The sequence below is a fragment of the Agrobacterium sp. O3.4 genome, from assembly GCF_041414895.1.
Taxonomy (GTDB): Bacteria; Pseudomonadota; Alphaproteobacteria; order Rhizobiales; family Rhizobiaceae; genus Agrobacterium; species Agrobacterium cucumeris.
On record NZ_JALPZP010000007.1, the window covers coordinates 115,343 to 173,013 of the forward strand.

44 protein-coding genes (2 of these 44 running past the window's edge) are annotated in these 57,671 nt (G+C 59.8%); 25 read left to right on the forward strand and 19 right to left on the reverse strand.

Annotated features, from left to right (window positions below):
* The 12 genes from M0412_RS23070 to M0412_RS23125 all read left to right on the forward strand — a co-directional run.
* Nucleotides 1-564: the 3' end of a non-ribosomal peptide synthetase gene (locus M0412_RS23070; RefSeq protein WP_269702835.1), read on the forward strand. 6,651 nt of this gene lie to the left of the window's left edge; 564 of the gene's 7,215 nt are visible here — the last part of the coding sequence; its start codon lies beyond the left edge, outside the window; its stop codon occupies nucleotides 562-564.
* An 11-nt stretch (nucleotides 565-575) separates the two neighbouring features.
* Complete coding sequence (locus M0412_RS23075; protein ID WP_269702973.1) at nucleotides 576-8,279, forward strand: non-ribosomal peptide synthetase; 7,704 nt, start codon at nucleotides 576-578, stop codon at nucleotides 8,277-8,279.
* A 4-nt stretch (nucleotides 8,280-8,283) separates the two neighbouring features.
* Nucleotides 8,284-9,948 (forward strand): condensation domain-containing protein, encoded by a 1,665-nt coding sequence (locus tag M0412_RS23080; RefSeq protein WP_269702833.1) that lies wholly within the window; start codon nucleotides 8,284-8,286, stop codon nucleotides 9,946-9,948.
* Nucleotides 9,949-9,962: 14 nt separating this feature from the next.
* The gene (locus M0412_RS23085; protein WP_269702831.1) at nucleotides 9,963-10,706 is read left to right on the forward strand and encodes a thioesterase II family protein; all 744 of its coding nucleotides are present in this window, start codon (nucleotides 9,963-9,965) and stop codon (nucleotides 10,704-10,706) included.
* A gap of 39 nt (nucleotides 10,707-10,745) precedes the next feature.
* The gene (locus M0412_RS23090) at nucleotides 10,746-11,630 is read left to right on the forward strand and encodes a ferric iron reductase (RefSeq protein WP_269702829.1); all 885 of its coding nucleotides are present in this window, start codon (nucleotides 10,746-10,748) and stop codon (nucleotides 11,628-11,630) included.
* 134 nt (nucleotides 11,631-11,764) lie between these two features.
* Nucleotides 11,765-14,197 (forward strand): TonB-dependent receptor, encoded by a 2,433-nt coding sequence (locus M0412_RS23095; protein WP_269702827.1) that lies wholly within the window; start codon nucleotides 11,765-11,767, stop codon nucleotides 14,195-14,197.
* A gap of 54 nt (nucleotides 14,198-14,251) precedes the next feature.
* On the forward strand, nucleotides 14,252-15,172 hold the full coding sequence (locus M0412_RS23100; RefSeq protein WP_269702826.1) for an iron-siderophore ABC transporter substrate-binding protein: 921 nt from the start codon (nucleotides 14,252-14,254) through the stop codon (nucleotides 15,170-15,172).
* A 35-nt stretch (nucleotides 15,173-15,207) separates the two neighbouring features.
* Nucleotides 15,208-16,221 carry a FecCD family ABC transporter permease gene (locus tag M0412_RS23105; protein WP_371338338.1) on the forward strand — a complete coding sequence of 338 codons (1,014 nt, stop codon included), beginning with the start codon at nucleotides 15,208-15,210 and terminating at the stop codon, nucleotides 16,219-16,221.
* Nucleotides 16,218-17,192 (forward strand): iron ABC transporter permease, encoded by a 975-nt coding sequence (locus M0412_RS23110; RefSeq protein WP_269702822.1) that lies wholly within the window; start codon nucleotides 16,218-16,220, stop codon nucleotides 17,190-17,192. The genes M0412_RS23105 and M0412_RS23110 overlap by 4 nt, the downstream gene beginning before the upstream one ends.
* Entirely contained in the window at nucleotides 17,185-17,979 is a 795-nt protein-coding gene (locus tag M0412_RS23115) for an ABC transporter ATP-binding protein (RefSeq protein ID WP_269702820.1), read from the forward strand. The genes M0412_RS23110 and M0412_RS23115 overlap by 8 nt, the downstream gene beginning before the upstream one ends.
* A gap of 365 nt (nucleotides 17,980-18,344) precedes the next feature.
* On the forward strand, nucleotides 18,345-18,887 hold the full coding sequence (locus M0412_RS23120) for an RNA polymerase sigma factor (RefSeq protein ID WP_110760087.1): 543 nt from the start codon (nucleotides 18,345-18,347) through the stop codon (nucleotides 18,885-18,887).
* A gap of 59 nt (nucleotides 18,888-18,946) precedes the next feature.
* Nucleotides 18,947-19,906 carry a FecR family protein gene (locus M0412_RS23125; RefSeq protein ID WP_269702818.1) on the forward strand — a complete coding sequence of 320 codons (960 nt, stop codon included), beginning with the start codon at nucleotides 18,947-18,949 and terminating at the stop codon, nucleotides 19,904-19,906.
* Nucleotides 19,907-20,041: 135 nt separating this feature from the next.
* On the opposite strand, the gene M0412_RS23130 is transcribed toward M0412_RS23125, so the two are convergent.
* Nucleotides 20,042-21,376, reverse strand: a complete 1,335-nt coding sequence (locus tag M0412_RS23130) for an aspartate aminotransferase family protein (RefSeq protein ID WP_269702816.1) — start codon at nucleotides 21,374-21,376, stop codon at nucleotides 20,042-20,044.
* A 104-nt stretch (nucleotides 21,377-21,480) separates the two neighbouring features.
* Between M0412_RS23130 and M0412_RS23135 the strand changes: the two genes are divergently transcribed.
* On the forward strand, nucleotides 21,481-22,329 hold the full coding sequence (locus tag M0412_RS23135; protein WP_269702814.1) for a LysR family transcriptional regulator: 849 nt from the start codon (nucleotides 21,481-21,483) through the stop codon (nucleotides 22,327-22,329).
* On the opposite strand, the gene M0412_RS23140 is transcribed toward M0412_RS23135, so the two are convergent.
* The 4 genes from M0412_RS23140 to ampC all read right to left on the reverse strand — a co-directional run bounded on the left by M0412_RS23140 (nucleotide 22,326) and on the right by ampC (nucleotide 27,888).
* Nucleotides 22,326-23,654, reverse strand: a complete 1,329-nt coding sequence (locus M0412_RS23140; RefSeq protein WP_269702812.1) for a solute carrier family 23 protein — start codon at nucleotides 23,652-23,654, stop codon at nucleotides 22,326-22,328. The genes M0412_RS23135 and M0412_RS23140 overlap by 4 nt on opposite strands.
* 196 nt (nucleotides 23,655-23,850) lie before the next feature.
* On the reverse strand, nucleotides 23,851-25,260 hold the full coding sequence (locus M0412_RS23145; RefSeq protein ID WP_269702810.1) for a diguanylate cyclase domain-containing protein: 1,410 nt from the start codon (nucleotides 25,258-25,260) through the stop codon (nucleotides 23,851-23,853).
* A 186-nt stretch (nucleotides 25,261-25,446) separates the two neighbouring features.
* Nucleotides 25,447-26,610 (reverse strand): MFS transporter, encoded by a 1,164-nt coding sequence (locus M0412_RS23150; RefSeq protein ID WP_269702808.1) that lies wholly within the window; start codon nucleotides 26,608-26,610, stop codon nucleotides 25,447-25,449.
* A 120-nt stretch (nucleotides 26,611-26,730) separates the two neighbouring features.
* Complete coding sequence (gene ampC / locus M0412_RS23155) at nucleotides 26,731-27,888, reverse strand: class C beta-lactamase (protein ID WP_269702806.1); 1,158 nt, start codon at nucleotides 27,886-27,888, stop codon at nucleotides 26,731-26,733.
* A gap of 133 nt (nucleotides 27,889-28,021) precedes the next feature.
* Here ampC and M0412_RS23160 point away from each other — a divergent pair, with 133 nt between their 5' ends.
* Entirely contained in the window at nucleotides 28,022-28,900 is an 879-nt protein-coding gene (locus M0412_RS23160) for a LysR family transcriptional regulator (protein ID WP_269702804.1), read from the forward strand.
* A gap of 6 nt (nucleotides 28,901-28,906) precedes the next feature.
* Here the strand turns inward: M0412_RS23160 and chrA are convergent, their stop codons facing one another.
* The 5 genes from chrA to M0412_RS23185 form a co-directional block, all read right to left on the reverse strand.
* Complete coding sequence (chrA, locus tag M0412_RS23165; protein ID WP_269702801.1) at nucleotides 28,907-30,136, reverse strand: chromate efflux transporter; 1,230 nt, start codon at nucleotides 30,134-30,136, stop codon at nucleotides 28,907-28,909.
* Nucleotides 30,137-30,298: 162 nt separating this feature from the next.
* Nucleotides 30,299-30,769, reverse strand: a complete 471-nt coding sequence (locus M0412_RS23170) for a hypothetical protein (RefSeq protein ID WP_269702799.1) — start codon at nucleotides 30,767-30,769, stop codon at nucleotides 30,299-30,301.
* Between the two features lie 159 nt (nucleotides 30,770-30,928).
* Entirely contained in the window at nucleotides 30,929-31,471 is a 543-nt protein-coding gene (locus M0412_RS23175) for a hypothetical protein (protein WP_269702797.1), read from the reverse strand.
* A 236-nt stretch (nucleotides 31,472-31,707) separates the two neighbouring features.
* The gene (locus M0412_RS23180; RefSeq protein WP_269702795.1) at nucleotides 31,708-33,576 is read right to left on the reverse strand and encodes a tyrosyl-tRNA deacylase; all 1,869 of its coding nucleotides are present in this window, start codon (nucleotides 33,574-33,576) and stop codon (nucleotides 31,708-31,710) included.
* 49 nt (nucleotides 33,577-33,625) lie between these two features.
* The gene (locus M0412_RS23185; protein ID WP_269702793.1) at nucleotides 33,626-34,525 is read right to left on the reverse strand and encodes a hypothetical protein; all 900 of its coding nucleotides are present in this window, start codon (nucleotides 34,523-34,525) and stop codon (nucleotides 33,626-33,628) included.
* Nucleotides 34,526-35,092: 567 nt separating this feature from the next.
* Between M0412_RS23185 and M0412_RS23190 the strand changes: the two genes are divergently transcribed.
* Nucleotides 35,093-35,923 (forward strand): hypothetical protein, encoded by an 831-nt coding sequence (locus M0412_RS23190; RefSeq protein WP_269702791.1) that lies wholly within the window; start codon nucleotides 35,093-35,095, stop codon nucleotides 35,921-35,923.
* An 84-nt stretch (nucleotides 35,924-36,007) separates the two neighbouring features.
* The gene (locus M0412_RS23195) at nucleotides 36,008-36,727 is read left to right on the forward strand and encodes a GntR family transcriptional regulator (protein ID WP_283159204.1); all 720 of its coding nucleotides are present in this window, start codon (nucleotides 36,008-36,010) and stop codon (nucleotides 36,725-36,727) included.
* 52 nt (nucleotides 36,728-36,779) lie between these two features.
* On the opposite strand, the gene M0412_RS23200 is transcribed toward M0412_RS23195, so the two are convergent.
* Nucleotides 36,780-37,760, reverse strand: coding sequence for a 3'-5' exonuclease (locus tag M0412_RS23200; RefSeq protein WP_269702786.1), 981 nt, complete (start codon nucleotides 37,758-37,760; stop codon nucleotides 36,780-36,782).
* 218 nt (nucleotides 37,761-37,978) lie between these two features.
* Here M0412_RS23200 and M0412_RS23205 point away from each other — a divergent pair, with 218 nt between their 5' ends.
* From M0412_RS23205 to M0412_RS23215, 3 genes are all read left to right on the forward strand, one after another.
* Nucleotides 37,979-38,488, forward strand: coding sequence for an RNA polymerase sigma factor (locus M0412_RS23205; protein WP_065116490.1), 510 nt, complete (start codon nucleotides 37,979-37,981; stop codon nucleotides 38,486-38,488).
* 86 nt (nucleotides 38,489-38,574) lie between these two features.
* Nucleotides 38,575-39,501 (forward strand): FecR domain-containing protein, encoded by a 927-nt coding sequence (locus tag M0412_RS23210; protein WP_269702784.1) that lies wholly within the window; start codon nucleotides 38,575-38,577, stop codon nucleotides 39,499-39,501.
* A 147-nt stretch (nucleotides 39,502-39,648) separates the two neighbouring features.
* On the forward strand, nucleotides 39,649-43,236 hold the full coding sequence (locus M0412_RS23215) for a TonB-dependent receptor domain-containing protein (protein WP_269702782.1): 3,588 nt from the start codon (nucleotides 39,649-39,651) through the stop codon (nucleotides 43,234-43,236).
* Nucleotides 43,237-43,304: 68 nt separating this feature from the next.
* Here M0412_RS23215 and M0412_RS23220 read toward each other — a convergent pair whose 3' ends face one another.
* The 3 genes from M0412_RS23220 to M0412_RS23230 form a co-directional block, all read right to left on the reverse strand.
* Entirely contained in the window at nucleotides 43,305-43,718 is a 414-nt protein-coding gene (locus M0412_RS23220) for a hypothetical protein (RefSeq protein ID WP_269702780.1), read from the reverse strand.
* Nucleotides 43,719-43,866: 148 nt separating this feature from the next.
* Nucleotides 43,867-44,754: a lytic transglycosylase domain-containing protein gene (locus M0412_RS23225; protein ID WP_269702971.1), complete on the reverse strand. Its 888-nt coding sequence runs from the start codon at nucleotides 44,752-44,754 to the stop codon at nucleotides 43,867-43,869.
* Nucleotides 44,755-45,007: 253 nt separating this feature from the next.
* Nucleotides 45,008-46,792, reverse strand: a complete 1,785-nt coding sequence (locus M0412_RS23230; protein WP_269702778.1) for a PAS domain-containing methyl-accepting chemotaxis protein — start codon at nucleotides 46,790-46,792, stop codon at nucleotides 45,008-45,010.
* 299 nt (nucleotides 46,793-47,091) lie between these two features.
* On the opposite strand from M0412_RS23230, the gene M0412_RS23235 reads away from it, so the two are divergent.
* The 6 genes from M0412_RS23235 (at nucleotide 47,092) to M0412_RS23260 (ending at nucleotide 52,949) form a co-directional block, all read left to right on the forward strand.
* Complete coding sequence (locus tag M0412_RS23235; protein ID WP_269702776.1) at nucleotides 47,092-47,682, forward strand: isoprenylcysteine carboxylmethyltransferase family protein; 591 nt, start codon at nucleotides 47,092-47,094, stop codon at nucleotides 47,680-47,682.
* A 159-nt stretch (nucleotides 47,683-47,841) separates the two neighbouring features.
* Nucleotides 47,842-48,315: a VOC family protein gene (locus M0412_RS23240; RefSeq protein WP_046800437.1), complete on the forward strand. Its 474-nt coding sequence runs from the start codon at nucleotides 47,842-47,844 to the stop codon at nucleotides 48,313-48,315.
* Nucleotides 48,316-48,575: 260 nt separating this feature from the next.
* Nucleotides 48,576-49,919 carry an extracellular solute-binding protein gene (locus M0412_RS23245; protein ID WP_269702774.1) on the forward strand — a complete coding sequence of 448 codons (1,344 nt, stop codon included), beginning with the start codon at nucleotides 48,576-48,578 and terminating at the stop codon, nucleotides 49,917-49,919.
* An 88-nt stretch (nucleotides 49,920-50,007) separates the two neighbouring features.
* Complete coding sequence (locus tag M0412_RS23250; RefSeq protein ID WP_046800436.1) at nucleotides 50,008-50,898, forward strand: carbohydrate ABC transporter permease; 891 nt, start codon at nucleotides 50,008-50,010, stop codon at nucleotides 50,896-50,898.
* A 7-nt stretch (nucleotides 50,899-50,905) separates the two neighbouring features.
* Nucleotides 50,906-51,790 (forward strand): ABC transporter permease subunit, encoded by an 885-nt coding sequence (locus tag M0412_RS23255; protein ID WP_142843193.1) that lies wholly within the window; start codon nucleotides 50,906-50,908, stop codon nucleotides 51,788-51,790.
* Nucleotides 51,791-51,824: 34 nt separating this feature from the next.
* Nucleotides 51,825-52,949, forward strand: coding sequence for a sn-glycerol-3-phosphate import ATP-binding protein UgpC (locus M0412_RS23260; RefSeq protein ID WP_269702771.1), 1,125 nt, complete (start codon nucleotides 51,825-51,827; stop codon nucleotides 52,947-52,949).
* Nucleotides 52,950-52,967: 18 nt separating this feature from the next.
* Here M0412_RS23260 and M0412_RS23265 read toward each other — a convergent pair whose 3' ends face one another.
* The 5 genes from M0412_RS23265 to M0412_RS23285 all read right to left on the reverse strand — a co-directional run.
* A complete protein-coding gene (locus M0412_RS23265) occupies nucleotides 52,968-53,795 on the reverse strand; it encodes a carbohydrate ABC transporter permease (RefSeq protein ID WP_046800433.1) in 828 nt (275 codons plus the stop codon).
* The gene (locus tag M0412_RS23270; protein ID WP_161991467.1) at nucleotides 53,792-54,676 is read right to left on the reverse strand and encodes a carbohydrate ABC transporter permease; all 885 of its coding nucleotides are present in this window, start codon (nucleotides 54,674-54,676) and stop codon (nucleotides 53,792-53,794) included. Before M0412_RS23270 ends, M0412_RS23265 begins: the two co-directional genes overlap by 4 nt.
* 69 nt (nucleotides 54,677-54,745) lie before the next feature.
* Entirely contained in the window at nucleotides 54,746-56,020 is a 1,275-nt protein-coding gene (locus M0412_RS23275) for an extracellular solute-binding protein (RefSeq protein ID WP_269702767.1), read from the reverse strand.
* 72 nt (nucleotides 56,021-56,092) lie between these two features.
* A complete protein-coding gene (locus tag M0412_RS23280; protein ID WP_269702765.1) occupies nucleotides 56,093-57,166 on the reverse strand; it encodes an ABC transporter ATP-binding protein in 1,074 nt (357 codons plus the stop codon).
* Between the two features lie 7 nt (nucleotides 57,167-57,173).
* Nucleotides 57,174-57,671: the 3' end of an alpha-N-arabinofuranosidase gene (locus tag M0412_RS23285; RefSeq protein ID WP_269702763.1), read on the reverse strand. Its footprint extends 1,014 nt past the window's final position; only the last 498 of its 1,512 coding nucleotides appear in the window; the start codon falls outside the window, past its right edge; it ends in the stop codon at nucleotides 57,174-57,176.

The window sequence follows — 57,671 nt, forward strand, 5'->3', positions numbered from 1 at the left end:
CCCGCATGGAGCACACAGTGGCAGGCATCCGCTCAAATCCGGGGTGAAACCCTCTCTGAGCGGATGCGCGCCTTTCTTGCCGCAAAACTTCCCGCCTATATGGTCCCGCGCGAATTCGTGATCATGGAGCGGCTGCCTCTCAGCGCCAATGGCAAGGTTGACCGAAAGGCCCTGCCCGCACCGGGCGCGAGGGCACGCCACAGCGTTGCTCCGGCAACCGAAAACGAGGCCGTATTGCTGGCGATCTGGCATGAGCTCCTGTCCGGTAACAGCGCAGGCGTGGAGGACAACTTCTTCGAAGCGGGCGGCGATTCCCTGACGATCATGCAGCTGCTGTCGCGCATAAGGCAGGAGTTTTCGGTGCACCTGACCCTCGCTCAGCTCTTCGGGGCCACCACCGTCAAAGCCCAGTCGGAATTGCTCGGCTCTCTTTCACCGTCCCTGCCGGGCGGCGTGGAAGCGGGAATTTCTCCGATCGCCGCGCAGACATCCGTAAGCGACCTTTCCGATGATGACGTGGATAAAATGCTGGAGCAGCTGCTCTCCGGCCAAAAGGACCAGTAGACGTGAACACGATGGATATTTCCCGACTGACCGCAGATGAAAAGCGCCAGCTTCTGCAGCGCATGATGGCCGGACAGCAGGCATCCGAAAAAAAGAACTTCCGCCTGAGCCATGCTCAGGAACGTATCTGGTTCGTCGAGCAGATGCAGCCCGGCTCAGGCGCATATTCGATACCTCTGGCCATCAGGCTGAAAGGTCCGCTCGACCGGGACAGGCTGAAGACCTGCTTCGATATCGTCGTAGAGCGCCATGAAAGCCTGCGGACGGTTTTTAAGGTGCTTGACGGAGAGCCGTTCCAGGTCATTTCCCCCCGGTCAACGGCAGACTTCAGTTTTCACCAACCGGGCGATGACGAGACCGCACGCGATGCCGCCATAAGCCGCTTCGCGCGGGAGCCGTTCGAGCTCTCGCAAGGTCCGCTGTTTCGCGTTGGCCTGTTTTCCGTTGCACCTGACGAGCATATCCTCGTCATGGTCATCCATCACATCATTTCCGACTACGCCTCGTTGCAGATCCTCATCGACGAGGTCCACAGGCTCTATAGCGCGTCCGGATCTCCTGCCACCGGCCAGCTTCCGGCACTCGATATCCAGTATCGCGACTATGCCGAATGGCAGCGCAACGGCACTGCGGAGCTTTCCGGCCAGGTCGATTACTGGCGCGAACAGCTTCGTGATGCACCGCTGCTGCTTCAACTTCCGTTCGATTTCGCCCGGCCGGTGACGCAGGCGTTTCGCGGCGCCCGGCACAAGTTCCACCTTGGGCCGGAACTCTCCGCCGCCATCAAGGATCTGGCGAAAAGCCGGAAACTGACGGCATTCATGGTGCTGCTGGCGGCCTATCAAATTCTGCTCGCCCGCCTTTCGAGATCCGACGACATCTGCATCGGCACGACGGCATCGAACCGCAACAGGGCGCAGACCCGCAACCTCATCGGGCTGTTCGTCAACAATCTCGTCATGCGGACGCGTCTGCAACCGAATGACACTTTCGATGCGCTGCTCGAACGGGTTCGGGAGACGACGCTTGAAGCCCTTTCGAACCAGGATGTCCCCTTTGAGCAGGTGGTGGATGCGCTGAATGTCGAGCGTGACATCGGCCATAACGCCCTCTTCCAGTCGACTTTCGTGCTTCACAACGCCTCGGGTGGAACTTTCGACCTCGGCGATATCAAGGTCACGCCGATCGCGCTCGATTCAGGCGCCTCGCGTTTCGATCTCAGCCTCGACATGCATGAGGGACGAGGGAGCGAAGGTTTCAGCGGCATTTTCGAGTTCAATACCGAACTTTTCCTGCCTGAGACGGTGGCACGCTTCTCAGACTATTTCATGAGACTGCTCGGCGGGCTCGTGTCGAATCCCGGCGGTCGCATTGCCGAAATCGACCTGCTGGACGAGACAGAGCATGCGGCTATAGCGGCTGCCAACCGGACGACCACCGCCTTTCCATTGAGAGATGTCGCAGCGCTGCTGGAAGATACGGCGAAGGCGCGCGGCTCGTTTGCGGCCGTGCGCTGCGGCGACCGGCAATACTCCCATAGTGATATCAATGATGCCGCCAACCGCGTGGCGTCCGGTTTGCGTGATCGCATCGGCAACGGCAAAACCCATCCCCGCATCGCCATTTGCCTGCCTCGTTTTGAAAACCTCATCATCGCCATCCTCGCGGTGCTGAAACTCGGTGGCCATTATGTGCCTCTCGACCCCGGTCAGCCGGCGGAACGGCGCGCGCTCATTCTCGAGGACTGCAGGCCTGACATCATTCTCGTCAGCGAGGCTGACGATGACGCTACGAAAGCGGCATATCCATGCGATTGCATGGCGATTGAACCTCTGCTGCGCGCAACCGGCTCCTTCAGCAATCCGCACCGAGAGACGTTGCCTGACGATCTGGCCTATATCATCTACACATCGGGTTCGACGGGCAGGCCGAAAGGCGTGCCGATCCGACAGAAAAGCCTGGTCAATCTTCTGACCAGCATGGCGAGACGGCCGGGCATGTCTGCGGAAGACCGGTTCCTCGCCGTCACCACACCGGCCTTCGACATTGCCACCCTCGAGCTTTTGATGCCGCTCATGGTCGGCGGCCTGCTGATCATCGCCGAAGCCGATGATGTCTATGACGATATGGCCCTTTCGGAGCTTATCCGGAACCATGACGCGACGATGATGCAGGCAACCCCCGCGACATGGCGACTGATGGCAGATGCCGACTGGAAGGCTCCGGCGGGTTTCAGGATGCTTTGCGGCGGCGAGGCGCTCGAGCCGGGCCTTGCCCGCCGCCTGCTGGAGACCGGTGGCGAATTGTGGAACCTCTACGGCCCGACCGAAACGACGATCTGGTCCACCTGCACTCGCATAACCCCCGAACATCTGGAACTCCCTGCCCTGCCGATCGGCGAGCCGATCGCCAACACGCAGCTGCATTTGCTCGATGACGCGCTTATGCCGGTGCCCGCAGGCGTTGTCGGAGAACTGTATATCGGTGGCGAAGGTCTGAGCCCAGGCTATTTCAACCGGGACGATCTGACGTCGCGCGCATTCGTTCAAGGCCCAGCCGCAGGCCCGAACGGTCGGCCTGAAACGTCAAGGCTATACCGAACCGGTGACCTGATGCGGCGTTCCGCCGCCGGGCACCTTCTTTATGTCGGCCGCGCCGATTTTCAGGTCAAGCTTCGCGGTTTCCGCATCGAACTCAGCGAGATCGAGGCGATCCTTGCCTCGCAGCCATCCATCGAGCAGGCCGTCGTTACCCTTTGGCAGGATGAGGAAGGCTCGGGCACCCTCGTCGCCTATTGCCGCCGTGGGACTGGCGTGGTGGACGAGGAAGCGATCCGCACAGCGCTCGCGTCACAGCTTCCCTCCTACATGCTTCCCTCAGCCTATGTCTGGATGGACAGTTTTCCATTAAACGCCAATGGCAAGATCGATCGCAAGCGACTTGAGCGACCGAAACAGATAATCTCGTCAGCCGCCTATGCCGCTCCGCGCGACGGCACCGAGCAGATGGTTGCGGCCATATGGCGTGAATTGCTCGGCGCCGAAAAGATCGGCCGCGACGACAATTTTTTCACGGTTGGCGGCCATTCCCTGCTGGCGACGCGGATGCTGGCGCGTTTGCGGACGTCATTTGCCGTTGACCTGCCGCTGCGCACCATTTTTGAGAAACCCAGACTTGCGGAATTTGCCGGTGCCATCGATGCGCTGGTGGCCATCACCGGACGCGGATCGGAAGCGAGTTCATCCGGACTGGCAAAGCGGAACCATACCGGCCGAACACCGCTATCGCATGCACAGAACAGGCAATGGGCGCTGGCGCAGCTTGAACCGGACAGCCCGCTTTATAATATTCCGTTTGCCCTGAAGATCAGGGGACCGCTCGATTTCGCAATTCTCTCGCATGCGCTGGAACTGACGGCGCAGAGACAGGATATCCTGCGCGGCCGGTTCGTCTCCGTCGATGGCAAGCCATTCGTCGAGACTGACCCCGAGATGATATTCCGGATCATGCCGGAAGAGATCGGCGAGAGGGAACTCGAGGCTGCCCTGCTCGATTGCGCGCGCCGGCCATTCGATCTTGCCGTTGCGCCGCTGCTGCGCATTCACGCCTTCCGCACCGGCCCGCAGGACCATGTTCTGCTTTTCATATTGCACCACATCATCGGTGACGCCCTTTCAGCGGAAATTCTGCTCAACGACGTTGCCGAGTTTTACGGGTCCCTCTTAAAGAAAACCGCACCGCCAAGCGGGGCGCTGCCGCTGCAATATGCGGATTTTGCAATCTGGCAGCGGGAACAGGACACGAAGGACGAGGTCGATTACTGGCATAAAACGCTTGCCGGCGCTCCGCCGCTGCTGGAGTTGCCGACGGATTTTGTGCGGCCCGCCATACAGGGCTTCTCAGGTGACAGCATTCGCTTTTCGCTCGACGCAGTTTTGCTCGCAGGATTGCGAAAACTCTGCGACCGCGAAGGCGCTACCCTATTCATGGGAATGCTGACGGCGTTCTCGACGCTGCTCCAGCGCGCCAGCGGCATGCGCGATATCGTCATCGGGACACCGGTATCCGAGCGGTTCCACCCCGATCTGGAAAACATCATCGGGATGTTTGCCAATACGCTGGCGATCCGATTGCAGACCCAGGGCGGTGAGAGCTTCAATAACGCACTGAAGGCAACCCGCGACACGGCATTAAGCGCTTTCGCCAACCAGGCCGCGCCGTTTGAGAAAGTGGTTGATGCGCTCTCACTACCCCGGACATGGAGCCACAACCCGCTGTTCCAGGCCATGCTCGTCTCGACCGTCGAAACCCGGCGTGAAGCCATTTCGCTTGCCGGCATGGATTGGGAAAGACTGGTGCTTCCCGATACGTCGTCGCGTGTGGACCTGACATTGTTCATCCATGAAACGGCGCACGAACTTTCATGCCGTCTGGAATATCGCAGCGATCTTTTCCGCCGCTCAACCATGGAATCTCTTGGTGATGCGCTGGTCGCCCTGCTTGAAAAGATTGTCGAACATCCTGATGTGCCACTCGACAGGCTCTCCCTGCTGTCGGGCAGCCAGCAGAAAAGGCTGCGGCAATGGAACGAGACGGAGGCGGCATTTCAGCCGCAGCGGCGCTGCCTGCACGACTTCGTGAAAGCGAGTGCTGACGCCAATCCGCAGGCAATAGCAGTCACTGATCAGGACCAGAGCCTGTCCTATGCCGAACTTGACCGAAGAGCCGACCGGCTCGCCAGCGGGCTCACCGCAGCCGGCATAAGCAGTGGGAAACGCGTCGGCATTCGCCTTGAAAGAAGCGTGGGGCTGGTGGTCGCCATATTGGCCGTTCTTCGCACCGGCGCGGCCTATGTTCCGCTCGACCCGCGTTACCCCGCCGACCGCATAGAATTCATCGCCGCGGACGCCGATCTGGCACTCATTCTGATCACGACAGAGGATGATATTTCGGCTGCCGGACAGAATTTCCGCTGCATGACGCCGGGTATGGTGGAAAGTCTGGCAGGCGGCGCCGTGCCGACGCCAGCGACGTCAGGCTCCGATCTTGCCTATATCATCTATACATCAGGTTCGACCGGCAGGCCGAAGGGTGTGGCCATCGAACATCGCAACGCCGTTGCTTTCGTGCAATGGTGCCTGCACAGCTTCACCGGCGACCAGCTGTCCGGCGTGCTCGCCTCCACCTCGATCTGCTTCGACCTTTCAATCTTCGAAATATTTGCGACGCTTGCAGCAGGCGGGCGTATCTTCATGGTGGACGACCTCTTCGCCTTCCCGAGCGCACCGTTTTCAGGTGAAGTGACGCTGGTGAATACGGTTCCGACGCCGATGTCCGAACTGCTCAAACTCGGGCCCCTGCCGGAGAGCGTGAAAACGGTTTGCCTGGCGGGAGAGCCGCTGCCACGTGAACTTGTCGCGCGGATATACGCCAACGACCATGTCGAAGGCCTCTATAACCTGTACGGCCCCTCGGAAGACACGACGTATTCGACGGTGGCGCCGGTGCCCAAATCGGGAGAATGGTTCGGCATCGGCGTGCCGATTGCCAATACCCGCGCCTATGTGCTCGACGGCGAGTTAAACGAGGTGCCGGTTGGAGTTCCCGGTGAATTGTTCCTGTCCGGCAGCGGGCTGGCGCGTGGCTACTGGAACCGGCCCGGCCAGACGGCCGAGCGTTTTCTGCCCAACCCTTTTGCCGATTGCGGCGAACACCGCGTCATGTATCAGACCGGCGATATCGTGCGCAGACGTGATGATGGTGGCCTCGATTACATGGGGCGCGGCGACCGGCAATTGAAGCTCAACGGTTTTCGTATCGAACCGGGTGAAATTGAGGCCGTATTACTTCAGCAGGACGGGGTGCACGAGGCCGTGGCCGGGCTCTGGCGCGACGCTTCCAATCATCCGCGCCTGGCAATGTGGATTGCCGGTGATCCTGCCCTCGAAATCGCCAAACTTGTCGCAATTCTCCGGCAACGCCTGCCCGAGCATTTCATTCCCGTGCTTGCGACCAGGCTCGACGCGCTTCCACGCCTGCCGAATGGCAAGCTGGATAGATCCGCGCTGCCGGACCCGGCAGCCCATGGCGAGCGCTCCGGTGAAATTGCAAGTCCGCTCAATGATCAGGAAGACGTGCTGGCGCAGATATGGCAAGGCTTGCTCGGCTGCGGAGACATCCGGCGAAACGACAATTTCTTCTCGCTCGGCGGCGATTCCATCCTTGCCATCCAGCTGGTTTCACAGGCCCGCCAGAAGGGGTTGAAGATGACCCCGCGTGACGTGTTCCTCCACCCCACGCTCGCATCGCTCGCAGAAGCGACATGCACGGAAAGCACTGCGACGGCCGAAAAGGGTGATGCCGATGGCGAAGCTACGCTCGGCGCGATTCAGCGCTGGCTTCTGGATCAGGACCTGCCCGATCTCTCCCACTGGAACCAGGGACTGATCCTGAAACCCACCCGATCTCTCGATCTCGACCGGCTGGAAAAGGCGATCGCCAGAGTTCTCAACGAACATCAGTCGCTTCGCGCCCGATTTTTGCGTGAAAACGGGCAATGGCAACAGAAATTCGCCCCCATTTCGGCGATGCTCCTCATGCAACGACTGGCCGCCACGGATGAGAACGACGTCACGGATTTTGCCAGAAAGCTCCACGCCGGCTTCGACCTTGGTGCCGGGCCTCTTTTCGGCGCGATTTTCGCGACATTGCCCGATGGTTCCGGGCGCCTCATCCTCGCGGCCCATCACCTCATCGTCGATGGCGTGTCCTGGCGAATGATCGTCGCGGATATCGAGCGGCATTATCTGGAAACGGGCACCATCCGCTCCGGCGCGGTCGCGGCGGGCAGCTGGAACAGCCGGCTTTCACGGTCGGTGCTTTTCGATGGAGAGGAGGCATATTGGCGCGGCATCTGCGAAGAAGACGTGCAGGCGCTGCCGCTCGACAACCAGAGTGGCAGCAATACTCAATCGGATGCGGTGACGTACCGCCAGACGATCGATGCCGAAACAACAAGGCAACTGCTTCGGGATGTGCCGGAATGCTTCAGCATCGCCTCGAACGAAGTTCTGGTCGCAGCCCTTTATCTGGCGCTGCGGCAATGGAGCGGAAAGCCACGCCTGCGCCTCGAAATGGAAAGCCATGGCAGACCGCACCTGTTCGAGGATATCGACGTTTCCGAAACGGTGGGGTGGCTGACCGCGCTTTATCCCGTGTTGTTCGATACGCCCGATGACGCTACGCCAGACCGCCTGCTTCTCGACGTCAAGGACACCCTGCGGCGAATTCCCAATAATGGCGTGGGTTTCGGTGTTCTGAAATATCTTCGCAACAGGGGTGAGCATTTGGACTACGGCCAACCGCAGGTCCGCTTCAACTATCTCGGCCAGATGGATGCCATGTTCGGGGCCGACAGCCTGTTTGCTCCCTCCGGCATAACCTCCGGTCCAATGTACGGCCCCGGCAACCCGCGCGATACGATCCTCGAGATCAATGCCATGGTGGTGCGCGGCGAATTGCAATTGCAATGGGTCTATGGCGCGCAGCTGCATTCCGGGGACACCATCAAGATGCTGGCCGGCCATTTCCGGGACAATCTCGAAACGCTGATCCAGCATTGCCTTGATGGTTCAGGTGCTGGTTACAGCATTTCTGATTTCCCGTTGATGGATCTCGGCCAGGACGAACTCGACAATCTGCTAAAGAGCTTGTGACACAATGGACAATCGCCCGCTTGAAAGCCGCCGCCGCCCGGCTATCGAAAACATCTATCCGCTGTCACCGATGCAGGAAGGATTGCTGTTCCACTCCATCGCCACGCCTGACGAAGGCGTCTACGTGCCGCAGATCGTCCTGCAACTGAGAGGCGCGATCGATCCGCAAATCATGCATGATTGCTGGAGCGAGATGGTGTCGCGCCATGCCGTTTTGCGCACTACATTTCACTGGGAAGAAAGAGACGAACCCTTTCAGGTGGTCCACAGCGATGCCAGCCTTGCCTTGTCGCAACTGGATTGGTCCAGTCTTGATGTAGAGGAGCAGCAAAGACGCCTCGGCGCGCTTCTGTCCACCAACCGGCGGCAGGCTTTCGATCTGAAGACCGCTCCGCTGGTCCGCCTGCAATGGATCGACTATGGCGGGGAAAATTCGCGGCTGGTACTTCAGTATCATCACATTATTCTCGACGGATGGTCGGCGGGCCGCATCGTCGAAGACGCCTTCAGGACCTATCAGAGACGGTGCGGCTCATCACGTCCGCCGCTACCCGCACCACGGCCCTATGTGGATTATATTGCCTGGCTGAAAAGCAGGAAACGTGAAGCGACGCGTGCTTTCTGGACGGACTACACTGCCAGGATCGACGGACCGTGCAGGATTACCCGCGACGCTACCGGCGGCGAGGCGGATTTCTCCAGTCATAACCTCACCTGCGATCCCGCAGTCTCCACGCAGGCGGCAAAACTGTGCAGGGACATGGGGATTACCCCCAATACCCTGCTGCAGGCCGCACTTGCCATCGTCATGGCCCGAAAAACCGGCAACAGACATGTCGTCTTCGGTGCGACAACGGCCGGGCGTCCACCAGAACTACAGGGTGTGGAACACATGGTCGGCCTGTTCATCAACACGTTGCCGGTGTGCATCGACGTTGAAAATGGCAACCTTGCCCCATGGCTGCAGACATTGCAGAAACGCCAGTCCGCCTGTGCGGAGCATGACTATCTGCCGTTGCGCGAGATACAGGCCGGGCGGGGCGATCTTTTCGACTGCCTGCTGGTCTTTGAAAACTATCCCGTGCCCCGAGACATATCGGCGGAAGCGACATTCGCCGTGACCGGCGTCGACGTCGATGAATGGACCCATTATCCCCTCACCCTGTTTGCCGCTGCCGACGCCACGAAGATCGCGATTTCCGCCCGATACGACAGGCGCAGCATTGCCGTGCAGGAGGTAGAGGCTTTCCTGAATGAGCTGGGGGCGACAATCGGCGAGATGGCCAGCGGCACTCCAACGGTTCCGCACGTATCCGATACGGATGCAAGGCCGGTGCGTATCGACAGGCCTGCGCAGCCTTCGGCGGAAACACGCAATGATCAACCCCCTTCCGCTACCGCCTGGACGGAAACGGAAGAAAGGATCGCCCGGATATGGGCAGAGGTTCTCAAAGTCGAGGCCGAGCGCAATAGCGATAATTTCTTCGACCTCGGTGGCCATTCGCTTCTGGCTGCCCGGGTCGTCAACCGGGTGCGGCGAGAATTTGCGATCAATTTTCCCGTAAAAGTCCTGTTCGACCGTCCGGTCCTTGCGGCATTTGCAGCATTCATCGACGCGCTGAAAGCAACCGCCGCGCCCGTGGGCGAACACAATGCGATTGAAATATGATACAAGGACACACAATGACAGTTCGTCCCAGGTTGATCTGCCTTCCGCCAGCCGGTGCCGGCCCGAGCCTGTTCCGGTCATGGGTTCATTCTGAGAGCGTTTTTAACGTCACCCCAGTCGCCCTGCCGGGTCGCGAAGCGCATTTCACCAAGCCGCTGCCGCGCGATATCCAGAGCCTTGCGGAACATGTGGGACACGAAATCTCCGGGCTGCTTCATGCTCCCTATGCCCTGTTCGGTTACTCCATGGGCGCTGTGGTGGCCTATGAGCTGCTCCGGCACCTCTCCATCCGGGGCCTGCCGCTCCCGGAAGCACTCTACGTTCTGGGCTCGAACGCGCCCGACCGTGTTCTCGAAGGGCGTGAGCCCATTCACGTCATGACGCGCGAGGATTTTCACCAGTCGCTGGTCGAAATCGGCGGTACGCCGGACGAGATATTACGCGACACCGAGGCGATGGCTCTGTTCGAACCCGTTCTGCGCAACGATTTTCGTATTTGCGAGACTTATGAATTTACGCCCCCGCATGTCCCTGTTACGCTTCCGGTACATGTATTCGTGGCCGATGCCGACCATCTGGTCAGCTGGAATGCGGCGCGTGCGTGGGAAAGCTGTATCGGTCAGGATGTCACCATGCATCGGATCGAAGGGTCGCATATGCTTGCTCCGCAAGCGTTTGCGCACTTCATCGGCAGACTGGGCCAGCTGTGGCAAACCGATGTGATGCAGGCAGGGGCTGTTTCAGCGAGAGAGGCATGAGCCTGATTTGAGATGCGAATCTGACGGATGCGGCAGACAATGAGACATCATGAAACTGCCGGCGTCCCCGAAGCCAGCGATATTCTGACGGAAGCGACCGTTCTCCAGCAGTCCATGTGGCCCGAAGTGCCGTGCAGCACCGGCGCGATGCTTCCCGGCTGGACAACCGCTGCCGAGCTGTTTTCCAGCCCTTTGGCATTGCAGGAATTCCTGGATTATGAAGGGTCGTTCGATCCCGGCGTCGACCTCAAAAGCCGCGCCGCATTTCTGATGAGCGACTATTGCTACATCTTCTTCATGGCCACCGTTCCGTTGCTGGTTGGCCGCGGCATCGTGCCTGATATGTCGCCTGATGCCTTTTCGCTGCAGTTCTATACCCATCATGGCGAGCATGATGGAGAGCCGATGACGGTGCGGCGGGCCCGCGTGAGGCTGTTGTCACCGCAGATTTTTGCGGATCGGGATGACGGGCCGCATTCGACGGTCACGGACCACGCAGGCCTCTGCGAGCATTTCAGGATGGGCGTCGAGCAACATTTCCATCCGCTGGTGGAAGCATTGGCAAAAAGAACCGGCTTTTCGAAGAATGCGCAGTGGCGGCTGGTGGGAGACGCCATCGCCGGCAGATTTCTTGACGTCGGAAGACGGTTCGGCTGTCTCGCCGATGCGCTGTCGACGGCAATGGCGATCGTCAAGGTACAGGGATCGCCGCTGAACAACCGTCAGCTGGGGTATTTCGACCTTACCCTGCATGACAGCGCATTGAAGGAACCATTCACCTACACGTTTCGCGCGCGGGGCGGATGCTGCCGGTACTATACCGTTGAGGGTGCGGAAAAGTGCCCGACCTGCGTATTGAAGTCCAGCGATGAACGGGACGCCTGTCTGCTGCAGGAAATGCGCGCCCATTTCTGCCTGAAGTAGAATTATTATTTTCATAAATTTATTTCGACTTGAGAGTCCCATAGCCCCTTCCCTGTTCGTCTTCAGCATGAGTGGGCGGATATTGCCGCCTTTTGTCTGAATAGCTTATCGAGCGCGCGGGAGCGGGGGCTTCAATGGAATGCAAGGGAATTAACGGCAGAACGGCTCGAACCGGTCTGGCTGGATGGGTGGCGATGCTGCTCGCAACTTCGGTTTCTGCTCTGGCCATGCATGTGCCGGCCGCAGCGCAGGGCACCGGTCAGGCAAGCGCCTCGCCACGACAGATTTCGATTGCCGCAGGGCCGCTCACCTCCGCCCTCAATCAGCTTGCCACACAAACCGGCCTGCAGATCATGTTTGACGGATCGGTTGCCAATGGCAAAAGGTCCCGCGGTGCCTCCGGCAATCTGACGCCGTCCCAGGCGCTTGACGCAGTGCTTGCCGGCACCGGCGTCCAGTCGCGTTTCGCCGGTCAAAATCAGATCGTCCTCAGCGTTGCCGCAAATAATACCGATGCGGTCGGCAGCGACGGCACGACGGTGCTGCAGGCGATCACGATTTACGGCGCCCGCAATGCCACGACGCTGGCCAGCACGTCTTCGAGCATAGGTATCGTCACCGCGCAGGAAATTGCCGATGGGCAGATACACAGTTTTCGCGACAGCTTCCGGCGCATGGCGAACGTGATGGATGCCGACTGGGTGGATGGCGGCTTCATCATTCGTGGCGTCAATTCGGAAGGCCTGGTTCCCGGCGGAGCGCCGCTGGCGTCGCTTTACGTCGATGGCGTTCAGCAGACGGTGCGCGGCGCACGGCGTGGCGCGCGCGGATTGTTCGACGTCGAGCAGGTCGAGATCTATCGTGGCCCGCAGTCGACCCTTTCGGGACGCGCCGCCATGGCCGGTGCAGTCTACATCAAGACCAAGGATCCGACCTTCGAGAAGGAAGCCGAGGTTTCGGCCACGATCGGCACCGGCAATCTCTACGGCACCGCATTCATGGTCAATACGCCGCTGATGGACGACCAGCTTGCCGTTCGCATCTCCGGCGAAATCCAGAGAAGCGAAAACGACATCAACTATCCGACCTTCGTGGGTTACGATCGATATAACGATTTCACGCACGATCTCTATTACCAGATCCGCGGCAAGGTGCTGTTCGAACCGGCGGAAATGCCAGAAACGCGCGCCCTCTTCAGTTACTCATTCTCCCATGACGACCCCTATGTCCGCGACATTGGCGGCCCGGCAGGCGCGTCGCGCTTCCGTTTCGATGAGAAACGCGGCGATTATCAAATCCCTGCCTACATAGAATATCGCCCGACCGAAGTGCATAATGTCGGACTGGAAATCACGCATGATTTTTCAGACGAGTTGAAGCTGACCTCCCTTTCAACCTTCAGCTATTCCGACACCGACCGCTTCTCGCCCAACTATGGGACTGCGGGCGAAATCAACACCTATCATGGATACTACAAGGAATTTATCGCCTCGCAGGAGCTGCGCCTCAACTATGAAGGCGACAGATGGGACTGGGTCGGCGGCGTCTATTTCTCCTATGAAGACGAGAAGAATTTCTACGACCGTACCATTCCGCTAAGCGCCACCGTCAACCGCAACCAGTTCCAGCGCAACACACAGAAATCGTTCAATGCCGCCCTGTTCGGCGAGGCGACATATGAATTCATTCCGACCTGGAAAATCACCCTTGGCGGACGCCTGGACTATACGGATCAGGACATAACCCAGTATCTTCTGCGGACGCAGCCGCTTGGCGGCACCCGCACGGTTCTGACGGACTATGCGGCATCCTTCCACGAAACCAACTTCGTGCCTAAAATCGGTCTGTCGAAGGAACTGACCGACACCCAGACTGTCGGGGTTACCTATTCCCAGGGGTTCCGGACAGGCGGCGCGAGCTACGATTCCTTCCGGCGCACTTCCTACACCTACGAACCCGAAACGGCCTCCACCTATGAACTCTTCTACAAGGGAACATTCCTGGACGACCGGCTGACCCTGAACTCCAACATCTTCTACACCAAATATTCGGACCAGCAGGTCCAGATGCAGCTCGATCCCACGGACGCAACGACCCGCCGCATCATCAATGCCGCATCGTCGGAAGCATGGGGCTTCGAGTTCGAGCCATCGTTCAAGGTAACCGACAATCTCGAGACCTTCGCCTCGCTCGGTTATGTCCATACCGAGTTCAAGGACTTCAACGACCTTGCCTACGGCAATCTGTCCGGCCTGCCCTTCCCGGAAGCGCCTGAGTGGTCACTCGGCCTTGGCGCCCGCTACACCTTCGATAATGGCGTCTATGTCGGCGCGGACGCGAAATATACGTCGAGCTATCTGGCACGGCTGGGCAGCCTGCCGCACGACTATCTCGACAGCCGCTGGATCGTGAACCTGCAGGCCGGCTACAAGACCGAGCGGTGGGAACTCAACGCCTTCGCACAAAACCTTCTGGACGAGGAATATTTTGTCTACAACGACAATGATGTCGCCGCCACGCTCGGCGAGCGCCGCAGCGTCGGTCTGAACCTGAAGGTCAAATTCTGATCCATTTCCTGCGCGGCTTCCACGCCGCGCAGGTTTCCATTTCTGGAGTAAAGAATGATCCTGCGATCGTTTGTCATCTTGCTGATCGGGCTTTTTGCCTCCGGTGCCTCGGCGCAATGTCCGGGCAAGTCGGTTACATCAGGGGTTTATGACGCCCCCCTCTGTGTGCCGGATGCACCACGCAGGATCGTCGCGCTTGATCCGTTCTACAATCTGGGAATGGCGCTAGAGCTGGGCCTGCCGCTGGTCGGCGCGCCGCTTTTGACCGTTCAGGACCGCGACCTGAAGAAAAAGGCCGAGGAAGCCTCCGTCTCCGATATCGGCGACGCGCGTCAGCCGAGCCTGGAGCGCATCGTCGCCCTGAAACCCGATCTCATCATCGGCGACGCAACGCTGCATGGCCAATCCTACCAGAACTTCGCCAAGATCGCGCCGACCGCCCTCATCGACGCAAAGGACTGGAAGGAACATTTCAGCACCCTGGCGATGATTACCGGAAAAAGCGACGATGCGACCCGAATGCTGGCGGGCTACGAACAACGGGTCGTCGCCATCAGAAACAAGACAGGCTCCCGCACGATGTCGGTTCTGCGGGTAACACCCAGCGGCTTTCATCTCTATCTCGACGGCCCGGCCGCCTATGCGCCCTATGCGGTTCTGCGTGATGCGGGCGTCAAGCGAAGCGCCTACGAAACGACGCAGGATAATACCGTCTTCAAGCGGCCGGAATGGGAAGACCTCGCCCTTCTCGACGGCGACATCCTCCTTTACGTCGTTGCCGCCGGATATGACGCGAACCAGGACGATGCGCTTGCCGCACGCACGACCAGCAACCCGTTCTGGCAAATGTTGCCGGCGGTCGCCTCTGGAAACGCTCACCGGGTCACACGCGAAACATGGATGGGCTTCAACGGCATCGGCTCCGCAAACCGGGTTCTCGATGACATCGAACAATATCTGCCGGGCAAACCGTGATACCGTTTCGCAGACCGTCAGGAGCAGACACACCGATTCATTTCCGCCGTGCAGAGTTTTCCTGTGCGGCACTGCTCATTCTTGCAATCGCATGCCTGCTGGTTTCTGCGGTCGTGGCCATAACGGCCGGGCCAAACCCCATGTCGCCGTCAACGGTGCTGTCTGCAATCTTCCGCTTTGACGGCTCGCGCGATCATCTCGTCGTGACATTGCTGCGCCTGCCCCGCGTTGCAGCGGCGATGATCGCCGGAGCCGGCCTTGCGGTATCAGGCGCAATCATGCAGGCGGTAACAAGAAACCCTCTCGCGTCGCCGGGTCTTCTTGGCATCAATGCCGGTGCAGCCTTCGCGGTCGTCGCCAGCCTGACGATCCTTGGCGCTTCGGGTGGCAATGCGCAGGTCTGGTATGCTTTTGCCGGTGCGGCACTCGCAGCACTGTGCGTTTTCTTCATCGGTTCCGTCGGCCGCATCGGCGCGACCCCGCTGGCGATGGTACTGGCCGGGGCGGTGGTCGCAACATTCCTCACCTCGCTTACCACGGCAATTCTGATCTTCGACCAGACGACACTCGATGCGGTACGCCTGTGGACCGTCGGTTCCTTGAGCGGCCGGACGACGGATCAGGTCATCACCGTCATGCCTTATTCGCTTGCCGGACTGTTCGGATCACTTGTCCTTGCCCGACATCTGACGACCTTGAGCCTTGGAACCGATGTCGCCACCGCGCTTGGCCAGAACCCGGCCCTCTGGCGCAGCCTGTCGGTCGTCGTCGTCATTCTCCTGTCCGGCAGCGCCGTCGCACTTGCTGGACCGGTCGGCTTCGTCGGTCTCGTTGTGCCGCACATCGTGCGCCTGGCAATCAGCGTCGATTACCGCTGGGTCGTTCCCTTCAGCGCCGTCATCGGAGCGACCATGGTGGTCGTCGCCGATCTCGCCGGACGGATCATCCTCGCCAACCAGAGTTTTCCTGTTGGCGTCACGATGGCGCTGATTGGAGCGCCGTTTTTCCTCTGGCTGGCGCGTTATCGCACGGGGGCAGGCAAGCCGTGACACGCGCGATAACTGTTCTGATCATTCTCAACCTGCTGGCCGTGGTTGCTGCAATGATGTGGGGCGACCAATCGATTGCCTGGCGTGACGTTGCCAATGCGGTCATCGGCGGGGCCTCATCCGACCTGCAGATGATCGTCATCGAATTCCGGTTATCGAGGGCGATCCTGGCCCTGCTTGCGGGGGCAGGCCTTGCCGTTGCGGGGACGATTTCGCAAACCGTCATGCGCAATCCCCTGGCGGAACCCGGCGTTCTCGGCATCAATGCCGGCGCAGCGCTTTTCGCAAGCGTGGTGATCATCGTTTTTGCCGATGTCTCACCAGCCGTTCTGCCGTGGGCGGGCTTTGCGGGGGCCGTCACCATGGCGGCGGCGGTTTACGCCCTGTCCTGGAAACGCGGAACCTCCTCTCTGCGGATCATCCTTGTCGGCATCGGCTTAAGCGCGCTTGCCGGCGCGGGAACCAGCTTTCTGACCGCATTCGGCAATGTCGTTGATGTTCAGCGGGCGATGATCTGGCTTTCGGGCAGTGTTTACGGCGCCGACTGGAGCAAGGTCCAAAGTCTACTGATCTGGCTCGCGGCTCCGCTCGCCCTGAGCTGGTTCTCCTGCCGGCAACTGGATCTCATCCGTTTCGGCGACGATGTGGCGACGGGCTTGGGACAGAGGGTCAATCTCATGCGGGCATTCCTGATATTGCTCTGCACGTTGATATCGGGAGCGACCGTCGCCATGGTCGGGCTGGTGGGTTTTGTCGGACTGATCGCCCCGCATATTGCAAGGCGGATCGCCGGCCCTTCCCATCGAGCCCTCATTCCCGTTGCCGGGCTGACGGGCGGTCTTCTGCTGTTGATCGCCGATATTGTCGGCCGCACGGTCATCGCACCGGCGCAGCTGCCGGCCGGTATCGTCACGGCCCTGCTAGGTGCTCCATTTTTTGCCTATCTTCTGAAGGGCCGCAGGCATGTCTGAACACTATCGCCTCGCGACACGAGCGCTTTCCCTTGGATATAATGGCTCCGTCATCGTCGACGACCTGAACCTGGAAATCCCATCCGGGCGCTTCACCGTTCTCGTCGGCCAAAACGGCTGCGGCAAATCCACGATATTGCGCGCGCTTGCCGGGCTTCTCGCCCCGATGAAGGGAGAGATATTTCTCGACGGCAGGCCGACACGCAAAATGCCATCGCGGGAACGGGCAAAACAGATTGGCGTCCTCACGCAGGGGCCGCAGGCCCCGGAAGGGTTGACGGTCGCCGAGCTGGTCCGTCAGGGGCGTTATCCGCATCGCAGGCTTTTCGAGCGATGGTCCGGCCGTGATGAGGATGCCTGCGCCCATGCCCTTGATCTGACCAACATGACGTCGCTCTCCGGCCGACAGGTGGAATCCCTGTCAGGCGGCCAGCGACAACGCGCATGGATCGCCATGGCGCTCGCCCAGGAAACGGACATTCTTCTTCTCGATGAGCCGACGACGTTCCTCGATCTCGCCCACCAGATCGAGATACTGGATCTGATCCGGCAGCTTGTTCATGATCGGGGTCGCACCATCGTCGCGGTGCTCCACGATCTCAATCAGGCTGCCCGTTACGCCGATGAGATTGTTCTCATCAGGGATGGCAGGATATTTGACGCCGGAACGCCAAGCGCCGTCATTACCGACAGGAATGTTCTCGATGTGTTCGGCGTCAACGCCGTCATCATGCCGGATCCGCTTTCGGGAACGCCGATGTGTGTCCCCGTCCCATCCCGCAGCTGAGGCGAGCTGCGACCTGTGGCGGCCTCGCAACATTGGTTAGCTTTTTCGTAAATTACAATCCTGCCTCGCGCATCCCCACGCCTTCCTCCGTAAGGCCAAAAGATGTAATGAATCCAGACATAAACATGATAAAAAATATCCTCTTTTTGGCGGTGAAGGATTTTTTCTCGGTACAAACCGTAAATCATTGCACTTGCATCGCTTTTTACCCACCAGTAGAAATTCCTCCACGGCGATGATGGGTCAAAACTCTGCTGCCGGATGATGACTTGGGTCGGACGAAGGCCTTGGAGAGCTGCGGTTTGCGCTCCTTGTTCGCCCCTTCAGTTGTCGCAGATTGCAGCTTGCGGAGGATCAGGAAAGCGATGCGGACGTCGACGGCCAGCCTCAATGAAAGTGACGGAACCGACCTGCTGAACAGGGCGATCGTCGAGCATTACGGCGACATCATCAAGGCAGTGGGCGGACGCAGCCGGTCAGACGGGGCCGCGCGGGAAATCGTCCACGATCTCTACGTAAAACTGGCATTGCAGCCGGACGCGCTCTCCGGCAAACGGTCGATAAAAGCATTTCTGTGCCGCGCCGCATCCAATATGCGGATTGACCGGATCAGACGCGAGCAGTTCGAGTCCCGGCTTTTCTCCGGCTCCGATGAAGATGCAAGGGCAGTCGTCGCGATGGACAGCGCTCCCGATCAGGGACTGGCTGTCGAGGCGCGGCTGGCGATCCTGAAACAGGCCATTGCCGACCTGCCCGAAAAACGGCGGACGGCATTCGTGCTGCACAGGCTGCACCATCTCTCACCGGACCAGATTGCCGCAAAGCTGAAAATTTCACGCAATATGGTCGACCGGCACCTCAGGCGCGCGCTCAGCCATTGCCTCGACCGCCTTTTCGAAATGGAGTAAACATCCCAATCCACGCAGTTCATTCGTCTACACATTGGAGAGCATAATTGGAGCGTTCCGTGCAACGTAGACGTCTGACGCGCGATCAGCGCAAGCGAAACAGAGATGCGGCCGACTGGGTCTTTCGCAACCGAGACCCAGAGCAGCCCGAAACGGAGCGGGCGGAGTTCCGTCGCTGGATGGAGCAGGACCCGGAGAACTGTCGGGCCTACACGGCTGCGAAGCGCATTCTCGGCGAAGCGAGAACTGCGATCCGCTCCGATGCCGGGCTTCGTGACATGCCGGTTGAGACCTCACCACGCGGGCGCAACGCGATCATCTCTTCAATCGTGGCAATCATTTCGGCCGGCGCACTCTTCATCGCCCTGGATGGCCCCATGCGTCTGAGCGCGGATGTCATGTCCGGTGCCGGCGAAATGCCGGAAGTCACGCTGGAAGATGGTTCGCGGGTCCAGTTAAACGCATCGTCGGCAATCGCACTCGATTTCACCAGCGGTCGAAGGACGGTTCGGCTCCTGCGCGGGCAGGCCTTCTTCCAGGTGGCTCCGGATGAAAAACGTCCCTTCTCCGTCAGCACCGAGGATACGCTGGTCACAGCCCTCGGCACGGCTTTCGATGTTCGCCAAAGCGCGACGGACACGCGTGTTGCCGTAACGGAACATTCCGTAAGGGTAGAGTTCAAGACTGAGGGCAGTACCCCGGTGAAAATCGCGGAAGGTGAAGAAATGCTTCACCTGAACGAGACAGGCGAAAGCACGATCCGGAAAACCGATGCCGCGACCGCTCTCGCCTGGCGTCGCGGCCAGCTCACCGTGGACAACGTGCCGCTTTCCTATGTTATCGAGGAAATACAGCGGCATTTCCGCGGGCGCATCGTCATAGGAGACGAAGCGACCGCTCGACGGGTCGTCAGCGGCACGCTCTTCGTTACCGATACGGAGGGGGCGCTGAACTTCCTGCGCACCGCCCTCAAGGTTCAGACATACAAGATTGGCCCCATCATCGTCGTAACGTCCTGAGCCGATTGGCCGGGCTGCGGACTGTCCGCAGCCCCGATTTTTCCGTGGGGATATCGGATCGCGTTCACTTCTGAAAGAAGTGGATCACGCCCCGCCCGCTCGCCTGAAATCTGGCGGTCAGGCGCGCATCACTGCCTATCGCGCGGCCTGCGCGTATTTGATGGAATCCGCCAGAATATCCAGCCCGAGATCGATTTCGGCATCCGACACGGTCAGCGCCGGAGCGATGCGGAAAACGCCGCCCATGCCGGGCAGCTTGACGATATTCATGCTCATGCCGCGCAGCATCGCTTCCTGCATGATGCGCGCACCGAGTTCGAAACCCGGAGCCTTCGTATGCCTGTTGGCCACGACTTCCAGCCCCAGCAGCAGCCCGCGACCGCGCACGTCGCCGACGCATTCGAACCGCTGCTGCAAGGATAAAAGCCCGTCCTTCAGGCGCTTTCCGCGGGCAATCGCCTGTTCCACCAGACCGTCACGCGCCACCACATCGAGGACCGTCACACCGACAGCCGCCGGCAGCGGATCGGACACATGCGTCGTATAAAACAGGAAGCCCCTCTCGAAGGCTTTCTGCTCCACCTCGGCGCTTGTCAGCACGGCTGCAAGCGGCAGGCCGGCGCCCAGCGTCTTGGAGAGCGTCATGATGTCGGGCGTCACGCCATCGCGCTGGTAGGCGAACATGTGCCCCGTCCGGCCGACGCCGGTCTGGGCTTCGTCGAGGATGAGCAGCATGCCGCGCTCCTCGCATTTCTTCTTCAGGGCGGCGAGATAACCGAGCGGCAGTTCGAGAATACCGCCGCTTGAGAGGATAGGCTCGGCAATGAAGGCGGCGAGATTGCCGGTCGACTGGCGATCGATCAGTTCGAAGGCATCGTCAAGCTCGGCCTGCCAGTCATTCGATCCATCCGGGTTGCGGAAGCGTGGGCGGTAGGCATTCGGGGCCGGAATGACCAGCGAACCGGCTGTTGCCGGGCCATAGCCCCTGCGGCCGGCACTATAGGTGGCCGATGCCGCAGCGCCGGTCATGCCATGCCAGCTCTGGGCAAACGCCACGACCTCGTGGCCGCCGGTGACAAGCTTTGCCATGCGGATCGCCGCTTCATTGGATTCCGCCCCTGTCGTCAGCAATTGCACACGGTCGAGACCGGGCGCCAGCGCCGCCAGCCGTGCCGCAAGTTCGACGACGGGGCGCGACAGCATGCCGGAGAAGAGATGCGCAACCGAGGCCATCTGCCGGTTGACGGTGGCGACAATATCCGGGTGGGTGTGCCCAATCAGGGCGCTCATCTGGCCGGAGGTGAAATCGAGAATAGCGCGGTCATCCGCATCATAAACAAAACTTCCCGCGGCGCGTTCGACGATGATGTCTTCGAAGGCCGGCCCATAACGGGTCAGGTGTTTGTTGGCGGCGGCCCAGAAGGCCGGTTCATCGTTCAGCGAAATGGCGTTTTTCGAAATGTTGTCCATGACACGTTCCCCAAAGAGGTGATCCTGAAGAACGGTAACAGGCCCTTGCGCAGGCAGTCCAATTGATAGTATCTGAAGCAGATATCGATAATTTTGATATCTCCATGCTCGACCTTACGCTTCTCAAGAACTTCGTCATCGTCGCCCGCGCCGGCTCCATCAGTGTTGCCGCCATGCAGGTCGGGCGCACGCAATCGGCGCTCAGCACGCAGATGCAGCGGCTTGAGGAGCAGGTGGGCCACAGCCTGCTGCAACGAACGGGTTCCGGGGTGCGGGTGACTGCCGCGGGAGAAAAACTGCTTGCGCATGCCAATGCGCTGCTTGCCCGGCACGATGAAATCCTTGCGGATATGAGCGAGGCTATCCTTCAGGGGACCGTCAGCCTTGGATGCCCGGAGGACTATTCCATCGCCTTCCTGCCGGAACTGCTGCGGGGCTTCTGCGCAACCTACCCGAAAGTCGACCTGCGGATGGTCTGCGCGCCAACCATAGAGCTGCATCCGCTGCTGCGCCGCCGGCAGATCGACATGGCGCTGGTCTCACAGGCCGATCCTGATCATCCCGAGGTTCTGCGCAGGGAGAGTTTCGTCTGGGTGGCGGACAGGCCGGAACCCGACCTGCTGTCCAAGGACGTGTTGCCGCTGGCGCTCTCGGCACCGGCGACGCTTGATCACCGCGCGGCCTGCGATGCCATGGAAAGCGCCAATCGCCGCTACCGTGTCGCCTTTGCCAGCACCAGCCTTTCAGGCCTCATCGCCATCGCCCGCTCCGGCCACGCCATCAGCGTGCTGACGAAAACAGCCGTTCCGCCCGACCTTCATATCGTCAGCGATGGCCTGCCGCCGCTGCCGACGATCGGAATAGCCATCGCATTTTCCGATCCCCAGACATCATCGGCGGCCAGGGCGCTTGGCGATCACATTCGTGCGGTTCTTCCGGGCCTCAGTCTCTAGCGTGATTTCCCCTGGGCCGGAGCGCCGAGGCTGAGGAGATGATAAAAGACAATGGCGCCGATCGTCGCCGTGCCGATACCATCCAGCGTGAAACCGCCGACATTCAGCTTGAAGTTGCCGGCACCCAGCACCAGCGCGATACCCACGGTGATGAGATTGCGCGGCTCGGAAAAATCGACCTTGTTCTCGACCCAGATGCGCCCGGCGGTCGCCGCGATCAGGCCGAACACCACGACGGACAGGCCGCCGATGACGGGCCCCGGTATCGTCTGGATCAGCGCGCCGAATTTCGGCGAGAAGCCGAGAATGATGGCAACCAGCGCCGCAACGATGAAAACCAGCGTCGAGAAAATGCGGGTAATCGCCATGACGCCCATGTTTTCGGCATAGGTCGTCATCCCGGTTCCGCCAAACGCGCCGGAAAAGATGGTGGCGATGCCATCACCGATGAAGGCGCGGCCGAGATAGGGATCGAGATTGCGGCCGGTCATCGCGCCGATCGCCTTGATATGCCCGAGATTTTCCGCCACCAGAATGACGACGACAGGCGCGATCAGCGCGATTGCCGAGGCAGAAAATACCGGCGTGGTAAATGTCGGCAGTCCAAACCAGGATGCGGCCGCAACGCCTGAAAAATCCACGGGCTTGCCGAGACCGAAGCCGTTGGCCAGCACCAGATAGGCGATATAGGCAATGGCGCCACCGAGAAGGATGGGCAGGCGCCGCGCCATGCCGGGCGCATAGACCGCGATTGCACCGACGGATGTGACGGTCAAAATCGCAATCCAGCGCGACAGCTGGTCGCCATCGGGATTGCCGGGGCCGGTGCCGGAGGCGCTGGCTATGGCAATCGGCGCAAGCACCAGACCGATCGCCGCAACGATGGCACCGGTCAGGACCGGCGGCATCAGCCGTTCAATCCAGTTGTGGCCGGCAATCATGACGATAACGCCGATCAGGGCATAAAGCACGCCCGCGGCAATGATGCCGCCAAGGGCAAGCGCGATATTCGGGCTCGCCGCACCGGCTGCGGCACCGGTTGCCACCAGCACGGGACCGATGAAAGCGAAAGACGAACCGAGATAGCTCGGCACGCGGCCACCGACGGCGATGAAGAAGATCAGCGTCGAGATGCCCGAAAACAGGATGGAGACGTTCGGATCGAACCCCATGATCAGTGGCGCAAGCACCGTGGAGCCGAACATGGCGACAACATGCTGCAAACCGAGAACCGCGGTCTGCCCGGCGGGCAACCGCTCATCCGGCATGATGCGCCCTTCGGTTTTCAGTCGCCAGCGCGGAAAATAGCCACCTGTATCGCTCATCGTCGTCTGTCCCCCAGAAAGCGGCCGGCGCGATTTGACGAACGTCCCTGTTGCAGATCGCAGCCGCATAAAAGATTTGTCTTTATGTGATATGCGACCGTCGTTCCGGGCCGAATCGGTGGCGGCGCATCCTGTCTTCGGTAGCGCGATTGCCGGCTGCTGTCATCGGGCATCAAGGGGTTACCCACCCCTCAGTTCAGCCAAACCGGCGAACGGGTTCAATCTCACAGATCGATGTCATCACCTTGCCGCGCCCTTCACCCTTGGCGCGGTAAAGCGCTTCGTCAGCGCAGCGGAAGGCCTCGTCGCAGGACGTTTCCGCCCCGATGACGCTGCTCAACCCGAAGGACGCACCGATGATCATCATGCTGTCATCGACAACATAGGGCTCGGAGAGAAGTAGGCACAGCTGCCGGCAGCGCATCTCGGCTTCGGCAAGGGAAATGGCGGGCATCAGCACGGCAAACTCGTCACCGCCCAAGCGGAACACCACGTCGCGGTCGTGACAGGCAGCGCGAAGGCGGGTGGCAACCGCCTTGAGCAAGGCATCCCCGGCGGCGTGTCCGTGGCTGTCATTGATGGCCTTGAAACCGTCGAGATCAAGACAGGCGACAGTCAGGTCTCCCTGCTGCGACAACCTTGAGAATTCGGATGCGACGAGCGACCTGTTGGCCAGCCCGGTGAGGAAATCATGAGTAGCTGCGTGTCGCATCTGTCTTTCGGCCTCGACAAGCGAATGAACCGCACGGCGGGAAATCCGCACCGCGAAGATGCCACCGGCTATGAGGACGACAAGAACCGTGACGGCAAGCGGCATGGACTGACGGAGCAGATCCCGCGCCGGGGTCAGCGGTTGCCAGGACAGCGCCTGTGCCTGACCATTCGGCCCCATGGCAATTTCCACCCTTGCGCGGTCTGCCGGAACGCTGCCGGCCGGCCCGACGGAAGCATCGTCCAGAAGGAATCGGTTTCCGAGAAATTCCTGCAGGCTGCCGCCGATGGGGATTGCGGAAATGAGCACCGGCGCCCGTTCACCCCGGGGTGTCGCCGTCCTGAAGTCCGACTGGAAGAGGCTGGCTGTCAAAAGGACGGCGTCATCACCGATCACTTCGATCTTGCTGAAGGCGATCGGCTGCGGAATGCCCTCCGGCCTTTCGCCGCGTTCCTTCTCGCGCACGGCATCCACAAGCGAATGCGCGTCCTGCGTAACCACATCCGCGCCGCGGGCAAAAAACGGGCGTTGCAACACCTCGTCATCCGTCTTCGAATAGATCAGATCGCCGTCGCCGTTGAGAATGCTGACGAAACGTGTACGCGAAGTGCCGATGAGCGACCGTCCGATGTTCCGGTCGGTCCATTCCGGATCGAATGAATTGTCGATCTTGGCGATGGATTCATCCCAGATCGTCCATGCGGTCAGCGCAAACTCCACTTCGGAAATCCATATGGAGATATTGCGTCCTACCAGGGTTTCCTGCCGCTCGCGAAGCTCCGCATCGAGACGCGCAACACCATAATAGGGAATGGCCGCCAGCCCTGCCAGCAATATGGCGATAAGCACTGCGGCCGGTCCGGCAAGCCTGAGTTGGGTGAAACGCATCGTCATCTATGGTCCGATTATTTGTCGGATGTCATTTTCGACAAGGCACGTTTCACCGCGGTTACCGCAATGGGAATTTCAAGCGGGTCGGTTAACACTTGGTTCCCGACACTGGCAGGCGCTTTCGGCGGGAACGAGGCTTGTCGCCTCCGCGGCGATGCGTAGCCGGTCGTGATCGACGTTTCCACGCCATTACTCAGCCACAGCTTGCCGCACCCTCATATTGTTCAGCTGCAACAAAACCGCGAATGCTGCCGTGCTCATGATCCCGTGCACCGCAAACACCGCCTGCGGGCCGATACCGCCCATCAACGCCGCCAGAACCGGGGGAGCCAGGGCATTGATAAGGTTCATCGGCAGTGCGATGGTAGCCATCGCGGCCGCGTAGTCGGATTTTTCAAAAAACACCAGCGGCATGGTTGCCCGCGCCACCGCGAAAGCCCCGCTACCGACGCCGAACAACATGAGATAACCACCCACGGCGAGAAACCCCGCTCCTCCGAGCCATATCGCAACAAGGCCCACGGGGATCATCGCACCCGATACGACCGCAGTGGACAATCCGTCCCATCTTCGCCCGCACACGAGATCGATGACGCGACCGCCAACCTTGAAAACACCAAGCAGCGAGGCGACAGCGACAGCGCTTGCAAGTTCCATTCCCATCGCCTGCAAAAGCTGTATGCCAATGGCATCAATGCCAAAGGTGACAAAGCTGTTCAGGGCGATGGCAGCGACCAGGAACATGAAGACCCGTCCCTTTCTCCGGTTGCCATGACCCGCTGCCGCAGGAGCCGCTTGATGTGTAGCCGGCAAACCGAACAATACCAGCGGGCAGACAACCATGGTCATGGTGCCGGCATAAACGAGGACAACAGCGCGCCACCCCAACCCATGGTCAAGGAACGTGGTGACTGGCCAGAAGATGCTGCCGGCGAGGCCGGTCACCAGCATAAGTGTCCCAATCAGGCTGCGTGCCTGATCCTCGGCATATTCGGCAATATAGGCATAAGCGGAGGTTGTGAGGAACATCGCCCCCGCAAGCCCTGTCAGGGCCCAGCTCATCCAGAACATCGTGAGGTTCACAGACAAGCCAAGCAGGGAGAGGCCTAATCCCATGAGGCCGGCGCCGGCCGCCATGACCCGCCGCGCGCCAAACCGGCGGAACGCCCGACCGACCCACGGCGCGGCAAGTCCCATAGCCCCGAACATGACGGAGGTTCCAACAAAAACCGATGGAAGGGAGGTCGCAAACTCCGCCGCGACCGGACCGGCAAGCACCGGCAGGATTCCCACCGAACCCCAGCCGGTAATCTGCGTAAGGGCAATGAGGAGAAGAACATATTGGCGGCGCATCAATGACGCTTAAGGCCGAAGCGTGATGTTCTGATGACAGGCAATCAAGGCTCCTGTTCCCAAAGATGATCGGTCAGCGCAGACGACGCGGGAGCGATGAACTCCCGCGCCGAAGTTTTCTCACTCCGCCCTGTCGAGCGCCGTCAAAATCTCATAGGCCAGGGCGACACGATCCTCATTGGGATAGTTTTTATTGGCCAGAAGAACGACGCCGTGCTTCTGCTTTGGTATGAAAGCCACATAGGCCCCAAAACCGTTGGTGGAGCCCGTCTTGTTGATGAGGACGTCCTGACGCGGCTTCATCGGCGGGGTGATTTCGGAGACCGGAACCGTCTTCAAAAGGGCGCCGGAATTCGCGTCCACCAGCGTCTTCAGGGCAACGGGATAAGCATATTGTTCCCAGACCATGTCCTGCACCATCGCGCCGACACTGAAATAGCCCGTGTGGGTGTTGAGAAGCGCCTGCTGCATTTTTCCGTCCAGTGTCTCAAGGCCCATATTGGCGTTGACGAAACGGATCATGTCGCTTGCCGATGATTTGACGCCGTAAGCCTCCGAAGAAAGGATGGCCGGTGTCACGCGGGCCGGGTCGCCATTTCTCTTATAGCCTTGGGCATAATCCGCCATCTTTGCCTTGGGCACCACGGTGAAGGTGTTCTTCAGCCCCAGCCCGGGCAGCAGCGTGCCTTGCATCGCGTCATCAAAGCTCTGGCCCATGGCCTTTGCGGTGACATAACCGAGCATTCCGATGCTGGGATTGGCATAGGTGCGGTGGGTTCCGGCCTTGTATGAGGGTTTCCAGGTCTTGAGATAGGTGAGCAGCTGCTGTTCTGTCTTGATGTTGTCCGGCACCTGCAGCGGGAATCCGCCTGCGGTGTGGGTGCCGAGATGCATCAGCGCGACATCGCCGAACGGCTTGCCTTTCATCGACGGAAGATAATCCGCGACCTTGCCGGACAGCGACAGCTGGCCGTTCATCTCGGCATAGGTGCTGAGCGCGACCGTGAATGTCTTGCTGATCGAGCCGAGCTCGAACAAGGTCTGTGGCGTGACGGGCTGGCCGGTGCTTTTGGACATGACGCCATAGGTGAAGACGTGATTTTCGCCATTCATACTGATGGCGACGGCGAGACCCGGAATGCCGTTTTTCTGCATCACCGGCTTTATCGCGGCATCCGTTATCGCCTTCAGCTTCGCTTCATCGGCGGCAGAAGCCTGTGTGAACAGGCCGGCCGAGAGCAGTGCTGCAAGGGCGATATGTCCGTGATTGAGTTTCATCTTTCGCATTCTCCAAAACCTCAGGTAGATGACCGGCGTTTGCGCCGCCCCCAGCGAAAGAGCTTTAGCTGCCCTACATTGCACGAACAAACCATGATATCTCGGAAGAGATACAAGAAAATCTAGGTCTCAAATGGTTCGGCAATTTCTTCCCCTCAACGGTCTTCGGGCCTTCGAGGCATCGGCAAGACACCTCAGCTTCACGCGTGCAGCCATCGAACTCTGCGTCACGCAGGCGGCAGTGAGCCAGCAGGTGAAGGTGCTGGAAAAGCGGCTGGGCGTCTCGCTGTTTCAACGGCTTCCACGCGGGCTGAAAATCACCGCCGAGGGTGAAGCGCTTCTGCCCACCGTCACCAGTTCCTTCGACCAGATGGCGACTACGCTCGACAGGATCGAGGCCGGACAGGTGCGCGAATTGCTGTTTCTGGGGGTCGTCGGCACCTTTGCCGTCGGCTGGCTCCTGCCGCGATTGCAGGAATTTCAAAAACAGCATCCCTTCATCGATATCAGGGTTTCCACCAACAATAACCGGGTGGACATGGCGGCCGAAGGGCTGGATTTTGCCATTCGTTTCGGTCAGGGCTCATGGCACGGCACCGATGCCTTCCGGCTTTTCGATGCGCCGCTTTCACCCCTCTGCACGCCCAAGCTGGCGGAGACTTTAAAAACGCCGGCCGATCTTGTCGAGGCGACGCTTTTGCGCAGCTACCGGTCCGATGAATGGAGCACATGGTTTTCGGCCGCCGGCGTGACCCCGGCAGCGCAGGTGAATGCCGGGATCGTTTTCGACACCTCGCTCGGCATGATGGAGGCCGCACTGCAGGGGCTGGGCGTGGCGCTGGCGCCGCCATCGATGTTTTCGCGGCATCTGGCGTCCGGGGCAATCATCCAGCCCTTCCCCGTCACCATATCGCTTGGAAGCTACTGGCTGACCCGGCTGCAATCAAAACCGCAGACATCCGCCATGCAGGCCTTCTCGGACTGGATGTCGACCCATGCCGACTTTGCCTGAAAAGGCTTACAGCAATGCCAGCAGAACGCCGCCGGCAGCACAGATCACCACCACGACCCATGGCGGGGCCTTCCACACCGTCAACAGGATGAAACCCGCAAGCGCCAGCGTGAAATCCTTGGACGTGAAGATGGCGCTGGTCCAAACCGGGTCATAAAGTGCGGCGCCGAGAATGCCGACGACGGCGGCATTTGCACCCCGCATGGCCGCCTGCGCCAAAAGATGCCGGCGAAACCCTTCCCAGAAGGGCAGCGCGCCGATGAGAAGCAGCATGCCCGGCAGGAAGATCGCGACAAGGGCGATGGCCGCACCGAAAACGCCGTTCGGCTGCGGTCCCACCACCGCGCCGAGATAGGCGGCGAAAGTGAATAGCGGGCCGGGAACGGCCTGTGTCGCTCCATAGCCAGCGATAAATGCATCTTCCGTCACCCAGCCAGTGGCGACGACTTCGGATTGCAGCAGCGGCAGAACCACATGCCCGCCGCCGAAGACCAGTGCGCCGGCACGATAAAACGCATCGAACAAGGAGAGTCCCTGTGATCCCGCCACCGCCGCAAGCAGCGGCAGCAGGCCGAGAAGCAGGATGAAGGCCGCGAGTGCGATATATCCGACGCTTTTTGGCACCCGAAACTGAAGATGGGCAGCTTCCCGCACCGCACCGTTACGACAGAAGACAAGCCCGGCAACGGCACCGACGGCAAGTGCCAGGATTTGCCCGAAGGCTCCAGCCAGAAACACCACGCAAACGATGCCGGAAAGCGCAATGCTGGCCCGCTGCCGATCCGGCGCAAGGCTTTTTGCCATGCCCCAGACTGCCTGCGCCACCACGGCGACGGCGACGATCTTGAGGCCATGCAGCAGGCCGGTGCCAACCGGACCTTCGATGGAAGCGGCAATGGTGGCGAACAGCAAAAGCAGGACGGCGGATGGCAGGGTAAAGGCCGTCCATGCCATGAGAGCGCCGAGCGGCCCGGCCCTCAAAAGCCCGAGCGCAAAACCCACCTGGCTGGAGGCCGGGCCGGGAAGAAACTGACAGAGCGCCACAAGATCGGCATAACCGGCCTCGTCGATCCATTTGCGCCGCACGACCAGCTCATCGCGAAAATAACCGAGATGGGCGATGGGACCACCGAAAGAGGTGACGCCAAGTTTCAGGAAGGCGGCGAAAACTTCACCAGGGGTACCGGTTTGTTTTCTGTCGGTTTCGGCTGGCACTGCTTGCGTTGACGGCTTCACGAAAAGCTCCCTGAGCGTGCAACGGCTATTCGTCAACACAGATGGGCCTCAAAAAATAATGTCGATATCAGACACTATTGCGACAGGGATATGAAGGGGCCGGTCACGTCGACGCCGGAAAGTCGCTGACTTTCCGGCGTGTCCTGATGTCATAAGCAACCGCTACAGCAATTCGGAAAAGTGGGATATCCATCCCCGCTCATCGGTGCCGCCGGAGAAACCGGCCGCACCCAGAGTGATTTCATACTGCTTGCTTTTCCTGTGGATGGTTACCGCGACCGCGATCGGTGTCTTGGGTCTCCATGTAAAATTACTGTCCGGCCCCGGCTCGAGATGGCTGAGGGATTCGAGCTGAACGGCGTCGAGAAACATGACCGTGCTTTTTCCGGTTTTGTAGAGAGACTCCCACCGCGCCTGAGCAACGGCATTTGCCGCCTCGGCGAAGACATCGCCGTCCTTCCCGGGATCAGCCAGGGCTGCCTTGCGCCATGCGGCGAGGATATTGAGGATGTCGTTCATGTCGAGTCCCAGCTCCGCGAGAAACTCGATGGTCTGGGTGTTGCCAAATGTGTTGTAACCGTCCTCGCTGAAAGGGCGAATATGCTTGATCATGAAGTCGCTGAGAATTGGCATATTGTGTCTCCTTTGGACATGAGCCAGCTGTTCCCGGCCTTTGATGGTAAGGACAGGTTGGCATGGTTTTGAAGGGTTGCTGGGTGCCGGAATGCCTCCGGCAAGAGGTTGGGGTGCCGTTACGCGCCTGTGCGCGCAGCCGACATTCTGCTCGCAGGTTTAGCCGAAGGTGATGGCGGTGTGGCCGGCCATGCCGAGGAATTCCTGCAGGCCAATGCGCGTTCTGCTGCCGCCATGCCCTGTCGGCCATGGATCGAGGATATGAAGTTCGAGATCCTTGCCTGCATCGGTATAGCCGTAGACGACGTAATAATGGATATGTGTGCCGATGACGAAGACGCGGTTGTTGTCGATCTCGCCTCTCACGATCTCCGGCGTCAGATCGGCGACGAACCCACCCCCGGTCGTTGCATGGTCGAAGGCGTTCCATTGGCTGGAAACCAGCCTGACGATATTGCTGTCTGGATTGGCGCCGCCCATTTCATCGATGGCAGCGGATTGATCCAGAATAAGCGCCAGCTCCCAGCGCTCCTGAACCTCCGGGTCGACGGTCGCAAGCGCTGCGGTATTGCGTCTTGCGATAGCATATTGCGTAGTGGCGGCAAGTTCACGATAGGCCCGCACCATCTGCTCCACGGCGGCAAAGCACCAGGCCGGGGTTTCCTGAGCGACCAGCACCGGCGGGTTGTTGACTGTCGGCATGATATTCTCCTTCCTTAAAGTGACACGGCACGGGTTGGACTTCGATGGCGTCCGGATGCCGGTCGTTGATCTTGCATCGGGTGATGTGTTGACGTTTCGGTCTTGTTGCCCGTCCTGCCGGCAATTGTGCCGGCAGGACACTGCCCATGATCTCGAGACCAAAGGGGACGACCAGTGGCTGGGATCATGGAGACGCTGCCTGCCGGGCCGGGACAGGAGCGGCAGTTACACAAGCGTCAGGCGCTTTTGTTCAGGTCCTGACGATAGGCCTGCAACGACGCAATTTTTGCATCCGCTGCGGCTTCGCGTTCGGCGACGATGGCCGAGAGCTTTTCCGAGGCTTCCGCCATATAGTTCGTCAGGCCGGTGCCGGTGAGGTATGTCCCCTGCAGCTTATTGAGCTTTGACCATCCGTCCGCAAAGCTGCGGTTGAACCTGTCGCTGACGGTCCCGACCGCATACCATTGGGCGGTCTGCCTGACGAAGAACTCGTTGACGGAGCGAACGAGCTGGGCGAGACGGTTCTTGCGAATGACCTCCAGCTCGGCCACATTGTCGATCGCCTTGATCTGGTGCTCGGCATCGTCGGCCACGGCCTGCATGAAATCGGCGAAACTTTTGAAGAAAAATGCGATTTCCTCAATGATTTCCTTCATGCGTTTCAGCGCCGTAATGCTGACGTTGAGGGATTGAACCGCAAGCTTGATCTTATCGTCCTCAGCCTGCTTTCCCTTCAGCAGAGCGTTGATCTTTATGAGTTCGGCGGCCTGGGTACGGCGTTCGTTCTCATAGGATTCCGCCTTGTCGATCATCTTCATCTGCATTTCGCGCAGGCTTGCGGCCTGTTGCTGCTGCTCGTCGGTGAGCTTGCCCAGCCCCTTGTCGAGCGCGTCGAGTGAAGCCTGCAGACTGGAAATCAGAGTCTGCTGACTTGCGATCTTCTCCTCCTGCGTCTTCAGTTCCGCGGCGCGCGCGGTCAGACGCTTATCAAGTTCGGCAAGTTCCACGGCCTTGCTCGATTTCGGATCGGTGCCCTCGGCATCTTTCGCCAGCGCCGACCTGCTGTCTTCCAGCGCCTTGATATCCGTCTTCAAGGTGTCGCGTTTTTCCTCGCTCTTACGCAGTTCGGCCTTCTGCTCGGAAAGCTTGCTCTGCGTGGCGGCCCCATCCGCCTTTCCGCCGCCGGTTGTCGGTGTGCGGGAGCCGCCACCCTGCCCCTGCCCGTCCACATCCTGGCCGCCCTTGGGCTGTCCCGAAAGCGCGCCGCCGACCGACGAGGCCAGCATGGAGGCAGGACCGCCCGCCACCATGGCGATGGCGGGAATGGCGCTTGAAATCATCTGCGCGCCGACCCGGACGATCGACATGATGAAGGCGCGCTCCTCTGCCGTATTGGCCCGCTTTTCATATTCACGGGCCTTCTTTTCGAACTCCGCAACCTGTGCCTTCAGATCGTTCACAAGCGATTCCAGCTGCTGGCGCCGCGCATCGGCCTCGCGGATTTCCCGCTCCATGGTCGCCTTGTCTTCGAGACGCTTGCTCAAGACCATTTCGCTCGCATCGGTGATCTGCGCCGTTGCCTTGATGATGCCATCATAGGTGGAGGCGACCTCAAGCAGGTCGTCCCGCACTTCCAACGCCTTGTCGCGGATATTTTTCGCGAGCTTTATCAGGTCATTGGAGACGAAGGCCTTGATCTCGCTCTGGTCATTTCCCTCGCGGACATCCAGCCAGTCCGGGAAGAGGTCGTCGACTGAAATGCGGATGCGATTGGCAACATCCATCGCATGTTTCATGGTGCGTTCACTGCTCTGCTGCGCGGTTATCAAGCTGTCCATGATGGCGCTGATGCGTCCGCGAATTTTGCCCTCCTCTTGCGGCGTGGTGTTGTAAGCGATGTAGAGCAGGTCGATCGCATTGTCGGTGTCGCGCTTGGCGCGCTCGACATCGTAGGTCCCCTGGATTTTATCAACATAATACCGGACGAGCGCCGTATCCGCCTTGGGAAGGCTGAATTCCGGCTTCGACACGATCGCTTCGACATCGGCATCGATCGCGCTGTTGAGTTTGGTTTCCCGGCTTTCGAGATTGACGACATTATTCATTTTCATGCTCCTGTTGATGGTTGTTACGGACAGTCATGGGGTTGATCGTTCACGATCCGCATTGTTTCCTGACATCCTCAGGCAGTCCGGCCTCGGTAGAGGAAATGAACTGCGGCACGTCCTTGGTCAGGCCGTCGATCTCGGCGGACAGCCGGTCGACCTGACGTATTTTCGCGTCGTCAGGATTGACCTCGCTCGCTTCCTTGAGAGCATTGGTGAAGTTGCCGACCTGAATGTTGAAGTCCTGAACCTTGACGTTGATGGTGGAAATCGCCGCTTTGAGCCTGGTAATCTGCTCTTCCAGATTTTTCACCGCGCTCTGGTTTTCCGCGTGGCTCTGCTGTGCCGCTATCAGCTGGCGGCGATTGTTTTCGAGCTGGTTGCGAACGCCCTCAAGCGCCGTCCGGGCGTTGTCCAGCCGTGGCTGTGCGATGCGGTATTCCCGCTCCGCGTCATTCATCCATCCCAGCGCCTTGACTGCGGCGTCACCGGCCTGGCAAATTCCCGGCAGGAAGAAGAGGACGCCGCTGCATATTGTTACTCTCTTGGCCTGCTCGTCCCTTTCCCTTCGGGCTTTTTCGAACACGGCCTGACGCGCCCTGACGTTCTCGCTCTCAGACTGAACCAGTTCTTCATAACCCTTCACGGCCGTCTCGGACTGCGCCACCTGCCGTTCCAGCTCGATCTGCAGGTACATGGCCTCTCCCAGCGCCCGCTCCCGCTCGGCGCTGAGCTGCTGTTGCGCCGTCAGATGTTCCATCAGGCACACGGATCGGCGGCCGAGCAGCTCCCGGCTGGCTTCCGCCTGTTCAAGTTTTGATTGGAAAGCCGCCACCTGTTCGGTGGTAAGGGCGGCCGCATTTGCAATGGCCGGCTGGCCCAGGGACGGAATATCAAACTGCATCGCGATTGCCGCAAGGCCGGCAAAAATAACATGTCGAAGTTGCATCGCTTTATCCTCCTTCTGAGAATTGGTGGTGAATGGACGTGCCGCGGCCCAGCCGGCATTGCTGCCGGACGCGCCAGAAACTCGGTAGAAACATGCGGATGCCAGGCGGCTTCGGAATGCAGTTTTCGCCACTCCGTCAAGGCCGAAAAAACAACCATCAAAGATTGTGTTTTCGATTGCCCAACGAAAGATTTTATGTCCGAAGCCGAATAAAATTATGCAATAAAAACAGACGATAAAATTGTTGTTATCGCCGCTCTCGCAAACCGTTCTAAAAGGGCACATATTTCAATGCGCTCTTTAACACTCAATTTATGAGAGTATTTTTTAATACCCTCAAGGAGAGCGGCGCGGGAGTGCAACAAATTGCACGCATCTCCCGAACCCGGAACATTTCAGCTGTCATGCGGGCCTGAACGGCCGCGGCCGGCAAGCAAAACTCATATTTTGAAATTCGCCATAAAGTAGCGAAACTTAAGATTCCGTGGGAGAAGGGCATCTGGAAAAGCAGTTGCGCAGGATTCAAAATCGCTCCCGCAAGGAGACCCCGTTCGGCCGCAGCCGGACATGCTTCAGGAGAGGCTGACACCCCTTGCGAACCGGATTCTGAACGATGCCGCTTTTGACGAGACTGTCATCCGTCTTTGCGGGCAGATATCGATGGTCTTCAAGCAGGAGCCACGCCTCGTTCGCGCCATCGGTGATTTCGGCGCATTCGCAACGATCCTGTGTGCCATTTGCCTGGCATCGATCCATGGCGGGCAATTTACCCTGGCTGCGGTTCAGGCGGTCGTCGTCCCCCGAGGCTGGGCCTCCAGCCGCAGGACACGGGCCTTGATCGACTGGCTGGAACTCGAAGGCGCCGCCCGGCGGCATCAGCCCCGTGGCGACAACCGCGAACGTCCATGGTCGTTGTGTGGCTGGCTGATAACGGCCATCGAAACGCTCGCCGAGGCTTATCTTGCCGCAGCCGCGCCATGGGAGGCGCAGCCGGTTCTGGGCAGGCCGGCGAAAGATGACATCGGCGTCAACACCCTTGTCGATGGCGTCGGCTGGCTTTTGAAGCAACAGCAGGCACTCACCCCCATATCAATGGAAACCCTGATGTTCCTGGGCCATGCCCCCGGATTTCCTCTGCTGCTGGATCTGCTGTCTGCGGCGAAAACCAGCAGATCAGATGCGTCAGATTGTGAATTTTCCCGCAAGGCGGCTGCGCGTACCTATGGGATAAGCCGCGCCCACGTCACCGCCCTCTTGGCCAAGGCGGAACGCCTGAGCATTCTGAAGAGAAACGGATCCCGCATATGTCTGAGCGACAGGACATTGCAGAATGTACAAGGGGATATCGCCCATCAACTGGCATTCGTTGTCGTGTGGCTGGGGATTTTGAGGGACTGACGGCGTCAGCGCCTGCTCACCGCAATGGCACCCCTAGGAAAACCGTTGCCACCGGGTTAGAAGAGGCAACATCGGATCCGTGCCATGACCTTGCCTGAAACAACCCCCGCCGCCGTGGATGCCACAATCGAGGATCGCTCGCTGCTGATCCGCGAATCCCTGCGCAATGCCATCATCGACCGGCGGCTCGCGCCCGGAACCAAACTGTCGGAAGCCGAGGTTGGTGCACTCTTTGATGTCAGCCGCACGGTGGCGCGCGCCGCGTTGCAGATTTTGGCCTTCGAGGGGCTGGTAAAGACCGAGCGTAACCGCGGAGCCTTCGTTTCCACGCCCTCGCCGGAAGAGGCGCGCCAGATTTTCGCCTCGCGCCGCCTGATCGAGCCGGGCATCATCGCGGCGGCGGCGCAGCGCATCACGCCTGCGGATATTGTGCGGTTTGAGCATCACCTCGTCGACGAGGCACACTATATGAATGAACGGGGTCCGGCCGCGCGCCGGGCGGAAATAAAGGCCTCGGGCGATTTCCATCTCCTGCTCGCAGCCCTGTCCGGTAACCTCATCCTCCAGCGGTTTATGGATGAACTTGTCGCCCGTTCATCACTGGTCGTCGCCCTTTATGGCCGCTCAGGTGTTTCGAGCTGCGGCCACAATGAACACCTTGCCATTCTCGAGCTTGTCGCAAAGGGCGATGCAAAGGGCGCTTCGGATCTCATGATCCATCACCTCGATCATATCGAGGCCGATCTCGATCTGCAGCCGAAGCAGGGTGTCAGCCTGAGAAACGCGCTGGTACCACTTTCCTGATTGCCGCCGGATATCGATGGCGGACAACGTCCGTTGCGCCGAAACGAATGCTCTAGTTTGCCTTGAAGCGGTCGAAGGCGGTGAGATGCTTGACCGGGGGATCGGCCTCCCAGCGGTAAATCTCGGTCCGCAGGAAATGCAGCTCCTCATCGAGCTTTTCTTCGGCCACTTCCACCCACCAGGCTTTGGGTCGGCCATCCGAACCGTCCGACCAACGATAGCCGCGCTTTTTCAGATGATCCTTCATGTCGAAGGGGCTGTTTTCCGCATAAATGCGAACCCGGGAGCGCTGGCTTGCCTGGTACAGTTCTGCGAAGGGCGCTTCGTCCTGTCCCGCACGGGCGTGACCCAGCACTTCCAGAAGCGCAAAACAATCATCGACGGCGCGATGGCCGTCGTGGAAATAACCGGATTGTCCGATGAGATAGGCAAGTTTGCTGCCCTCAAAACCCCGCGCCCGCCAGTCGATCTCGGAAACCGAACAGGCCCATGCCTTCTCGCGGAAAATCGGCGAGAAGGCCTCGCAGAACGGACGGTCAAAGCCGGCATTATGGGCGATGATCAGATCCGCCCGGGCAACAAGCGCGCTCAGGCGGTCCATGTCGATCACCTGTCCGGCAACCATCTGGTCGGTAATCCCGGTCAGGCGCGTGATCTCTTCCGGGATAGTGACGCCAGGCTGCCGCAGGCCGCCATAGACGCCGGTAACATCGCCGATCGCGCCATGATCGTCGAATGTGAAGGCGATGACGCCGATCTCGATGATTTCGTCGGTTCGATGATTGAGGCCCGTGGTTTCGGTATCGAGGATAATGCCCTGACGGGGGAACTCCGGCCGCGGTCTGTCAACGACGGTACGCGGCATGAGCCGGCGTGAAACACGGTAATTTCCGGTGGATTCAAGATATCCAGCAAGCGTCTCGTCATCCGCGACGTTCTTCTGCACCGTTTCGCGGCCGGCCGCTTTTCGCCCCCGTTCACCCTGGGGAAGCCGCGCTGCCACGGAACCGAAAAAATCCAACTGGGAGCTCATTATGCGCCTGTCCGCCATATCCGGAAATCGTGATTTAAGTAATCCAGCATATGTGCATAGGCTCACGGTAACAACAGCGGTTGCTGTCATCCACAGAAACTGACCCACACAGGTTGCGCGATTATCATCCGTGCCGGCTTTAACATGATTATTTAAGTTAAGTATTGAATTCGCATCTGCCACGGGGTATCGCCTGAAGTCCAATCTCCAGGTCGGTCATGACGCAGCGCGACGACAAATTCCTTTCGGCATTCCTGAAAACCCAATCGGATATCAAGCGATATCTGACGCGGATGACGGGCTCGCGCGAGGATGCCGAGGATCTTGCCCATGAGGCATGGATCAAGCTGGCGAGAAACAGCTCGAATGCATCCGCAGCACCAGTGCCTTATCTCAAGCGCATCGCCAGGTCGCTGGCCATCGATCACGGGCGGGGCCGCAGGCACCGCGCCACGACCGAGCAGATCGAGGATGCCCTTTCCATTCGCGACGAGCGCCCGGGTCCGGACCAGCAGGTAATCGACCGCGACCAGATCCGGCAGCTTATGCGGGTCATCGGTGAACTTCCTGACCGACAGAGAAAGATGCTGGTCGCGGCGCGGCTGGAATTTCGTCCCTATGCCGAGATCGCGGAAGAGTTCCATGTCTCCACCCGCACGGTGGAAATGGAGATCAATCGCGCCCTCAACTACTGCATCGAGAAAATGGGACATGAGCGGCGCAGATAATTTTCGGATTTACCGTTTGTGATCGTTAGAGCTAATGAGGTTCATGTGAAATTCCGGCATCCAGACGGTTTTTTGATAGGGGTTGCGTGTTGAACGAAGGATCCGATGCGCTCAGAAGAAAGGCCACGACCTTTATCGTCAGGCTGCGCTCCGGCGCGGCCACGGTTGAGGATACGGAGGCGCTCCGCCACTGGCGCAGCCTCAGCGCCGATCACGAACGCGCCTTCGTCGAGGCGTCGGCGCTCTGGCGCGATCTTGGCCCCGCCCTGGAAGCGCAGGCGCAGACCCGCGTCAAAGCCACATCCAGACGATCCTTTCTGGTGGGCGGCAGCCTTGCCGCCGGCATTGCCGGCATTGCCGTCGCGCTGCCGGAACTCGGTTACCTGCCCTCCATCGGCGCAATGCTTGCGGATTTTTCAACTGGTGTCGGCGAGCAGCAGAATGTCAGCCTGCCGGATGGATCGACCGCTTTTCTCGATGGCGGCTCCGCTCTGTCGCTGGAACGCGGCGAACGGCAATTCGATCTCACGGCAGGTGCTGCGGTCTTCACCGTCCAGCAGGTGGCGAATATTCCTTTTGTGGTCAAAGCCGGCAATGGCCGCGTGCAGGCCTCCGGCGGCGCCTTCAGCGTCACCCATAATGCCAGCGGCGTAACCGTGGAATGCCTGTCCGGCCCGCTCAGCGTCCACTGTCTCGGCGATGCGCAGCTGCTTCCCGGAGAGGCAATCGTCTATTCGGACGCTGGCCTTGGGGAAAAATCCGCGATCGACCTCGAGACGGCATCGGCTTGGCGTGAAGGCATGCTGGTCTTCAACAACCGTCCGCTGGAAGACATCGTCGCGAGCCTGAACCGCCACCGGCGCGGCAGGATCATCATCACCCGTCAAAGCCTACGCTCCCTGCACGTCTCGGGCGTCTTTCAGCTCAACCGGCCGCAGGACATTATCGCCCATCTTGAAGAAACCCTGCATCTTCATGCGGTCGGCGCAGGCGGAATCCTGCTGCTTGTCTGAAGCCTCTCGAACCGGAGACAGCGCTGGATTCCGGACGATCCGAAAATATTACAAAAAAACTCCACAAATCTTTTCGGGTTCATGCGCCTCGGTCGTCTTCCCTATCAGAGGCCGCAGCAAGGCGGCGAAATGGAAGGGAATACGGGGATGACTTTATTGGCGACGGGACATAAATCCGGTGGTCGCGAACGGCGTTTGAGGCTTGCAGCATTCTGCGCATCACTGGCCTGCTCCGTATCCTTATATGCCCATACCCAGGCAGTTGCGCAGGAGCTGCGCCAGTTTTCCATTCCCGCCGGGTCCCTCGATGTGGCGCTGACGCGCTTTGGCGCTGCAAGCGGTATCCAGATTTTCTACGACGCATCGCTGACACGCGGGCTCAAGACCTCCGGCGCGGCCGGCTCCCTGCCGCCGCGGGAAGCACTCGGCAAGCTGCTTGACGGCACCGGCCTCAGCTTCCGCTTCACCGCGCCCGATCGCGTGACGGTTTCCAACGCCTCACAGGCACCGGAAGCAACCTCTGCGGATGGCTCGCTCGTTCTCGAAACAATCACCGTCACCGGCAAGTCAGGACGATATGGCAGCCCGGACGCACCTTATAGCAACGATGCCCCGACCGCCTTCATTTCGGGCGAGGATATCGAGCGCTTCCGCGGCTCAAGCCCGGCCGACATGTTTCGTGGCACGGCCGGCGTCATGTCCGGCGAAGCGCGAAACGGCGCCGGTGCCATCGACGTCAACATTCGCGGCATGCAGGGAATGGGCCGCGTCGCCACGACGGTCGACGGCGCTGAAAATTCCGTGACGGTCTATCAGGGGTACCAGGGCGTCTCGAACCGCACCTATGTCGATCCCGATTTCATCGCCGGTGTCGACATTACCAAGGGAGCCGATGCCGCTTCCTTCGGCAATGCCGGATCGGTGGCGATGCGAACGGTCGGCGCCGACGACATCGTCAAGCCGGGCGAGAAATGGGGGCTGAAGGTCAAGGGCGGCTTCGGCACCAATTCATCAAGCCCGACGGAAGGCGCATTGAGCGGCTACAGCTACCAGTCTGGCGCAGGCACCGCGACCCCGTCTGCCGATGGCATGGACAGACCCGCCTTCCTCAAGCCGACGACCGGTTCCGGCAGCGTCATCGGCGCTTACAAGGGCGAGGATATCGATGTCGTCGCCGGATATGCGCATCGCCGTCAGGGCAATTATCACGCCGGCAGCCATGGTCCTGTCGCGTCCCCGAAAAACATCGGCGACACGAAATATTGGGGCGGCACTCTGCCCAACACGATGATCAATGAAGGTCTGGCCAACTATCGCGGCGGCGAGGAAATCCTCAATACCGAGCTGGAAACGCAATCGCTTCTGGCGAAGGTCACGGCGCGTCTGTCAGACGACCAGACATTCCAGATCGGTTACATGGGATACAGAAGCGAGGCCGGAGACAGGCTTGCCTCGCGGCTGACCTCGAATACCGGACAGGCGCAGCAGCAGGAACAGACCGTCAGCACCAGCCTCGACACATTTACCGCCAGATATAACTGGAACCCCGAAGACAACGACCTCATCGACTTCAAGTCGAATTTCTATTTCAACCATCTTGAAGTCCGCAACCCCGTGCGCGGCGGGCGTGGCCTGACACCGGAGAAGATCGGCCTGCCATCAGGCTTCCGGGTCGGCACCGATACCAATATGTGGGGAGCGGAGATTACCAATCGCTCGCAGTTCAGCCTGGATTACGGCGATTTCGACCTGAATTACGGATTTTCCTACCGCGCCGAAGACACCAATGGTAGCAACCACACCGCCGTACTGGAGGGCTGGCTGACCCCGCGCGACGCCATTCGCCATGAAGGTGCAGCCTTTGCCAAGGCAGCTTACAAGCCGGTTGACTGGCTTACCCTTAATGGCGGCCTGCGATATTCCCATTATTGGGTTGAAGACCGATTTGATCCCTATGAGCGTTACCAGGCGCGGGACAAGCCGGTTGACCTGAAAGTGGATGATGGCGGGTTCAGCCCATCTGCCGGAGTGACGCTGGAACCGTTCGACAACACCCAGTTCTACGTCAATTATTCGAATACGCTGCGCTCGCCATCCATCATTGAATCCGTCTCGGCCTTCAACAGCGTCATCGCGAATGCCGGGGTCCTGCCGGAGCGCTCCAGCAACTGGGAAATCGGCACCAACATCATTCGCGACGGCATCTTCTCCGACGATGATACCGCCATGATCAAGTTCGGTTATTTCAACTGGGATGTGAAGAACTACATCTCGCGCACCGTCGTGACCGAACCGCAGCTGACGCTGAATATCGGCAATATTCCGCGCGCCAAATTTTCCGGTCTCGAAGTTTCCGGCCGTTACACCAATGGCGGATTTTCGGCCGATCTTTCCGCCAACTACTTCCTGAATGTCGAATATTGCCGAACGACCCAGACCTGCGACAGTAAATCTCTCTATGGCGACTATGCGACGAACCATGTTCAGCCGGAATATACGGTCGACCTGACGCTTTCGCAGAAATTCCTCGAGGACCGGCTGACGGTCGGCGGCCGCGTCTCCTATGTCGGCCCGCGCGCCATCGGCCACGGCGACGTCACCGCGCAGGGCGCGTCGCAATTCATCGCACTTGTCGACTGGGAGCCCTATACGCTGGTCGATCTGTTTACCGAATACAAGATCAACGACAATATGACGGCGAGCCTGCGGGTGGAGAACCTGTTCGACCGCTTTTATGTCGATCCGCTCGGCCTCGTCACGCAGCCCGGTCCCGGCCGCACGATCTATGCGAGCCTTACCGCGACGATCGGCGGCGGCGAGGCCCTGCCCGGCCTTTCCCCCTTCAGCAGCCCGACGGACTCATCCTTCGTGCGTGACTGGACCGGCTTCCATGTGGGTGCCCATGCCGGCGGCGATTTCCTGAATTTTGCCGGAAATACGACCTCGCTGGATGGCACATTCAACGATGCGGCCGCACGGGAATCGGCCGATTTCAACCTGCGGGGCGGCGCGTTTGGACTGCAGGCCGGTTATGACCGGCAGCTGGAAAACGGCTTTGTCGTCGGCGTCGAGGCCGATTACACCAAGACCTATCTTCGTGGCCTCGAAAAGTTCGGTTCCACCGATCCGGTGCTGGCAAAGAGCGGCCACGTGGACGCAACGACCAGCTACGATATCGACTGGACGGCCGGTCTGCGGGCGAAGCTCGGTTATGCCGTGAATGACAGGCTGCTCGTTTACTCCACCGCCGGCCTGGCGCTGGCGAAAGAAACCCAGTGGCGCGACCAGTATATTTCAGACGGCGCGAGCGCGACCAATCCTCTCGGCTCTGAAACGACGGCATTCTTCGTGGAGAAGGCTTCCGGAACACGTGCCGGCTTCACCGTCGGCCTCGGTGCGGAATATGCGCTGAACGACAACTGGTCGATCCGTGCGGATTACAGCTACAGCCATTTCCGCGCCAAACCGTTCAAGTTCAAGAACGCCCGCGCCGGCACCGGCAAGGATTATCGCACCAGTGAGCAGACGGGCACGGAGATGATCGATCCCGGCTTGAAGAATGATCCGAACATGGCCTGGCTCTGCGATTCCATGCCGGAAGTCTGCGAGCCCTATGAATCCCCGATCTACGAATATGTAGACCATGCCGGGACGTCCGGAATTGCAAACGGTCGCAATGCCTCGAACTCGTTGAACCTGCATGCCATCAAGGTCGGGCTGAACTATCGCTTCTGAGGAAACTTTCCGCAAACTTTCGAGCCGTGCGCCTACCTGGCGCGCGGCTCACCGAAACATGAGATTGCTCACGAAACCGGACGATTGAGAATGGTTTCGCAACTCGCCGGATTGCCGATGATCTCGCTGGTCTTGATGATGGAGCCGGCATCTGCCGTGATCTTGATGATGCAATCGCGGCGGTGTTCCTTGATTTTCATGCCCTCGGTCTGCGTCATCTGGGTCTGTCCATCCACGGACTTGTATTCACGCCGATTGCTCAGCCCGGCGTAGGTCTCCACATCAACCTTCAGCCAGTAGGATTCGGTTGCGCCCTTTTCGATAACCACCTTGTTGGGGCGGCCAAGCCTGGCAATGGCCGCATCCCGCGGCTGCCCCACAAAGGCTGCGACCGTGCGGGAAATATCGGTTTCTCCGGTTGAAGTGCAGGCGGTGACAATCATCAGCGCAGCCGCCAGACATCCGGTTTCAAGCCATCTCATTTTCAATCATCCCCTCGCAAAATATCGCCAGCCGCATAGGTCGCCGACTGCCGTTGCGGCGCAAATCTAGGGTCAACGATTTCATGCTGAAAGGAGGGCGGACCGAAATCGCGATCAACTTGTTATGATCGACGAGCGTCAGGCGTCTCTATCTGTTGCGGAACACGGTGCAGGGGACGCCGGCCTGCCGGATTTCTCCGCAGAGCCTGTTGGCTTCGGCGCGGGTCTCACGGCCTATGCGGGCGGCATAACGTGGGCGCGAGCCGAAATTCCCACCTCTTTGCCTGACGATGAGGGCACGTTCCGCATTGAGGGGTTCCGACAATCCGCCAATCGCGCGGGTAAACAGCCGGTTCGCCACCGCCGGATTGTAATGCGCCGCAAGCTGCACACCCCAGGGCGCCCAGTCGGCCGAGGAGATGAGAACGGGATCGTTCATGGTGCGGGTGTCGGCGAGACGCAGGCAGGCATCAAGGAAGGACCGGCCGTCATCCAGCGCCGGGGCGGCCTTTTCCGGCGGATTGTCTTTCCAGTTCTCGACAGGATATCCGGTGATGGCAAACACGTAATCGCGGGTTTCCATTGGCAGGCGGCCGGTGGCGATGAATGTCCGCAACCCCGCCTCGCCGGCATTATAGGCCGCAGCGGCAAGACCGAAATTGCCGAATTGACCATTCAGCTCGGAGAGATAACGCGACGACGCCTCAAGCGCGGCAATGATGTTGAAGCTATCCTCGAGACCACGCAGCCTTGCCGTTCCGGGCATGAACTGGGCGATACCCTCGGCCCCTTTCGGGCTGACCGCATCGGCGCGGAACAGGCTTTCGCGCCAGATCAGCCGGGCGAAATAATCCGGCGGCACGGCGTAACGTCCGGCCAGCACCTCGATGGCATGACACAGATCGCTATTGTAGCTGCCGACCCGAATGCAGAGTTCCGGCGCAACGGCATGGCTATAGGCGCAGGCGTTTTTCCCCTCCGCCGGCTGTTCAGCCCGGGCAGCACCGCCCGCTGTCACCAGCAGGCAGAAGACCAGAGCGACACGGCCTGTCCATATCCCTGCCCATATACCTGCCAAGCAAACGACCCCACACTTCCAGACGCAAAGCACCGATTATCGGGCAATCGCGAAAATATGCCCCGACCTTCGGTCCTGTTCAATGGTCGTTTCGGTTTCGCGCTGCCGATGCGCATCCGCGCTATCAAAAGGCTCGGCGTAAAACATCCAGCCGACCCGATTGCCGGGCCGGCTGGACGCTCTGCTTTTACCCGCTCTCACGAGAAACCGTCTAGAACTCCTGCCATTCATCGTGATTGACGGCAACCGCAGCAGAACCACGCGTCGCAACGGGCCGGGATACCGGGTGGCGCGATTGAGCCGGCGCCGGTCGTACCTCCGGGCTGCTGCGCAGGGAGGATGCCGGACGCGGCGCCTCATCGAACCTGAATTGCCCCAGAAGTTCGAACAGGGCGGCGGCTTCGCGGGCAAGGCTGTGGCTGGCGGCAGTCTGCTCCTCCACCATCGCAGCGTTTTGCTGTGTGCCCTGATCGACCGTATTGACCGCCTGATTGATTTCGGCAAGTGCGGTGGACTGCTCACGGGCCGCTTCGACAATCGCCACGACATTGCTGTTGATATCACGAACCTGCGCCGCGATTTCCTGCAGCGCCGATCCCGCCTTGGTAACCAGGCCGACGCCGTTTTCCACCTGCGAACCGGACGCGTTGATCAGGCTCTTGATTTCCTTTGCAGCGGTTGCCGAGCGCTGCGCCAGCTCGCGCACTTCCTGCGCGACGACTGCAAAACCCTTGCCCGCCTCACCCGCACGCGCCGCTTCCACGCCGGCATTCAGCGCAAGCAGATTGGTCTGGAAGGCGATCTCGTCGATCACGCCGATAATGTTGGAAATCTCGCGCGATGATTTTTCGATCTGATCCATGGCGCCGATCGCATCGCGCACCACCTGGCCCGAATGTTCGGCATGGTCGCGGGCCCGGGCCACGATCGTGCCGGCCTCTTCGGCCCGGCGGCTGGAATCGTTGACCGCAGTGGTGATCTCCTCCAGCGCCGCGGCAGTCTCCTCGATGGAGGCGGCCTGCTGTTCCGTGCGTTTGGCAAGATCATCGGCAGCGGAGCGTATCTCGTTGGAGCCCGAGGAAATCGCGCCGGCATTTTCAGATACCAGCGTCATCGCTCTCTTCAGCTTTTCCGAGGCCGCGTTGAAATCCGTCCGCAATCTCTCAAGCGAGGGGATGAACGGCTTGTCGATACTCTGCGACAGGTCGCCATCAGCCAGGTCCGTGAGACATTGGGCGAGCTTTTCGACATTTTCGACACGACCGGTCACGTCGGTCGCAAATTTGACGACCTTGAACACCTTGCCGTTCAGATCGAAGATCGGATTATACGAGGCCTGAATGAAGACCTTGCGGCCGCCCTTGCCGAGCCGCATGAATTCATCCGCCACGAGATCACCGCCCGCGAGCCTTTCCCAGAACTGCTTGTAATGCGCCGACTGCGTATAGGCCGGTTCGCAGAACATCGAATGATGCCGGCCCTGAACCTCCGACAGTGAGTAACCCAGTGCCGCCAGAAAATTCTCGTTGGCGGTCAGGACATCGCCACCAGGTGAAAACTCGATGATGGCCTGCGCCCGCGACAGGGCGTCGATCTTGCCCGCATCTTCCGCCGCCTTCAGCTTGCGCCCGGTGATGTCAGTGGCGATCTTGATCACCTTCACCGGCTTGCCGCGGCGAAACACCGGATTATAGGAGGCTTCTATCCAGACCTCCCTGCCGCCCTTGCCGATGCGCTTATATTGCTGCTGATCGAACTGACCGGCGGAAAGTTTTGCCCAGAAGCTCTTGTAGTCCTGCGAAGCCACGACGGCCGGCTCGACGAACATGCTGTGATGCCTGCCGATGATTTCCGCAAGCTCGTAACCGAGCGCACGACAGAAATTCTCGTTGGCGGCAAGAATTTTCCCGGAAAGGTCAAACTCTATAATGGCCTGGGATTTGGAAAGCGCGGCAAGAACCGCGAAAGCATTGGCACCACGATCAAGAAAACTCACGCGCAATCCTCCGATGGCAGATTAATGATTTCCGTTGAAAATCATTCAATAATATTACTGTTACATTCTTAAATAATATTTAAGGATAAAGATGCTGCCAGTTGAGTTCGATTGAAAAACTCAAACTGAATTTAAACCAGCTTTCGTTTCTTTCCGCAGCCGTTTCCCTCTGCCAAAGGGCCATTGGGCGGGCGTAACAATCGCGTATTATTCCTGTTTATACTCTGGCCATCAGACGAATCGGCTAAGGCTGTCCTTTGCAGATACGTTGCGGCTTGCCGGTATTTCCGGGAGAAACCATGATCGATGTCGTAACCGCACTCGCCGTGTGGGCCTATATTGCCGGATTTCTGTTTTTGACGGCGCGGCTGGCAAGGCAGACGGGCGAGCCGATCTGGCTCTTCGCAAAGGGTCGCGAACGGCAGGCCGTTCCCGCCATGCTCTTTCGCCTCGCTTTTTTCCTTGGCGCTCTGCTGCCGCTCGTCACCCTGTGGCTGGAGCCGCAAAATCCGGTCTGGCTTCTGAGCCGCAGCGATCTTGGCACCGCAATCCGGATTGGTGGCATGGTGCTGGTGCTCGCCGGCGGCCTGATCGCGCTTTATGCGCAGAACCATATGGGCCGGTCATGGCGCATCGGCGCGGCCGAGGGCCATCTTGGCACAATCGTCGACAGCGGTCCTTTCGGCCGCTCCAGAAATCCCGTCTTTGTCGGCCAGATCGTGCTGTTTGCGGGGCTGGTGCTGGTGTTTCCATCGGTTCTACAGCTTATTGTTGCCATCGCTCTTGTCATCGCCGTGTCGCTGCAGGTCACTATTGAAGAACGTGTGCTGACGAAAGAGCTTGGTCCGGCATATGAGGCCTATCGGCGCCGGGTGCGGCGCTGGCTGTAACGGCCGCCAAACCGAAGCCGTGGCGCGGCCTTCAGCTTTTTCGGAACATTCGTCTCCGACAAGCATTTTATGCCGAATGGGGGGTCGGCCACGGGCCGGCGAATTTCCTTGCCTGTTCAGGCAAGATGACGATCAGTTCCAACCAGGAGGAGCAAGCAGATGAAAAAGAACACGATCTGTATCTGGTACGACAAGGACGCCGAGGCCGCCGCCAGATTTTACGCCGAGACCTTTCCCGACAGCGCGGTAACCGCCGTTCACCACGCGCCGAGCGATTACCCCTCCGGCAAGAAGGGCGATGTGCTGACGGTGCAGTTCACCGTGGCTGGCGTATCCTGCATCGGTCTGAATGGCGGTTCCGCCTTCAAACAGACCGAGGCTTTCTCGTTCCAGATATCGACCGAAGATCAGGAAGAAACCGATCGCTACTGGAATGCCATCGTCGGCAATGGTGGCGAGGAAAGCGCCTGCGGCTGGTGCAAGGACAAATGGGGGGTCTCCTGGCAGATCACCCCACGCGTGCTGATGGACGCCATGGCCGCCGGCGGCGCTGAAGCCAAACGTGCCTTCGAGGCGATGATGGACATGAAGAAAATCGACGTCGCCGCCATCGAAGCCGCACGCCGCGGTTGACGCGGACGGCTTACTCAGCAGCAAGTAGCGAAGTGATATTTCAAACGTAAGTCGCTAAAATATAAGGGAAAATTCGGATTTTCCGGTTTTATCACACTTTTCCCGCCGCGCAGATCGCCCTGCGCGGCAAGTCATCATAAAACGTTCAACAAAGTGTAAGCGATCCGTCAAAGACGGCTGTTAGCAGAGCCCGTGGCTTCGTGCTGGGAACATGATGTTCTTGCCGATCAGGCCATTATTCCATCAACGGGGCTCAACTCATGAAATCTTCCGCTCTGACCTCTTTCGTGGCTGGCGTCGCCATTGCCGCCGCCTTCGGCGCCACGGCTGCCCACGCAGAAAAGACCAAGTTCGAATTCTGGTACGGCCTTTCCGGCGATCTTGGCGATCGCGTTCAGGAAACCTGCAAGAAGTTCAACGACTCGCAGGCTGAATTCGAAATCGTCTGCACCTCGCAGAATGATTACGACGCCACGCTGCAGAACACCATCGCCGCTTACCGCGCCAAGAAGCAGCCCGCCATCACCCAGATCTATGATGCCGGCACGCTGGACATGATGCTGTCCAAGGCTTTCGTTCCCGCCAAGAAGCTGATGGCCGACAACGGCTACAAGATCGACTGGGACAATTATTTCCCCGGCATCGCCAACTATTATGCCACCGCTGCGGGCGAGCTGAACTCCTTCCCCTATAACTCCTCGACCGCGATGTTCTATTACAACATCGACGCTTTCGAAAAAGCCGGCATCACCTTCAAGCCGGACACCTGGGAACAGGTTCAGGAAGCCGCCACGAAGCTCAAGACCGCCGGCTTTGAATGCCCGCTGGCCTTCAACTTCGACACCTGGATGCTGATGGAGCAGTTCTCCGCCATCCACAACCAGCCGATCGCCACCAAGGGCAACGGTTACCAGGGCCTCGACGCCGAACTGACGATCAACAAGACGAAGTTCGTCGATCACGTCAAGTTCTTCAAGAAGATGCAGGACGAGAAGCTGTTCGTCGTCAAGACCAAGCAGCTCGGCATGGACATCCTGCCCGCCTTCACCTCGCAGACCTGCCAGATGTTCATGACCTCGATCGCCAATCACGGCACCGTCGCCAAGACCATGCCGGAAGGCGTGAAGTGGGACGTTGCGATGCTGCCGGTCTGGAAGGGCACCGAGCGCCACAATTCGCTGGTCGGCGGTGCGTCGCTGTGGGTCATGGCCGGTCGTCCGGACGCCGAATACAAGGGTGCAGCCGCGTTCCTGAACTTCATCGCCCAGCCGGAGATGGTTCAGTGGTGGTCGACGGTCACCGGTTACATCCCGGTCACCAAGACCGGCTTCGACGCCATGAAAGCCAATGGCTTCTATGACAAGGCTCCCTATAAGGGCCGCGAAAAGGCGATTGAAAGCCTGACCTTCACGCCGCCTTCGGAATATACCCGCGGTATCCGCCTTGGCGGTTTCACGCAGATCCGCAAGGAAGTCGCCACCTCGCTCGAAGCGATCTTCATGCAGAATGCCGATATCCAGGCTGAACTCGACAAGGCTGTCGAGCGCTCCAACGCCGGCCTGCGCCGCTTCGAAAAGACCTATGCCGGCGCCAAGCTGAATTAAGTTTCTGCAAATTTTCTAAAGACTTGCCCGCAAAGCTTCAAGCTTTGCGGGCAAGTCCGCCCATTTCTCCAGCATTGCCGGTTTTTTCATGGAAAAGCGCGCCGTCTTCAAAAGCACGTGGTTGCCCGTGCTGTTCGCCCTGCCGCAGCTTCTGCTGATCTTCCTGTTCTTCTATTGGCCCGTGGCAGCGGTCATCAACTGGGCCTTCACGCTCGAACCGCCCTTCGGCGGCGCTGCGGAATTTGTCGGCCTTGCCAATTTCGAGGAAACCTTCCTCGATCCGCTTTACTGGCAATCCGTGCTGGTCAGCATGGTTTTCGCCATTGCCGGCCCGTTCTTCACCATCCTTATCGGCCTCGTGCTGGCGCTCTGCGTCGATCGCGCCCTGCCCGGCTCCGGTTTCTTCCGGGTGCTTTATATCCTGCCCTATGCCATCGCGGGTCCTGCCGCCGGCATGGCCTTCCGCTTCATCCTGTCACCCGAGCGTGGTCTCGCCGCCTCCCTCAACGCCTGGTGGCCGGATATCTGGAACCCGGCCAAATACGGCGAACACGCACTGATCCTCGTCATCGTCATCTTCATCTGGAAATGGGCGGGATACACCTTCATCTTCCTGTTTGCCGGCCTGCAATCCGTTCCGCGCTCGCTGACGGAAGCCGCCGCCATGGACGGTTCCGGCCCCATCCGCCGCGCCATCGATATCCAGGTGCCGCTGCTCGCGCCGACCCTGTTCTTCCTGACCGTGATCATGATGACCGAAGGCTTCGTCGGCGCCGACACGTTCGGCATCGTCGCCACCACCACCGAAGGCGGCCCCAACCGCGCGACGGAAGTGATGGTCTACCGCATCGTCAGCGAAGCCTTCGAGGGGCTGAACTATTCCGGCGCCTCGGCGCAGAGCCTCGTCCTCATCGGCCTCATCATGGTTTTCACCTTCATCCAGTTCCGCTTCGTCGAGCGGCAGGTCCATTACAAGTGAGGCGGCGATGATCCAGCGCACCCCCTATGCCGACGCCCTGACCTATATTCTGATGGTCGCCGGTTTCCTTCTGCTCATCGGCCCCTTCGTCGTCATCATCGCCGGAGCGAGCCAGACGATAACCCAGGTCAACAGCGTACCGTTCCACTTTATGCCGCAGGGCGAGTTTCTCGCCAATGCCGAGACAGCCTGGAAACGCGCCAATCTCGGCAATGCGCTGTGGAACAGCATGATCATGGCGACGCTCGTCACGATCGGCAAGGTCGCGCTTTCGGCGTTTACCGCCTTCGCCATCGTCTTCTTCCGCTCGCCGCTCAAACATCTGTTCTTCTGGACGGTGTTCATCACCCTCATGCTGCCGCTCGAAGTGCGCGTCGTGCCGACTTATTCGGTGGCGGCCGATCTTTTTCAGCCGTTCCGTTCCATTCTCGGCCTGTTCGGCATCGAGGTGACGGTGGAGTGGAACCTTCTCAACTCCTATGCGGGCCTCACCCTGCCGCTGGTCGCCACCGCCACCGGCACCTTCCTCTACCGGCAGTTCTTCATGACCATCCCGGACGAGCTGGCGGAGGCCGCGCGCATGGACGGTTCGGGCGCGATACGTTTCTTCGTGGAGATGCTCCTGCCATTGTCACGCACCAACATGGCGGCGCTCACCACCATCATGTTCGTTTATGCCTGGAACCAGTATCTCTGGCCGCTCCTGATGGTCACCGACCCTTCCTACAAGACGGTGATGATGTCGCTACGGGCGCTGTTGCCCGCCGAAGACGGCACGCCGGACTGGAACGTCACGCTCGCCGGCTCGCTCATCATCATCACACCGCCGCTTCTCGTCGTGGCCTTCCTGCAACGCTGGTTCGTCCGCGGTCTCGTTTCGTCCGAGAAGTGACGGCGCGCGGTTTTCAACAACAAGGTTTCCCATCATGGCTCAGATCGATATCCGCCAGGTCCGCAAATCCTACGGCAAGACACCCACCCTGCATGGCGTGGATCTCTCTTTCGAATCCGGCGAATTCGTCGTCATCCTCGGCCCCTCGGGCTGCGGCAAATCCACGCTTCTGCGCATGATCGCCGGGCTGGAAGACATTACATCAGGTGAAATCGCCATTGGCGGGCGCGTCGTCAACAGGCTCGAGCCGCGTGAACGCGGCTGCGCCATGGTGTTCCAGAATTATGCGCTTTACCCGCATATGTCGGTCGCCAGCAATATCGGTTATGCGCTGAAGGTTGCCGGCGTCGCCAAGGCCGAGCGCCTGCGCCGCATCGAAGAAACCGCAAAGATCGTCGGCCTTACCGATTTTCTGGAACGCAAGCCGGCCGCCCTTTCCGGTGGCCAGCGCCAGCGCGTCGCCATGGCCCGCGCGATCATCCGCGAACCGCAGGTGTTCCTGTTCGACGAGCCGCTCTCCAACCTCGATGCCAAGCTGCGCGTCACCATGCGCGCCGAAATCCGCAAGCTGCACCAGCGCCTGTCCGCCACCTCCGTTTTCGTCACCCATGACCAGGTGGAGGCGATGACGCTGGCCGACCGGCTGGTGGTGATGAACAAGGGCAATGTCGAGCAAGTCGGCCATCCGCTCGACATCTATCATCGCCCGGCCACCACCTTCGTCGCATCCTTCATCGGCTCCCCGGCGATGAACCTGTTCACGACAAGGGCCGAAGTCGAATCACCTGCCGTGATGCTGGGCGGCGCGGCGGTCAGGCTCTTCCCTGAGACCGGTCTCGAACTGCGCGGCCGCGACGTGACGGTCGGCATTCGCCCGGAACATTGCCTTGTCAGCAAGGAAGAGGGTGCTGGCGTACCGGCGATCGTCGATTTCGTCGAAGAACTCGGCTCCGGCCGCATCGTGCATGCCGAGATCGCCGGCGAAACCTTTTCCGCCGCAATCGGCGAAGACCTTTCGGTCAAACCCGGCCAGCGCATCCACCTCACCATGCCGCCTGCGCACCTGCATTTCTTCGACCCGGCTACCGGCAAGAGGATCGAAACGGAAGGAGCAGCCGAGGCCAGTAACGTCGGCAAGGAGGCATTGCTGGCGGTCTAAAAGACAAGGCCTTTCGGCTTACCCCTTCACGCCTGACGAAATCATGATGGCCTCCGTCACGCGGCGCTGGAAGATGACGTAAGCGATGATGACCGGTAGTGCTGCCAGCATCGCAACGGCCATCAGGCGGGCATAAGCGACACCGAAGGCGTCGTTGACCTGGGTGATGCCGACGGGGATCGTCATCATGTTTTCCGAGGTGACGACGAGGAACGGCCAGAAGAAGGCGTTCCACACCGAAATGAAGGTCACGATCGCCATGGCGGTCGTGATCCCCCAGTTGAGCGGCAGATAGACCCGGAACAGGATCGTGTATTCGCCGCCGCCATCCAGCACCACGGCTTCGCGCATCTCCTTCGGCACGCTGTCGAAGAACTGCTTGTAGACGATGATGACGATGGGGGTGATGAGCTGCGGCAGGATGATGCCGGCCCAGGTGTTGATGAGGTTGAGGTTCTTCATCAGGATGAATTGCGTGACGACAAGCGTCTGCGCCGGCACCATGAAACTTGCCAGCACGATGCCATAGAGCAGCCGCCGTCCCGGAAAGCGGATCTGCGACAGCGCATAGGCGCACAGCATGGAAATGAACAGGACGGAGACCGTGACGATGACAGCGGTGCCGATGGAATTGACATACCAGGTCAGCAGCCGCGTGTTGAAGATGGCGTTCACATAGGCACCCAGCTGGAACTCATCCGGCAGCAGCGATGTGTTGCCGGCGACATTTTCATCGGAGCGAAGCGACGTGACAAAACTCCAGTAGAGCGGAAAAATCCACACCAGCGCCGCCGAAAAGGTCAAAAGGGTGAGAACAATATTCTCGAGTTTTCGGGTCGGGCTCATGAGTTCCTCCGGATGCGCAGCAGCTGGAACTGAAGAACGGAAACGATGACGATCAACAGGAAAAGCACGGTCGCGACGGCCGAGGCATAACCGCCATTGTTCATCTGGAAGGCCTCCCGGTAGACCTTGAGGAGAAGCACAAAGCTGGAATTGAAAGGGCCGCCGCCGCTCAACAAGTAAATCTGGTCGAATATCTTCAGTTGCAGGATCAGTTGCAGCGTCAGGACAAGGGCCGTCACGGGCCACAGAAGCGGCCAGGTGACGCGGCGGAAGCGTTGCCAGGTCGTCGCGCCATCCAGTGCCGCCGCTTCATAAAGTTCGGCCGGAATATTGCGCAGGCCGGCAATGAACAGCAGCACGTTAAAACCGTTCGTCCACCAGATGGTGACGACAGCGACCATCGGCATCACCCAATAGGGGTTTTTGAAGACGGCGACCGGCTTGCCCGCCAGCAGCGAAATGACTGGTTGCAGAACACCGAACTGCAGATCGAGCATCCATGCCCAGATCTCCGTCACCACAGAAACCGGCAGCACGTAAGGCAGGAAAAACAGGCTCATGGCGATTGTCTGCCCGATGCCCGACAGCCGGCTGACGGCAAGCGAAATCATCAGCGCGATGATGGTGGTCGGCACCACGGTCAAGAGAACGAAATAACCGTTGTTCTTCAGCGAGGTGACAAACAGCCGGTCGCCCAGCAGTTTCGCGTAGTTTTCAAACCCGACCCAGTTTCCCTCGCCGATCAGCGGCGCATCGGTAAAGCTGATGCGCACCATCTCGATCAGCGGATAAAGGAAGAAAGTGGCGAAGACGACGATGAATGGCGTCACCATCGACAGCGCGATCAGCGACTTCTTCCGCCGGTTTTCAATCATTGCCATGGAATGCCTCCGGGCCTCTGCGCATTGCGCGATGCCCTCCAGCCATCGGGGCCGGAGGGCAGGCGTGGATTATTTGAGTTTGCCCTGAAGTTCGGACTGGATCTGCTCGACGGCTTCCGCGCTGCCGACAAAACCCTGAATGGCCGGTGCGATGACGTTGAGTGCCGCGTCATAGGCCGGAGAGGCAACCCCGGTAATCGTGGTCTTGGGGTCAAACACCGCCGCCTCCGCCAGCGTGGCATAGGTGGCGTTGGGCTGCATGGCCTTATATTCGGGACTTTCGGTAATCGATTTATAGGCTGGAATATGTCCGGCATCGGCCCAGCTGATGGCGTGTTTTTCCATCCAGCCGATCACCGTCATGACGGCGGCGCGTTTTTCGCCGGAAACCGTCTTGTCACCTTCATTGGGGATGGCAAAAGCATGGGAATCCGCCCAGGTGGCGCGTTTGCCCATCAAAGGCGGCACTTCCACCGCGCTCCATTTGAAACCGAGCTTGCCGTTCTTTTCCAGATCCTTGTAAGTCGGCACTTCCCAGACGCCATTCAGCTGGAAAGCAGATTTGCCGGCGGAAAACAGCGCCACCGAGGCCTCATATTCCGCCTGTTCAGGCGCCCAGCCGTTTTCCCGCCATCTGGACATTGTGTCGATGGCTTTGGCGGCCTTTTCGGCATTGTCGCCGGCCAGAACTTCCTTGCCGGTGACGAGTTCGCCACCCTGCTGCGACAGCAGCGTGTAAAACACCCGCCAGACCCCGCCTTCACCGCCCGACTGATAGGTGATCGGCGTCTGAACGCCATTTTCCTTCGCCCAGGCGAGCGCTTTTTCGAAATCCTCGATCGTCTTTATGCCGGTCAGCTTGCCTTCGGCATCGAGATAGGGAGAGCCCTTCAGAAGATCGGCGTTGTAATACAGAACAAGCGCGTGAATATCGAACGGCACGGCATAAAGCTTGCCATCCTGGGTGGCCGCCTCCACCGGCGCGCTGAAGAAGTCTTCCGTCTTCAGCCCGGCATCCTCAAGATCCTTCGCGGTGATTTCGCTCAGCACTTTTTCTTCAAGGCCAAGCGGCGCGCGCGACAGGTGATAGGTCATGATATCCGGACCTGAACCCACCGCAGAGGCCGTTCTGACCTTGGTGTAAAAGGGAACGCCCCATTCCAGCGTCGTGCCCTTGATCTGGATATCGGGATGTTCCTTGTTGAAGGCCTCGATCAGCGCTTTCATGCGCACGCCGTCACCCCCGGCCAGAAAGTCCCACCAGATGATATCCTGCTTGGCAAGCGCCGGCATGGCGGTCAAACCCAGAACCGTGCCGATAAGCAATGTCTTGATCAATCGCATCGTCATTCCTCCCGTTTCTTGAAACACCCCGTCAGGGGATGGTTTGCTGCATCGAAAGGCGCCTCCTCGCGCCTATCGCAACCTTTTGCCGTCGCTGTCGAAAACCAGAATCCGGTCGGGCGAGGCGCTGAGCGAGACGGACCGGCCATCCAGCTGCTCGCGGGAGCCCTGCCGCTGCACGATAAGCTCCTTTCCCGCCCTGGTGCGGGTGTAGAGGTAAGACAGATCGCCAAGCTCCTCGGCCACCTCGACGATGACGGGCAAGACGCCCTCATCCGTGATCGCCAGATGTTCCGGCCTGATGCCGATCTCCAGCCGCTGGCCGGTCGACACCGGCTGCGACAACCGCGCTTCGAGAGGCCGCTCGCCGCCTTCGAGCGCCAGCGTCACGCGGCCATCACGCTGCTCCACCACATCGGCTTGCAGGAAATTCATCGCCGGCGATCCGATAAAACCCGCCACGAAACGATTGTCGGGATCGTCATAAAGCGTCAGCGGCGCGCCCGCCTGCTGCACGATGCCGCCCTTCAGCACGAAAATCCTGTCGGCAAGCGTCATCGCCTCCACCTGATCATGCGTGACATAGATCATCGTCGCGCCGAGCTTGCGGTGAAGCCGCGTCAGTTCCAGCCGCATCTGCACGCGCAGTTCGGCGTCCAGATTTGACAGGGGCTCATCGAACAGGAACACCTTCGGCTGCCGCACGATGGCGCGGCCGATGGCGACACGCTGCCTCTGGCCGCCTGAAAGCTGGGAGGGCCTTTTATGCAGATGCTCGTCAAGCTGCAGGATACGGGAGGCCTCACCCACCCTCTCATTCACCTCCGCCTTCGGCCGGCGGGCAAGCCGCAGGCTGAAAGCCATGTTCTCGAACACCGTCAGATGCGGATAGAGCGCATAATTCTGGAAGACCATCGCCACGCCGCGATCCGCCGGTTCGACCGCGGTGACATCACGGTCGTCAATGGCGATGCGGCCGCCACTGGTCTCCTCAAGCCCGGCGATCATGCGCAACAGGGTGGATTTTCCGCAACCGGAAGGCCCCACGAACACCGCGAAGCTGCCGGTCGGAATTTCCATCGAGACGTCCCGGATCGCTGCGAACGATCCGAAGGACTTGGCGATATTGTTGAGACGGACACCCATCACCGCCTCACTGAACCTTCAGGCGCAGCACATGGTAGGACAGGGCCGGCACGGAGCCTTTGAGCGCCCCATCCTCGACAGCGACGCCACTGCCCGGCACCGGCACGACGCGGTCGGGCTGGTCGGGGCCGTTTCCAACCCGCAGGTCATATCCCGCCATCGCAAGATGCAGGCTGAGGGTGGCGGATGAAAATCCGGTGAGGCTGACATTGATCTCAGCCGCCTCGGTGAGATGGCGGTTGAGGACAAATAGCGTCACCACGCCCTCTTCCTCGCTGAAGACCCCGGCAACATCGAGATATTTGACGTCGTCAGCAGCGTTGCAATCGTAGGTCGGGCAATCCACCGCGACATTCAGCGCAACGCCACGGCCATAAAGCGAGGCGAACTGATAGGGGTAATAGATCGTCTGGCGCCAGGCCGGCCCGTTCTTTTCCGCGCGGATGGGGGCGATGACGTTGACGAGCTGGGCGATGCAGGCGATGCGCACCCGGTCTGAGCGGCG

Coding starts and splice junctions, on each gene's coding strand:
- M0412_RS23075 (WP_269702973.1), top strand. CDS start 576: ATGGATATTTCCCGACTGACCGCAGATGAAAAGCGCCAGCTTCTGCAG.
- M0412_RS23080 (WP_269702833.1), top strand. CDS start 8,284: ATGGACAATCGCCCGCTTGAAAGCCGCCGCCGCCCGGCTATCGAAAAC.
- M0412_RS23085 (WP_269702831.1), top strand. CDS start 9,963: ATGACAGTTCGTCCCAGGTTGATCTGCCTTCCGCCAGCCGGTGCCGGC.
- M0412_RS23090 (WP_269702829.1), top strand. CDS start 10,746: ATGAGACATCATGAAACTGCCGGCGTCCCCGAAGCCAGCGATATTCTG.
- M0412_RS23095 (WP_269702827.1), top strand. CDS start 11,765: ATGGAATGCAAGGGAATTAACGGCAGAACGGCTCGAACCGGTCTGGCT.
- M0412_RS23100 (WP_269702826.1), top strand. CDS start 14,252: ATGATCCTGCGATCGTTTGTCATCTTGCTGATCGGGCTTTTTGCCTCC.
- M0412_RS23115 (WP_269702820.1), top strand. CDS start 17,185: ATGTCTGAACACTATCGCCTCGCGACACGAGCGCTTTCCCTTGGATAT.
- M0412_RS23120 (WP_110760087.1), top strand. CDS start 18,345: ATGCGGACGTCGACGGCCAGCCTCAATGAAAGTGACGGAACCGACCTG.
- M0412_RS23130 (WP_269702816.1), bottom strand. CDS start 21,376: ATGGACAACATTTCGAAAAACGCCATTTCGCTGAACGATGAACCGGCC.
- M0412_RS23135 (WP_269702814.1), top strand. CDS start 21,481: ATGCTCGACCTTACGCTTCTCAAGAACTTCGTCATCGTCGCCCGCGCC.
- M0412_RS23140 (WP_269702812.1), bottom strand. CDS start 23,654: ATGAGCGATACAGGTGGCTATTTTCCGCGCTGGCGACTGAAAACCGAA.
- M0412_RS23145 (WP_269702810.1), bottom strand. CDS start 25,260: ATGACGATGCGTTTCACCCAACTCAGGCTTGCCGGACCGGCCGCAGTG.
- M0412_RS23150 (WP_269702808.1), bottom strand. CDS start 26,610: ATGCGCCGCCAATATGTTCTTCTCCTCATTGCCCTTACGCAGATTACC.
- ampC (WP_269702806.1), bottom strand. CDS start 27,888: ATGAAACTCAATCACGGACATATCGCCCTTGCAGCACTGCTCTCGGCC.
- M0412_RS23160 (WP_269702804.1), top strand. CDS start 28,022: ATGGTTCGGCAATTTCTTCCCCTCAACGGTCTTCGGGCCTTCGAGGCA.
- M0412_RS23170 (WP_269702799.1), bottom strand. CDS start 30,769: ATGCCAATTCTCAGCGACTTCATGATCAAGCATATTCGCCCTTTCAGC.
- M0412_RS23175 (WP_269702797.1), bottom strand. CDS start 31,471: ATGCCGACAGTCAACAACCCGCCGGTGCTGGTCGCTCAGGAAACCCCG.
- M0412_RS23180 (WP_269702795.1), bottom strand. CDS start 33,576: ATGAATAATGTCGTCAATCTCGAAAGCCGGGAAACCAAACTCAACAGC.
- M0412_RS23185 (WP_269702793.1), bottom strand. CDS start 34,525: ATGCAACTTCGACATGTTATTTTTGCCGGCCTTGCGGCAATCGCGATG.
- M0412_RS23190 (WP_269702791.1), top strand. CDS start 35,093: ATGCTTCAGGAGAGGCTGACACCCCTTGCGAACCGGATTCTGAACGAT.
- M0412_RS23195 (WP_283159204.1), top strand. CDS start 36,008: ATGACCTTGCCTGAAACAACCCCCGCCGCCGTGGATGCCACAATCGAG.
- M0412_RS23200 (WP_269702786.1), bottom strand. CDS start 37,760: ATGAGCTCCCAGTTGGATTTTTTCGGTTCCGTGGCAGCGCGGCTTCCC.
- M0412_RS23205 (WP_065116490.1), top strand. CDS start 37,979: ATGACGCAGCGCGACGACAAATTCCTTTCGGCATTCCTGAAAACCCAA.
- M0412_RS23215 (WP_269702782.1), top strand. CDS start 39,649: ATGACTTTATTGGCGACGGGACATAAATCCGGTGGTCGCGAACGGCGT.
- M0412_RS23220 (WP_269702780.1), bottom strand. CDS start 43,718: ATGAGATGGCTTGAAACCGGATGTCTGGCGGCTGCGCTGATGATTGTC.
- M0412_RS23235 (WP_269702776.1), top strand. CDS start 47,092: ATGATCGATGTCGTAACCGCACTCGCCGTGTGGGCCTATATTGCCGGA.
- M0412_RS23240 (WP_046800437.1), top strand. CDS start 47,842: ATGAAAAAGAACACGATCTGTATCTGGTACGACAAGGACGCCGAGGCC.
- M0412_RS23245 (WP_269702774.1), top strand. CDS start 48,576: ATGAAATCTTCCGCTCTGACCTCTTTCGTGGCTGGCGTCGCCATTGCC.
- M0412_RS23250 (WP_046800436.1), top strand. CDS start 50,008: ATGGAAAAGCGCGCCGTCTTCAAAAGCACGTGGTTGCCCGTGCTGTTC.
- M0412_RS23255 (WP_142843193.1), top strand. CDS start 50,906: ATGATCCAGCGCACCCCCTATGCCGACGCCCTGACCTATATTCTGATG.
- M0412_RS23260 (WP_269702771.1), top strand. CDS start 51,825: ATGGCTCAGATCGATATCCGCCAGGTCCGCAAATCCTACGGCAAGACA.
- M0412_RS23265 (WP_046800433.1), bottom strand. CDS start 53,795: ATGAGCCCGACCCGAAAACTCGAGAATATTGTTCTCACCCTTTTGACC.
- M0412_RS23270 (WP_161991467.1), bottom strand. CDS start 54,676: ATGGCAATGATTGAAAACCGGCGGAAGAAGTCGCTGATCGCGCTGTCG.
- M0412_RS23275 (WP_269702767.1), bottom strand. CDS start 56,020: ATGCGATTGATCAAGACATTGCTTATCGGCACGGTTCTGGGTTTGACC.
- M0412_RS23280 (WP_269702765.1), bottom strand. CDS start 57,166: ATGGGTGTCCGTCTCAACAATATCGCCAAGTCCTTCGGATCGTTCGCA.